Origin of the sequence: Rhizobium leguminosarum bv. viciae USDA 2370 (assembly GCF_002008365.1) — a bacterium.
Lineage (GTDB): Bacteria > Pseudomonadota > Alphaproteobacteria > Rhizobiales > Rhizobiaceae > Rhizobium > Rhizobium leguminosarum.
Genome location: NZ_MRDL01000036.1, coordinates 1 through 57,671, shown reverse-complemented (window position 1 = coordinate 57,671; position 57,671 = coordinate 1). Strand labels below are relative to the sequence as shown.

Annotated in this window: 53 protein-coding genes and 1 pseudogene (1 of these 54 running past the window's edge); 30 read left to right on the top strand and 24 right to left on the bottom strand. The window is 59.4% G+C overall.

The features are described from left to right. Together BS629_RS15305 and BS629_RS15300 are read right to left on the bottom strand one after the other, a co-directional pair. Positions 1–18: the 5' end (the start) of an HlyD family secretion protein gene (locus BS629_RS15305; protein WP_018243337.1), read on the bottom strand. The gene continues 1,206 nt to the left of window position 1, outside the view; the window shows 18 of its 1,224 coding nt (coding positions 1–18); the start codon lies at positions 16–18; its stop codon lies beyond the left edge, outside the window. Beyond that, complete coding sequence (locus BS629_RS15300; protein WP_003542422.1) at positions 11–475, bottom strand: MarR family winged helix-turn-helix transcriptional regulator; 465 nt, start codon at positions 473–475, stop codon at positions 11–13. The genes BS629_RS15305 and BS629_RS15300 overlap by 8 nt, the downstream gene beginning before the upstream one ends. 523 nt (positions 476–998) lie before the next feature. On the opposite strand from BS629_RS15300, the gene BS629_RS15290 reads away from it, so the two are divergent. Further along, positions 999–2,174: an efflux RND transporter periplasmic adaptor subunit gene (locus BS629_RS15290; protein WP_018243338.1), complete on the top strand. Its 1,176-nt coding sequence runs from the start codon at positions 999–1,001 to the stop codon at positions 2,172–2,174. Beyond that, positions 2,171–5,359, top strand: a complete 3,189-nt coding sequence (locus tag BS629_RS15285) for an efflux RND transporter permease subunit (protein WP_018243339.1) — start codon at positions 2,171–2,173, stop codon at positions 5,357–5,359. Before BS629_RS15290 ends, BS629_RS15285 begins: the two co-directional genes overlap by 4 nt. Positions 5,360–5,389: 30 nt before the next feature. On the opposite strand, the gene BS629_RS15280 is transcribed toward BS629_RS15285, so the two are convergent. Further along, the gene (locus BS629_RS15280; protein ID WP_018243340.1) at positions 5,390–6,166 is read right to left on the bottom strand and encodes a metallophosphoesterase family protein; all 777 of its coding nucleotides are present in this window, start codon (positions 6,164–6,166) and stop codon (positions 5,390–5,392) included. 164 nt (positions 6,167–6,330) lie between these two features. On the opposite strand from BS629_RS15280, the gene BS629_RS15275 reads away from it, so the two are divergent. After that, positions 6,331–7,458, top strand: coding sequence for a monooxygenase (locus tag BS629_RS15275; protein ID WP_018243341.1), 1,128 nt, complete (start codon positions 6,331–6,333; stop codon positions 7,456–7,458). Here BS629_RS15275 and BS629_RS15270 read toward each other — a convergent pair whose 3' ends face one another. Both BS629_RS15270 and BS629_RS15265 read right to left on the bottom strand, forming a co-directional pair. Further along, a complete protein-coding gene (locus BS629_RS15270) occupies positions 7,459–7,923 on the bottom strand; it encodes an RrF2 family transcriptional regulator (protein ID WP_026188508.1) in 465 nt (154 codons plus the stop codon). 176 nt (positions 7,924–8,099) lie between these two features. After that, on the bottom strand, positions 8,100–8,888 hold the full coding sequence (locus BS629_RS15265) for an SDR family NAD(P)-dependent oxidoreductase (RefSeq protein WP_018243343.1): 789 nt from the start codon (positions 8,886–8,888) through the stop codon (positions 8,100–8,102). 143 nt (positions 8,889–9,031) lie between these two features. On the opposite strand from BS629_RS15265, the gene BS629_RS15260 reads away from it, so the two are divergent. Beyond that, positions 9,032–9,802 (top strand): TIM barrel protein, encoded by a 771-nt coding sequence (locus BS629_RS15260; protein WP_018243344.1) that lies wholly within the window; start codon positions 9,032–9,034, stop codon positions 9,800–9,802. On the opposite strand, the gene BS629_RS15255 is transcribed toward BS629_RS15260, so the two are convergent. Beyond that, on the bottom strand, positions 9,799–10,335 hold the full coding sequence (locus BS629_RS15255; protein WP_018243345.1) for a carboxymuconolactone decarboxylase family protein: 537 nt from the start codon (positions 10,333–10,335) through the stop codon (positions 9,799–9,801). The two genes, BS629_RS15260 and BS629_RS15255, sit on opposite strands and share 4 nt — an antisense overlap. 132 nt (positions 10,336–10,467) lie before the next feature. Between BS629_RS15255 and BS629_RS15250 the strand changes: the two genes are divergently transcribed. Then, entirely contained in the window at positions 10,468–10,941 is a 474-nt protein-coding gene (locus tag BS629_RS15250; RefSeq protein ID WP_018243346.1) for a cupin domain-containing protein, read from the top strand. Positions 10,942–11,013: 72 nt separating this feature from the next. On the opposite strand, the gene BS629_RS15245 is transcribed toward BS629_RS15250, so the two are convergent. The 5 genes from BS629_RS15245 to BS629_RS15225 all read right to left on the bottom strand — a co-directional run bounded on the left by BS629_RS15245 (position 11,014) and on the right by BS629_RS15225 (position 17,084). Continuing rightward, a complete protein-coding gene (locus BS629_RS15245) occupies positions 11,014–12,123 on the bottom strand; it encodes a sn-glycerol-3-phosphate import ATP-binding protein UgpC (protein ID WP_018243347.1) in 1,110 nt (369 codons plus the stop codon). Between the two features lie 12 nt (positions 12,124–12,135). After that, a complete protein-coding gene (locus tag BS629_RS15240; protein WP_018243348.1) occupies positions 12,136–13,050 on the bottom strand; it encodes an ABC transporter permease subunit in 915 nt (304 codons plus the stop codon). Positions 13,051–13,060: 10 nt separating this feature from the next. Further along, positions 13,061–13,945, bottom strand: a complete 885-nt coding sequence (locus tag BS629_RS15235) for a carbohydrate ABC transporter permease (protein WP_018243349.1) — start codon at positions 13,943–13,945, stop codon at positions 13,061–13,063. Positions 13,946–14,158: 213 nt separating this feature from the next. Then, entirely contained in the window at positions 14,159–15,514 is a 1,356-nt protein-coding gene (locus BS629_RS15230) for an extracellular solute-binding protein (protein ID WP_018243350.1), read from the bottom strand. 358 nt (positions 15,515–15,872) lie between these two features. Continuing rightward, positions 15,873–17,084: an ROK family transcriptional regulator gene (locus BS629_RS15225; protein ID WP_018243351.1), complete on the bottom strand. Its 1,212-nt coding sequence runs from the start codon at positions 17,082–17,084 to the stop codon at positions 15,873–15,875. Positions 17,085–17,306: 222 nt separating this feature from the next. Here BS629_RS15225 and BS629_RS15220 point away from each other — a divergent pair, with 222 nt between their 5' ends. The 6 genes from BS629_RS15220 (at position 17,307) to BS629_RS15195 (ending at position 23,374) form a co-directional block, all read left to right on the top strand. Then, positions 17,307–18,545 (top strand): extracellular solute-binding protein, encoded by a 1,239-nt coding sequence (locus tag BS629_RS15220; RefSeq protein WP_018243352.1) that lies wholly within the window; start codon positions 17,307–17,309, stop codon positions 18,543–18,545. Positions 18,546–18,625: 80 nt separating this feature from the next. Continuing rightward, positions 18,626–19,510: a carbohydrate ABC transporter permease gene (locus tag BS629_RS15215; protein ID WP_018243353.1), complete on the top strand. Its 885-nt coding sequence runs from the start codon at positions 18,626–18,628 to the stop codon at positions 19,508–19,510. Continuing rightward, on the top strand, positions 19,510–20,355 hold the full coding sequence (locus BS629_RS15210) for a carbohydrate ABC transporter permease (RefSeq protein WP_012758755.1): 846 nt from the start codon (positions 19,510–19,512) through the stop codon (positions 20,353–20,355). Before BS629_RS15215 ends, BS629_RS15210 begins: the two co-directional genes overlap by 1 nt. Then, positions 20,352–21,374: an SIS domain-containing protein gene (locus tag BS629_RS15205; RefSeq protein WP_018243354.1), complete on the top strand. Its 1,023-nt coding sequence runs from the start codon at positions 20,352–20,354 to the stop codon at positions 21,372–21,374. Before BS629_RS15210 ends, BS629_RS15205 begins: the two co-directional genes overlap by 4 nt. Next, positions 21,375–22,304: a PfkB family carbohydrate kinase gene (locus BS629_RS15200; RefSeq protein ID WP_018243355.1), complete on the top strand. Its 930-nt coding sequence runs from the start codon at positions 21,375–21,377 to the stop codon at positions 22,302–22,304. After that, the gene (locus BS629_RS15195; protein WP_018243356.1) at positions 22,301–23,374 is read left to right on the top strand and encodes an ABC transporter ATP-binding protein; all 1,074 of its coding nucleotides are present in this window, start codon (positions 22,301–22,303) and stop codon (positions 23,372–23,374) included. Before BS629_RS15200 ends, BS629_RS15195 begins: the two co-directional genes overlap by 4 nt. Before the next feature lie 25 nt (positions 23,375–23,399). Here BS629_RS15195 and BS629_RS15190 read toward each other — a convergent pair whose 3' ends face one another. The 5 genes from BS629_RS15190 to BS629_RS15170 all read right to left on the bottom strand — a co-directional run bounded on the left by BS629_RS15190 (position 23,400) and on the right by BS629_RS15170 (position 29,162). After that, positions 23,400–24,227 carry a glycoside hydrolase family 16 protein gene (locus tag BS629_RS15190; protein WP_026188509.1) on the bottom strand — a complete coding sequence of 276 codons (828 nt, stop codon included), beginning with the start codon at positions 24,225–24,227 and terminating at the stop codon, positions 23,400–23,402. 50 nt (positions 24,228–24,277) lie between these two features. After that, complete coding sequence (locus BS629_RS15185) at positions 24,278–25,759, bottom strand: lipopolysaccharide biosynthesis protein (RefSeq protein WP_018517020.1); 1,482 nt, start codon at positions 25,757–25,759, stop codon at positions 24,278–24,280. A gap of 78 nt (positions 25,760–25,837) precedes the next feature. Next, entirely contained in the window at positions 25,838–27,082 is a 1,245-nt protein-coding gene (locus BS629_RS15180; RefSeq protein ID WP_018243359.1) for a glycosyltransferase family 4 protein, read from the bottom strand. After that, positions 27,079–28,428 (bottom strand): glycosyltransferase family 4 protein, encoded by a 1,350-nt coding sequence (locus BS629_RS15175; protein WP_184328244.1) that lies wholly within the window; start codon positions 28,426–28,428, stop codon positions 27,079–27,081. Before BS629_RS15175 ends, BS629_RS15180 begins: the two co-directional genes overlap by 4 nt. Beyond that, the gene (locus tag BS629_RS15170) at positions 28,425–29,162 is read right to left on the bottom strand and encodes a Crp/Fnr family transcriptional regulator (RefSeq protein WP_018446931.1); all 738 of its coding nucleotides are present in this window, start codon (positions 29,160–29,162) and stop codon (positions 28,425–28,427) included. The genes BS629_RS15175 and BS629_RS15170 overlap by 4 nt, the downstream gene beginning before the upstream one ends. Before the next feature lie 470 nt (positions 29,163–29,632). Between BS629_RS15170 and BS629_RS15165 the strand changes: the two genes are divergently transcribed. The 5 genes from BS629_RS15165 (at position 29,633) to BS629_RS15145 (ending at position 36,216) form a co-directional block, all read left to right on the top strand. Continuing rightward, entirely contained in the window at positions 29,633–30,334 is a 702-nt protein-coding gene (locus tag BS629_RS15165) for a sugar transferase (protein WP_018243362.1), read from the top strand. Between the two features lie 120 nt (positions 30,335–30,454). Continuing rightward, positions 30,455–32,209, top strand: coding sequence for a GumC family protein (locus tag BS629_RS15160; RefSeq protein WP_018243363.1), 1,755 nt, complete (start codon positions 30,455–30,457; stop codon positions 32,207–32,209). Next, positions 32,206–33,228 (top strand): glycosyltransferase family 2 protein, encoded by a 1,023-nt coding sequence (locus BS629_RS15155; RefSeq protein WP_018243364.1) that lies wholly within the window; start codon positions 32,206–32,208, stop codon positions 33,226–33,228. Before BS629_RS15160 ends, BS629_RS15155 begins: the two co-directional genes overlap by 4 nt. Positions 33,229–33,234: 6 nt before the next feature. Beyond that, a complete protein-coding gene (locus BS629_RS15150) occupies positions 33,235–34,620 on the top strand; it encodes a polysaccharide biosynthesis/export family protein (protein WP_018243365.1) in 1,386 nt (461 codons plus the stop codon). Positions 34,621–34,746: 126 nt separating this feature from the next. Further along, positions 34,747–36,216 (top strand): hypothetical protein, encoded by a 1,470-nt coding sequence (locus BS629_RS15145; protein ID WP_018243367.1) that lies wholly within the window; start codon positions 34,747–34,749, stop codon positions 36,214–36,216. Between the two features lie 188 nt (positions 36,217–36,404). Here BS629_RS15145 and BS629_RS15140 read toward each other — a convergent pair whose 3' ends face one another. Continuing rightward, positions 36,405–36,704 (bottom strand): hypothetical protein, encoded by a 300-nt coding sequence (locus BS629_RS15140; RefSeq protein ID WP_026188511.1) that lies wholly within the window; start codon positions 36,702–36,704, stop codon positions 36,405–36,407. Positions 36,705–37,010: 306 nt separating this feature from the next. Here BS629_RS15140 and BS629_RS15130 point away from each other — a divergent pair, with 306 nt between their 5' ends. Together BS629_RS15130 and BS629_RS15125 are read left to right on the top strand one after the other, a co-directional pair. Further along, entirely contained in the window at positions 37,011–37,922 is a 912-nt protein-coding gene (locus BS629_RS15130; protein WP_018243369.1) for a glycosyltransferase family 8 protein, read from the top strand. Positions 37,923–38,054: 132 nt separating this feature from the next. Further along, positions 38,055–39,077, top strand: a complete 1,023-nt coding sequence (locus tag BS629_RS15125; protein ID WP_018243370.1) for a glycosyltransferase family 2 protein — start codon at positions 38,055–38,057, stop codon at positions 39,075–39,077. A 188-nt stretch (positions 39,078–39,265) separates the two neighbouring features. Here BS629_RS15125 and BS629_RS15120 read toward each other — a convergent pair whose 3' ends face one another. Beyond that, positions 39,266–40,018 (bottom strand): Crp/Fnr family transcriptional regulator, encoded by a 753-nt coding sequence (locus tag BS629_RS15120; RefSeq protein ID WP_018243371.1) that lies wholly within the window; start codon positions 40,016–40,018, stop codon positions 39,266–39,268. Positions 40,019–40,470: 452 nt separating this feature from the next. On the opposite strand from BS629_RS15120, the gene BS629_RS15115 reads away from it, so the two are divergent. Beyond that, positions 40,471–41,127 (top strand): sugar transferase, encoded by a 657-nt coding sequence (locus BS629_RS15115; RefSeq protein WP_018243372.1) that lies wholly within the window; start codon positions 40,471–40,473, stop codon positions 41,125–41,127. Between the two features lie 151 nt (positions 41,128–41,278). On the opposite strand, the gene BS629_RS15110 is transcribed toward BS629_RS15115, so the two are convergent. Next, positions 41,279–41,578, bottom strand: a complete 300-nt coding sequence (locus BS629_RS15110) for a hypothetical protein (RefSeq protein ID WP_018243373.1) — start codon at positions 41,576–41,578, stop codon at positions 41,279–41,281. Between the two features lie 944 nt (positions 41,579–42,522). Next, positions 42,523–43,743 (bottom strand): acyltransferase family protein, encoded by a 1,221-nt coding sequence (locus BS629_RS15100; protein ID WP_026188512.1) that lies wholly within the window; start codon positions 43,741–43,743, stop codon positions 42,523–42,525. Between the two features lie 144 nt (positions 43,744–43,887). Here BS629_RS15100 and BS629_RS15095 point away from each other — a divergent pair, with 144 nt between their 5' ends. Next, the gene (locus tag BS629_RS15095; protein ID WP_018243375.1) at positions 43,888–46,206 is read left to right on the top strand and encodes a membrane-bound PQQ-dependent dehydrogenase, glucose/quinate/shikimate family; all 2,319 of its coding nucleotides are present in this window, start codon (positions 43,888–43,890) and stop codon (positions 46,204–46,206) included. Positions 46,207–46,922: 716 nt separating this feature from the next. Here the strand turns inward: BS629_RS15095 and BS629_RS15090 are convergent. Further along, positions 46,923–47,678: an SDR family NAD(P)-dependent oxidoreductase gene (locus BS629_RS15090; RefSeq protein WP_018243376.1), complete on the bottom strand. Its 756-nt coding sequence runs from the start codon at positions 47,676–47,678 to the stop codon at positions 46,923–46,925. A 230-nt stretch (positions 47,679–47,908) separates the two neighbouring features. Here BS629_RS15090 and BS629_RS15085 point away from each other — a divergent pair, with 230 nt between their 5' ends. From BS629_RS15085 to BS629_RS38910, 7 genes are all read left to right on the top strand, one after another. Continuing rightward, positions 47,909–48,496, top strand: a complete 588-nt coding sequence (locus tag BS629_RS15085; RefSeq protein WP_026188513.1) for a L,D-transpeptidase — start codon at positions 47,909–47,911, stop codon at positions 48,494–48,496. Between the two features lie 165 nt (positions 48,497–48,661). After that, positions 48,662–48,781, top strand: coding sequence for a hypothetical protein (locus tag BS629_RS39745; protein WP_018243378.1), 120 nt, complete (start codon positions 48,662–48,664; stop codon positions 48,779–48,781). 158 nt (positions 48,782–48,939) lie between these two features. Continuing rightward, on the top strand, positions 48,940–49,524 hold the full coding sequence (locus BS629_RS15075; RefSeq protein ID WP_018243379.1) for a hypothetical protein: 585 nt from the start codon (positions 48,940–48,942) through the stop codon (positions 49,522–49,524). A 51-nt stretch (positions 49,525–49,575) separates the two neighbouring features. Then, positions 49,576–50,169, top strand: a complete 594-nt coding sequence (locus BS629_RS15070; protein ID WP_018243380.1) for a protein-S-isoprenylcysteine O-methyltransferase — start codon at positions 49,576–49,578, stop codon at positions 50,167–50,169. 10 nt (positions 50,170–50,179) lie between these two features. Next, positions 50,180–50,965: a hypothetical protein gene (locus tag BS629_RS15065; RefSeq protein ID WP_018243381.1), complete on the top strand. Its 786-nt coding sequence runs from the start codon at positions 50,180–50,182 to the stop codon at positions 50,963–50,965. Continuing rightward, entirely contained in the window at positions 50,962–51,762 is an 801-nt protein-coding gene (locus tag BS629_RS15060; protein ID WP_018243382.1) for an SDR family NAD(P)-dependent oxidoreductase, read from the top strand. Before BS629_RS15065 ends, BS629_RS15060 begins: the two co-directional genes overlap by 4 nt. 106 nt (positions 51,763–51,868) lie before the next feature. Continuing rightward, complete coding sequence (locus BS629_RS38910) at positions 51,869–52,114, top strand: hypothetical protein (protein ID WP_155256932.1); 246 nt, start codon at positions 51,869–51,871, stop codon at positions 52,112–52,114. A 129-nt stretch (positions 52,115–52,243) separates the two neighbouring features. Here the strand turns inward: BS629_RS38910 and BS629_RS15055 are convergent, their stop codons facing one another. From BS629_RS15055 to BS629_RS15045, 3 genes are all read right to left on the bottom strand, one after another. After that, positions 52,244–53,026, bottom strand: a complete 783-nt coding sequence (locus tag BS629_RS15055; protein WP_018243383.1) for a FadR/GntR family transcriptional regulator — start codon at positions 53,024–53,026, stop codon at positions 52,244–52,246. Between the two features lie 196 nt (positions 53,027–53,222). Continuing rightward, entirely contained in the window at positions 53,223–54,209 is a 987-nt protein-coding gene (locus tag BS629_RS15050; RefSeq protein WP_018243384.1) for a substrate-binding domain-containing protein, read from the bottom strand. A 48-nt stretch (positions 54,210–54,257) separates the two neighbouring features. Beyond that, the gene (locus BS629_RS15045; RefSeq protein ID WP_018243385.1) at positions 54,258–55,238 is read right to left on the bottom strand and encodes an NAD-dependent epimerase/dehydratase family protein; all 981 of its coding nucleotides are present in this window, start codon (positions 55,236–55,238) and stop codon (positions 54,258–54,260) included. Between the two features lie 259 nt (positions 55,239–55,497). Between BS629_RS15045 and BS629_RS15040 the strand changes: the two genes are divergently transcribed. The 3 genes and pseudogenes from BS629_RS15040 to BS629_RS39740 all read left to right on the top strand — a co-directional run. Further along, positions 55,498–56,238, top strand: a complete 741-nt coding sequence (locus BS629_RS15040; RefSeq protein WP_018243386.1) for an ATP-binding cassette domain-containing protein — start codon at positions 55,498–55,500, stop codon at positions 56,236–56,238. Positions 56,239–56,278: 40 nt separating this feature from the next. Continuing rightward, entirely contained in the window at positions 56,279–57,277 is a 999-nt protein-coding gene (locus tag BS629_RS15035) for an ABC transporter permease (RefSeq protein WP_018243387.1), read from the top strand. Between the two features lie 127 nt (positions 57,278–57,404). Next, a pseudogene (locus BS629_RS39740) lies at positions 57,405–57,575 on the top strand (GNAT family N-acetyltransferase); the annotation flags it as partial. Positions 57,576–57,671: the final 96 nt, after the last annotated feature.

Here is a 57,671-nt window from a genome sequence, read left to right as displayed (position 1 = left end):
GGGGGATTGATCAGCCATCGTTCGTCTCATTCTCATCAACCGGGCTCCGGCATGCCTGAACCAGGTTCGTCTTCATTACGGATAGGATGTGGAAAAGCTGCTCGCGCTGCTCGGCCGAGACGCCTTGCAACGCTTCCGCACGGGTGGTGTCGCCGAGCTCGCGCATTTCGGCGAGCAGCGGGTGCGCCTCGTCGCGCATGTAGAGAAGCCAGATGCGTCGGTCGGTCGGGTGCTGGCGGCGCTCGATCAGCCCGCGTTCGGCGAGCTTGTCGAGAATGCGCACCAGCGTGATCGGCTCGACTTCGAGGATTTCGGCAAGGCCACCTTGATGGATGCCTTCGTTATTCGAGAGATAGGCAAGCGTCTGCCATTGCGACCGGGTCAGCCCAAGGCACTTCGCGCGCTGCTCGAACCGCTTGCGCAGCAGCCGTGCGACGTCGTGGAGAAGGAAACCGAGGGTGGGAGTGGCGTTCATGAAAACCTGTGCCGTTATTTATAAGCATACTTATAATATCGGTAGATATATTGAGCATGCGCGTCGCACAAGGGCATGGACGGCAGATTCAACGGCAGCGGCTAAAATGCCGCAGACCGGTCAAGCATATCCTGTGGCTCCTCCCTTTCGCCGTCCGATGCGCCGCGCCGACGAGATCGATATCTTTCAGTTTCTCAGGAGCTCGACTGGGCCGAACTCGCCGCTCTCCCACCCGGCAGAGACGAGATCGTCGAGAGCTGATGTCCCCTCTAACGTTTTGATGGATTGCGGAATCGTTACCAATTGGCATTTGCAATTTTTCGCCGCTGCCGTTTATAGTCCAATTCCATAGGGTTACGATTTTTCTGATGTGCATTGCGTGCCGGCCTTCCTTTTCCAAGGGATTGAACGCCGGGGGAATCATGGGGGCAGAGGCCCTCGTTCAAAGCAGCAAGACCTGAACAGCATCACTTCATCTTGAGGTTGGCGGCAGTGAATCGGCCGTCGAGATTGGAGGACCGGTATGACTTACGCGCTTCGACAGATGGTGGTGCTTGGCTATATTGCCGCATTCATGCCTCTCCCCGCGCTGGCCCAGAGCGCCCCACCGCCCCCGCCCGTCACCGTCGCCAAGCCGGTCGTTCGCGATGTCGTCGACAGCGACGAGTTCATCGGCCGTTTCGAGCCGGTCGACGAAGTCTCCGTTCGCTCGCGCGTCGGTGGTTACCTGCAGGAAATCCATTTCCAGGACGGCGCATTGGTCAAGCAGGGCGACCTGCTCTTCGTTATCGATCAGCGACCGTTCGTAACCGCGCTCAATCAGGCAAAAGCGACACTCGAATCGTCGCAATCCGCCCTGGTCTTTGCCGATGCGCAATATAAACGCGCGCAATCGCTTGCTGCGAGCGGCAGCCAGTCGGCGCAGACGCTGGATGATCGCCGCCGGGAATTCGATTCGGCCGAGGCCAATGTCCGCGGCGCGCAGGCCGCAGCCGATCGCGCCTCTCTCGACATGGAATATACCGAGATCAAGGCGCCGCTCAGCGGCCGCATCGACCGCCGGCTGATCTCGGCCGGCAACCTCGTGCAGACCGACCAGACTGTGTTGACGACGATCGTTTCGCTCGACCCGATCGATTTCTATTTCGACGTCGATGAGCGCCGCCTGCTGAATTTCGCCGACACGGCGCGCAAACTGGGCAAGGATCTCCAGCAGGGCGGCGGCGGACTGGATGTGTCCGTCATCATCTCGGATCCCAGTGCCAAACCATTCAAGGGAAAGCTCGATTTCGCCGAGAACCGGGTCGACAATGAGAGTGGCACCATTCGTCTCCGTGCCCGCTTCCCCAACCCCGATCTCGTCCTCCAGCCCGGCCTTTTCGGTCGCATACAGGTCGAAGCCTCCAACACCTACCAGGCCATTCTCGTCCCCGACGAGGCCATCGGCTCGGACCAGAATGAGCGCGTCGTTTATGTCGTCGGGACAGACGGCACGGTTTCGACCAAGCCGGTGAGACCCGGACCGCGGCTCTACGGCTACCGTGTCATACGCGAGGGCCTTGACGGCACCGAGACGATCATCGTCAACGGCCTTATGCGCGCCCGGCCGGGTGCAAAGATCACGCCTCAGATGACCGAACTGCCGCAGGAGCGGCAGGACACTGCGCCCGAAACCGCCGGCGCGGAGAGCGGACAATGAGATTTGCTCATTTTTTCGTGGACCGGCCGATCTTTGCGGCCGTGATCTCGATCCTTCTTCTCGTCGTCGGCGGCATTGCCTATACGCAATTGCCGGTATCGCAGTATCCGGAGATAGCGCCGCCGACCATCGTCGTGCGCACCTCTTATCCGGGTGCCGACCCGCAGACGATCGCCGATACCGTTTCGACGCCGCTCGAACAACAGATCAACGGCGTCGAAGACATGCTTTATATGTCTTCCTACTCCAGCGCCGACGGCGCCATGTCGCTGACGATCACCTTCAAGCTCGGCACCGATCTCGACAAGGTCCAGGTGCTCGTCCAGAACCGCGTTTCCATCGCCCTTCCCCGTCTTCCCGAGGAAGTCCAGCGGCTTGGCGTGACCACCGACAAAAGCTCGCCGGATCTGATGATGGTGGTGCACCTGCTTTCGCCATCGCACCGCTATGACCAGCTTTACGTCTCGAACTACGCCCGCAACCGCATCCGCGACGTTCTCGTGCGCCTTGACGGCGTCGGCGACGTGCAGATCTTTGGCGAGCGCCAGTATTCGATGCGAATCTGGCTGGATCCGGAAAAGCTCTCCGCTTACGGGATGACATCCGATGACGTCGTCTCCGCGTTGAGAGATCAGAACGTCCAGGTATCAGGCGGCAAGATCGGTGCCCCACCCGTCACCGGCAAGAATGCATTCGAATATACGGTGCGAACGGATGGCCGCTTCTCCGACGTGCGCGAGTTCCGATATGTCATTGTGAAATCGACGACATCGGGGCGGCTCGTGCAGTTGCAGGATGTCGCCCGGATCGAACTCGGCGCACAGGATTACGTCACCAACAGTTATCTCAACAACGATCCCGCAGTTGCTCTCGGCATCTTCGCCCGGCCGGGAACCAACGCCCTGGACACGGCCCATCAAGTCCAGACGCTCATGAAGGACATATCCCAGAATTTCCCGCCGGGTCTGGAATATCGTATCGTCTACGACACGACCGAATTCATCTCGGATTCGATCACCGAGGTCTATAGAACCATTGCAGAAGCGGCCATCCTGGTGGCAATCGTCGTTCTTGTCTTCCTGCAATCCTGGCGAACCGCGATCATTCCGATCATTGCCATCCCGGTATCGCTGATCGGCACCTTCGCCGTCCTGCTCGCCTTTGGCTTCTCGCTCAACATGCTCACCCTGTTCGGTCTCGTACTGGCGATCGGTATCGTAGTCGATGACGCGATCGTGGTGGTGGAAAACGTCGAGCGCAATCTGGCACGCGGCATGACGCCGAAGCAGGCGTCTCACGTCACGATGGACGAAGTCGGAACCGCCGTCGTCGCCATCTCGCTGGTGCTGATCGCCGTGTTCGTGCCGACAGCCTTCATTCCAGGCATCTCTGGCCAGTTCTACAGGCAGTTCGCGGTCACCATCTCCGTCACCACTGCAATTTCCGCATTGAATTCGCTCACACTGTCGCCCGCGCTCGCAGGCATATTGCTGAAAACCCATGACCATGAAACCAAACGCATGAATGTCGCATCCCGTGTGGGAAGGGGGCTTGCAAACGGCTTCAACCATGGATTCGATCGGCTGAGTTCCGGCTATTCATGGACCGTTCGGCATCTGGTCAGCAGCTGGATTGGGTTGACAGCCGCGATGGTCACCTTCGCCTGCCTGCTCGGAGCGACCTGGTACATGGGCACGAAAGTTCCCGCGGGCTTTATCCCGACCATGGACCAGGGTTACGCCATCATCGTCATACAGCTACCGGACGGCGCCTCGCTCGCGCGTACCGATGCCGTCGTCAAACAGGTGGGCGATATCGCCCGCACCGTGCCCGGCGTCGGCAATGCCGTGCAATTTGCCGGCTTCAGCGGGGCGACGTTCACCAATGCCTCGAATGCCGGCGTCGTCTTCGTCCCGTTCAAATCCTTTGCCGAACGTGAAGAAGGCGGGGAGAATGCCAACAAGATCATCGGCGAGCTTTACGGAAAGCTGCAAAGCATCCAGGAAGCCTTCATCATTGCCATCCCGCCGCCATCCGTGCGTGGCGTCGGCAATTCCGGCGGCTTCAAGATGCAGATTTCCGATCTCGAGAACGCCGACATGACGCGCGTGCTCGGCCTCGCCCGGCAGATGATGGGTGCGGCGGCAACGACCGAGGGGCTGACCGGCGTCTTTACGACATTCTCCGATGCAAGCCCGCAATATTTCCTGGCGATCGACCGCGACAAGGCGCGTTTCCTGAATGTGCCGATCCCCAATATCTTCAACGCCCTTTCCATCAATCTCGGCGTCGCCTATGTGAACGATTTCAATGCGTTCGGCCGCGTCTACCAGGTTCGCGCCCAGGCCGATCGGCAATACCGCATGGACCGGGAAGACATCCTCGCCCTGAAGGTCCGGTCGGCGACCGGCGCGCTGGTTCCGCTTGGAACCTTGATGGACATCCAGGATGCCAGCGGCCCGGCGCTTGTCCAGCGCTACAACATGTATGTCTCGGTGCCGCTTCAGGGCAATCCGACGCCGGGCACGTCGACAGGCGATGCCATCGCCAAGATGGAAGCGCTGGCGGCGAAGATCCTGCCGCAGGGAACGACCTTCGAATGGACGGAACTCGCCTATCAGGAAACCCACACCGGCAACACTGCCATCTACATCTTCGCCCTGTCCGTCGTCTTCGTCTTCCTGGCGCTGGCGGCACAATATGAAAGCTGGGTTCTGCCCCTGGCGATCATTCTCATCGTCCCGCTTGCGGTGCTCGCGGCATTGATCGGGGTCTCTCTGAGGGGAATGGACAACAATGTCCTGACGCAGATCGGCCTGATCGTTCTGATCGGCCTTGCGGCCAAGAACGCCATTCTGATCGTCGAGTTCGCCAGGCAAGCGGAAGACGAGGGCAAGTCGCCGGTGGAGGCGGCCATCGAGGCCAGCCATCTTCGCCTGCGCCCGATCCTGATGACGGCATTCGCCTTCATCTTCGGCGTTCTGCCGCTTGCCATCGCCACCGGCCCCGGCGCCGAAATGCGCCAGTCGCTCGGCACCGCCGTCTTTTCGGGCATGCTCGGTGTGACGATCTTCGGCCTGTTCCTGACGCCAGTCTTCTACGTCGTGCTGCGCGGCTGGCGCCGCAAGCGGCCGGCCACTGTAGAGCCAGCGAAGACAGAGCCGGTCGAGGAAGGGGTCGTCTGAGACGATCCCACCCGGTTGAGGAAACGGAAGTCAGGTCGAAAACAGATGCACCTTGCCCTGCCAGAAGCGGGCGACGGTGAGTCTGCCGCTGCGATAAGCGCGCGTATCGATATTGAGCCGCCTCGGCCGTATATCGGGTTCGTCGTTCGGCGTATGGCCGTGAACGACGAGTTTTGGTAGCGGCACCCGGCTTTCGAGAAACCGCTGGCGGATGAGGACCAGATCCTCGTCCGTCTGCCTGTCGAGCGGCAGTTTCGGATTGATGCCGGCATGCACGAAAATCACGCTTGGGGTTTCCAGCAGGACAGGCATCGCCCGCATGAAATCGATATGCGTACGCGGCAGCGACTGCCGGATGAAGGCATCGAGCTTCGCGCCAGTGGGGAAGACCAGCGGCAGGTGCTCCGGATCGAGGCCATAGGATTTGAGCAGCTCCGCTGACCCCATCTGCATCCAATCGTCATAGGAGATCCAGCCGTCGATATAGTCGAGCATGGCGACTTCGTGATTGCCGGCAAGGCAGATGCGGTCGAATCCATCCGGCGGTGGCTCCATGAGATGGTCGATGACCTGTGACGATTCCGGGCCGCGGTCGATATAGTCGCCGAGCGTGACGATCAGCTTACGCCCGGGCAACTGCCCGCCATCGCGCAGGATCGCCGCCTCGGCTTTCACAAGCAGATCGTAGCGACCGTGAATATCGCCGATCGCATAGGTTGGGATAGCGGCAATATCCAGCGTCAGACGCGGTCTCGGCTGGCGCGCCATTTTCGAAACCTCGCTGTTGCGAGCACGAGAGTCGCTCATCATATTTCTCGATTAAGAAAGCCCCACTTCACCGTAAGTAGCGTGGAGAACAGGGCAATCAAGCTGGTAAGAAAATTCAAAGCACACGGGTTTTGTAGAAAAACCGGCCTTATCATTCGAGGGGCAATCCCTCACTCCTAAATCCATAGAGAAAAGAGTGACCGATGGGAACGGTATCGCAATTTCATGAGAGCCTGAGGCCTCCCGCGCATCGCATCGAAAGCGAAGAGGAGGCAATATCCACGGCCCGCGATCTCGCCGCCGCATTCCGGCGTCAGGCGAGCGAGCGCGATATCAACCGCATCCTGCCCTTTGCCGAGCTTGATGCGCTGTCGGTATCCGGGCTGACGGCAATCGCCGTACCGCCTGACCATGAAGGGCTCGACGTGTCGAACGCCCTGCTCGCCGAAATCGTTGCAATCATCGCCGAGGGCGATGCCTCGATCGGCGAGGCGCTGGAAAATCACTTTTGCGTACTGGAAACGCTCCGCACCCAGGCTGCCGAGGATTTGAAGGCATCGCTGTTTGCCCGGGTGCTGCTCGGCGACCGCTTTTCGGCCGCCACCTTCACCGATGGGGCCGAGCTTACCGCCGAAGGTCCGGGCTACCGCCTGAGTGGGCGCACGCGGCAGGCGCCCGGTATTCTATTCGCCGACTGGATCGCCGCTGCTGCCACCGCCCCGCCCAGCCGCCCGGTGACGCTCTATCTCGCACGCGATGATGAAGGCGTGCAGGTGGTCGACGATTGGGACGGCTTCGGCCAGCGCACCAATGGATCAGCGACCGCGATCGTCGGCACGCTTCACGTCAATGCAGATGCGATTGCCCCTGCCCCCTCCTCCGGATATTCGACCGGCATCTCGCTCGGCCTGCTGCTCAAGGCCGGCGTCAGCCTGGGCATCGCGCGGGCCACATGGAGCGACCTGATGGCCGCGATTGGCGATCGCAGCGCGACCATCCTCCCCCGGATCGGCGAGCGCGCCATCCGCATCGAAGCGACGGCGGCAGCCTTGGAACGGGCTGGCCGCAAACTCGACATTGCCCAGGTCAATCCTATGGAGGCAGCGATGGTGGACGCGCATTTTTCCGCCTCGGCCGCCGCAATCCTTGCCGGGGAAACGGCGCTCGACACCGCAAACGCGCTGTTTGAACTTGCAGGAGAAACATCGGCCGGCATCGGCCTCAATCTCGACCGCCATTGGCGCAATGCCCGCATTCACGCGCTATCGCTGCCGCGGGATAAGTTGATGCACACCGCAGGCGAATATATATCGAAGGCCGGCGGCGCCTAATCAGCTGGCGGCGGAGATCGGGAATTGTTCTTTGGCGCCTTCGATGCGGCCGCCGTCGGCGACGAACTGCTCGAGGGTCATATTGTCGAGAATGGCGGCGATCGCGTCACGAACATCGGTCATCGAGCGCCGCACCTGACAGGTCTCGGGATCGGCACAGTCGTCGCAGGCCTCGTAAGCCGTACGGCTGGCGCAGCGGATCGGCGCCAACGGCCCGTCGAGCGTGCGGATGACATGGCCGATGCGGATTTCGGAGGCCGGCCGTGACAAAGAATAGCCGCCGCCCGGTCCCTTCTTCGAGCGCAGGATGCCGACATTGCGCAGTTCGAGCAGGATGGTATCGAGAAACTTCTTCGGGATATTGTTGCGGGCGGCGATGTCATTGATGAAGGCAGTCTCGCCCGGCGCCAGCCGCGCCAGGTCGACCAGCGCCTTCAGCCCGTATTTTCCCTTTTTCGTCAGCATCGTCGTCGCCTTGTAGAAATCGCAGTATTTATCCTGCCAATAGCAGGCAAATAGCGTCAAAAGCGTGAACATACAACAAAATAGCTATTATTTATAGCTTGTATCGGCAACGTCCACAGAAACGCCCGGCAGCCCTGAGAAAGACCGGCCGCCGCACGCCCTGCCGGCAGTCTCGGTCAGATCGTCTTCAGCATGCCGCCATCGACGAAATAGGTCGAGCCGATGCAATAGCTCGCGCGCTCCGAACTCAGGAAGACGAAGACATTTGCCAGCTCCTCCGGTGTGCCGAAGCGTTTGGAGGCGGCGTGCTCATTGGCAACGCTCTGCAGGTAGCCTTCCCAGTTCCCGCCGGTTTCGGCCGTCAATTGTTTGGCGGTCTTGATCCAGTCGGGCGTCAGGATCAGGCCGGCATTGACGCAGTTGACACGGATATTGTCCTTGATGAGTTCGGTCGAGAGCGTCTTCGAAAACATCATCAGCGCCGACTTGCTGACATTGTAGATCGGCTCGTACCAGAGCGGCTGAACGGCACAGATCGAGGCGTTGTGCAGGATCACACCGCCGCCGCGCTCCTTCATCTGCGGGGCGATGCCGCGCGCCAGCCGCACGGCGGCCATCACATGCAAGTCCCAATAGGTCTGCCACTTCTCGTCGGGTGCCTCCATTACCGTCTCGTTCGATCCGGTGCCGGCATTGTTGATGAGGATATCGGCGCCGCCTTTTTCGGCCGCCGCCGCTATGATCGCCTCGGTTCCCGCAACCGTTGCCACATCGGCGACAACAGCGGCGGCGCTGACCCCGTATGTCTCGGCGATACGGGCGGCTTCCGCCTCGAGCCGTTCGCCGCCGCGCGCTGCCAGCACGAGGTTGGCGCCCTCAGCCGCCAGCCCCTCGGCGATCGCCAGCCCGATGCCGACCGATGCACCTGTTATGACGGCAGTTTTTCCCTTCAATCCGAGATCCATGTCTTCCTCCGCAAACGGCCGGAGATTCCGGCCTGATGGGCTGAGTGTTCCGCCAATGAATCCCGGCGTCAAGCGCCCCGAACACCTCTTGCGGCAGGCGCCGATCTGTCGCATGCCTGCATCAACACTTGGGAGGAGTTTTCATGCGACGTTATTCAGCCTGCATAGAGTGGCTGTTTGCCGAAGAAGGCGACAGCTTTCCCGATCGCATCCGCCACGCCCATGCGGCCGGGCTGACGGCGATCGAATTCTGGCGCTGGACCGACAAGGATCTGGACGCGATCGAGGCAGCGCTGAAGGAAACGGGCCTTGCCGTCACCAGCCTCGTCGCCGAACCGATGATCGCGCTGACCGACGCCGCCAACCGGCAGGCCTGGCTGAGAGGCCTGGCTGAATCCGTCGCTGTCGCGAAACGTCTTGGCGCGCCGGTGCTGATCGCCCAGGCGGGTGACGATCTCCCGGGCTTGACTCGCGAAGAACAGCGCCGGGCAGTCACCGAAACGCTGAGAGCCGGCGCCGATATCCTCAAAGGCAGCGGTGTCCGCCTCGGCGTCGAGCCGCTCAATACCCGCATCGACCATGTCGGCTACTTCCTCGATTCGACCCGAGAAGGCCTCGACATCATCGATGACGTCGCCCGCCCCGAGATCGGCATCGTCTACGACATCTACCATTCCGCAGTGATGGACGAACGTACCGAAGAGGTGCTGAACGGCCGCCTCGACCGTATCATCCACGTCCATGTCGCCGATCACCCAGGCCGCAACGAACCGGGTTCCGGCAGCATCGACCTTGCTCCTCGCCTCGGCTGGATCTTCGCCAACGGCTATGACGGCGCCGTCGGTTTGGAGTACCGGCCGACCAGGCCCGGTGTGGGCGCAGTCAAGGCCGCGATTGCTTCGCTCGGCGGTTAAGCTGAGCTGGCACCTTCGGCGAAGACTTCAAGCTCGGGATCGAAATCGACCTCGACGACATTGTTGAAGACGGCGGTGGCCAGCATGATGCCGGCGAAGGCGACGAGATCGACGAGCACTTTGGTCTCGTAGCGCTCTTTCAGCTTTGCCCAGAGTTCAGCGGGAACGGCGTTGGAATCGGCGACGATCGCCTTGCCGAAGGCGTCGAGCAGCGCCTCTTCGTCGGAAAGCTCCAGCGCGTCGGGATTGAAACCCTTGTTGATCAGCGCCCGGCGAAAGAAGGTGATGGCGATCTTCGATTGCGCCGCCTTCGAGATCGCATGCGAGAAGATCCAGATCGCCCGGTCGTTGATCGCGGGGTCGAGTTCGGCCCGTAGCGTGAACCATTCGGCATAGATGCGATGGGCGGCCGGCGAATGCAGCAGCGTGCGCTTCATGTTGGTCATCCGCCCGCGCAGCCTGATTTCCTCGTCATGCGCCGCACGAACCTCTTCCGAAGCGGTGTCGTAATCGATCTGCGGGAGGTGGCTCATCGGGTCCGTTCTTTCCTTTGTGCATAGAAGCTATCGGGGCGCCGAGATATTGGGCGACAGCCCAGCGGCAAATCCGCTTGGCCGCCGCCCGGCGCCGGCCTAGACTGACCAAATCGAAGCTGGAGGCAAGGCATGAGCGACGACCACGAGCAGCATCATGTCGACTGGCGGGAACATGGCGTCAAGGTCATTCCCGGCAATTCGCTCGATCCGAACACCGCGCAGACGCCGGGCATGAACCGCGCGACGGCGATCAACAATGCGCGCGTCGGCGCCGAGAAGATCTGGGCGGGAGCGGTGACGATCCATGCCAATGCCAAGACCGGGGCCCATCATCACGGCGAGCTCGAAAGCATCATCTACGTGGTCAAGGGCAGGGCCCGCATGCGCTGGGGCGAGCATCTGGAATATACTGCCGAGGCCGGCCCCGGCGACTTCATCTACGTTCCGCCCTTTGTGCCGCATCAGGAGATCAACGCCAGCCGCGACGAGACGCTGGAATGCGTGCTCGTCCGCTCAGGCCAGGAACCGGTCGTCGTCAATCTCGACATCGAGCCGGTCGAAAAGCCGGAAGACGTCGCGTGGATCGACCCAATCCACCGATAGGCAATTCACGTTCGAGCAAGCGGCTGACATCCTCAGCCGCCGAACGCTCTGCAAGGATCATCGCAGACCGCTTTAGGCGTGGACGGCGCCTGCGCCTTTCATAACAGGGTTCTCGATGATCCGGCCGGTATCGGCGGCATAGAGGTGGATCTGGTCGTAATCGATCGCGATGCCGATCGGATCGCCCGACTTCACCTTCACGGCCTCGGTCAGCGCCACCGCAAAGGGCAGCCCGTCGAAATCGGCGTGCACGACGCGGCTCGCGCCGAGCTCTTCGATGAAATCGGCCGTTGCGGTGAGGGCGCCGGGCGCATCCGGGGCCACCAGCCGGGCGGCTTCGGCGCGCATGCCGAGTACGACGCGTTTGCCTTTCAGCGGTGCAGCGCGTTCGCGCGGCAGTACGACCTTGCGGCTCTGATCGTAGACGAAGACGCCCTCGTCATTGATCGTGCCCTCGAGCAGGTTCATCGCCGGCGTGCCGACGAAGCCCGCGACGAAGCGCGAGACCGGATGATGATAGACCTCTTCCGGCGTGCCGACCTGCTCCACCCTGCCGCCGTTCATCACCACCAGCCGGTCGGCCAGCGTCATCGCTTCGGTCTGGTCATGCGTGACGAAGATCGAAGTGGCGCCGAGACGACGGTGCAAGCGGCGGATTTCGGCGCGCATGGCGATGCGCAGCTTGGCGTCGAGGTTCGACAGTGGTTCGTCGAAAAGAAACACCTTCGGTTCGCGGATCATCGCGCGGCCCATGGCGACGCGCTGGCGCTGACCGCCGGAAAGAGCGGCCGGCCGGCGTTCGAGGAAGGGTTCGAGGCTGAGCGCCTTGGCGACCTCGCCGATGCGCCGGCTCCGCTCCGCCTTCGAGACGCCGGCCACCTTCAATGCGTAGCCGATATTCTCGGCAACGCTCATATGCGGATAGAGCGCATAGTTCTGGAACACCATGGCGCAGCCGCGCTCGCGCGGTTCCAGCTGGTTGACGACGCGGCCGTCAATGGCGATTTCACCGCCAGTGATTTCCTCGAGGCCGGCGATCATGCGCAGCAGGGTGGACTTGCCGCAGCCGGACGGGCCGAGGATGACGATGAACTCGCCGGACTGGATGTCGAGATCGACGCCGTGAACGACGGGATTCTTGCCGTAGTTTTTCTTCACGCCACGAATGGAGATCGGTGCCAAGGGAATACTCCTTCACTTCTCGGTGGAGATAAGGCCGCGTACGAACCAGCGCTGCATCAAAATGACGAGGATCAATGGCGGCGACATGATGATCAGGGTTCCGGCCATGGCGACGTTCCAGTCGGGCAGACCGAATTCGGACGGGATGAGGGTCTTGAGCTGCGTCACGGCGATGCCGAATTTCGGATCGGTGGTGATCAGCAGCGGCCAGAGATACTGGTTCCATGCCCAGACGAACATGATGGTGAAGAGCGCGATCATGTTTGGCCGCGAAAGCGGCAGCAGAATATCCCAAAAGAACCGGACCGGGCCCGATCCGTCCATCTTCGAGGCCTCAGCAAGTTCGTCGGGAACCGTCAGGTAGAACTGCCGGTAAAGGAAGGTGCCGGTCGCGGTCGCGACCAGCGGCAGAACGAGACCGGGATAGGAATTCAGCAGGCCCCACTCGAGCTTGATCTGGAAGCCGGTGATCTGTGCAACGAGCCAGCTTATGCCGGTAAAGTCGAGGATCGTCTGGAAAGGCTGCAGCGCGTTGGCCGCAATCGAATAGGTCGGCACGATGCGGACTTCCAGCGGCAGCATCAGCGTGATGAAGATGATCCAGAAAATCACGTACCGGCCACGGAAGCGGAAGTAGACGATGGAGAAGGCTGCCATGGAAGACAGCATGACTTTGCCGGCGCCGACCGTTGCGGCGAAGATGATGCTGTGGAACAGCTTGTTGCCGAGATCGGCGCGAACCCAGGCCGTCTCAGCGTTTTCCCAGAAATGCGAGCCCGGAGTGAGCGGCAGCGGCACGCGATTGACCGTCTCCAGATCCAGCGTCGACGCGATGATGACGATGGCGAAAGGCAGAAGCGCGATCACCATGCCGAGCGCGAGAAGCGTATAGCAGATGAAGTTGAACATCGGCGTGCGTTCGATCATGTCCGCGACCTCACTTGTAGTGCACGCGCCGCTCGATGAAGCGGAACTGGAAGATGGTAAGAAGGACGACGAGCACCATCAGGATGATGGATTGCGCTGCGGCGCCCGAATAGTCGAGACCTCTGAAGCCGTCGAAATAGATCTTGTAGACCATGAGCTCGGTGGCGCGCGCCGGGCCGCCCTGCGTCATGACGTCGACGATACCGAAGGAATCCTGGAAACTCTCGGTGATGTTGATGACGAGCAGGAAGAACAGCGTCGGCGTCAGCAGGGGCAGCTGGATATCCCAGATCCGGCGCATCGGCCCCGAACCATCCATTGCGGCGGCCTCGATCAGCGAGCGCGGAATGCCTTGCAGCGCCGAGAGGAAGAAGATGAAGTTGTAGCCGATATATTTCCAGGAGAAGGCGACGATGACGGCGATCATCGCATCCTTGCCGTCGAGTGCGGGGTTCCAGAGGCCGGGCCAGACGTGGTTGATAACCGACAGAAGGCCGGCTTCCGGAGCCAGGATGAAGCGGAAGGCGAGGCCAAGAGCGGGAGCGGCAATTGCGTAAGGCCAGATGAAGACGGACCGGTAGACCTTGTGGCCGCGCAGTTCACGATCTGTCAAAAGCGCCAGGATGAGCGCCAGCCCCATGGCAATGGCCGTCGAGCTGAAGCCAAAGATCGTGCTGCGGGTGATCGAGTCCCAATAGATCGGATCGGTGAGCAGCTGTCTAAAATTGTCGAAACCGACCCAGGCATTGCCGCCGCCCCATGGCTGCTCGAGCGTGAACGCCCAATAGAGCGCCTGCGCACTCGGCCAATAGAAGAAGACGAAGATCAGCAACAGCATCGGAAATGCGAAGAGCAGTCCGATCGTCGTTGAGGAGAAAGTGACGCGCTTTTCCATGAGTGGTCGTTTTCGTCCTGGTTTGGTTTAAAGCATGTCGAGCAAAAGTGTGCAGCGGTTTTGCGGTAACGACATGCGTCGAAATAATGATCTAAAGCGCGAGCGGCGCGCTTTAGGCGCGGGCGGGGAGTTCGCATCCGCGGCCGACTAAAGAACTTACAAAGACGCACCCGGCGCGCGAAACGCGGGCCGGGTGCGGCTCATATCAAGCGATTAGGGGAGCTGAACGTTCTTGTAGGTCTGCTGGAAGCGACGCAGCAGCGTATTGCCGCGTTCGGCAGCCCCATCGAGCGAAGCCTGGACATCGGCATTGTTGACGAAGATTGCCTGCAGACCATTGGCGATTTCGGTGCGGACCTGCAGCAGGCCACCGAGGCGGATGCCGTGCGGAGCCGCGTCGCCAGCCGGGGAAGCGGTCAGGCTCTGAATGGCGAGTTCGCGGCCGGCATAAGGAGCCTTGTCGTAGAAGCCCTGCTTCTTCAGATATTCGAAGCCGGAGTTACGAACCGGGATGTAGCCGGTAACGGTCGACCAGGTAAGAGCTTCTTCCGGCTTTGCGATGAAGTTGAAGAAGGCAGCGGCAGCCTTGTATTCAGTGTCGGAATGACCCTTCAGAACCCAGAGCGAAGCGCCGCCGACATAAGAGCTGTGGCGGGTTGCGTCGCCGTAGGTCGGGAGCATGGCAACGCCCCAGTTCATGCCCTGCTTGGCGGTGCGGCCAACATTGCCGTGGTCGCCGACCGAGGTCAGGATGACCTGGCAATCGCCAGCGGCAAAAGCTTCGACGAAGGTCTGGCCGACAGCCTTGTTCTTGATGACGGCAAGCTTGTTGTCGTACCAGGACTTGAGGTCCTTGACGTAGCTGACGAGAAGCGGGTTCTTGTTGAACACCAGCTCGCCGTCGAGACCTTCAAAGCCGTTCTTCTTCGTGGCGATCGCTTCGCCGTTTACGGCTTCGAACTGCTCGATATACTGCCAGACTTCGTTGTTGGAGATGTCAAAGCCGAGCGGGCAAGCATAGCCTGCATCCTTCAGAGCCTTGAGGTCTTCGCCTGCTTCCTTCCAGGTTGCCGGAGCATGATCCTTGCCGATCTTGGCGAAGGCGTCCTTGTTCCAGTAGAGCAGAGCGGTCGAGGAGTTGAAGGGGAAGGAGTACATCTCGCCCTTCGAGGTCGCGTAGTAACCGGAGATACCGGAGAAATAGTCGTTCCAGTCGACCGTGTAGCCCATGTCGGCCATCAGCTTGTTGGCCGGGTAGTAGGCGCCGGAGAGCATGATGTCGAGCGTGCCGGCGTCGGAGACCTGGGCGATGGTCGGCTGCTTGCCGGCGCGGAAGGCAGCGATGGTGTTCTGCAGGGAAGCGTCGTAGCTGCCCTGGCTGGTGCAGACGACTTCGTAGTCGGCCTGCGACTGGTTGAAGCGATCGCACTGCTCCTGGACACGCTTTGCAATGTCACCGGAATTACCGAACCAGAAGTCAATCTTGGTCTTATCGGCGGCGGCAGCGGGACCAGCAAGAAACGCTGTAGCGAGAAGGGCGCCAACGGCGCCGAGAAGCTTGGCTTGCATGAGAACCTCGAACGTAAAAAGGGACGCGCACTTTCAGTGCACGCCCTATTAGCTGGTTCAAATTGCCGCGGCCAATGAATATTACATGACATGAAATGAGCGAACTCCAGTTGTCATAAAACCTTCATACAGTCGTTATTCGCCAACCTCGGGGAAATATTTAGAGAAATTTCGCCGATTGCTTCAGCATGTAGTCAATAAATTACACCTATATTCGAAACAATGGATTCTTAGGGGATATTTAATATTTATTTATATTACGACGGAGCGCCGTTATTCGCCTGCTCCGCCGCAACGAAACTTGCAAAACGCTGACATTTTTGCCGTTGCACTGGTGTGCAACCTCAGGATTTAGACCTCAGGATTGAAGGGAATCCTTCAGGATCGCCGCAAAACGGGGATCGAATGCACGGCTGATCGGTCCGGCGGCAGCACCAAGCGCCACCGACCAAGGATCGGCCATGCCGGGCTGCAGGCGCGGCAGCGTCCGGCCACGACGCTCGGCGATCGAGGGCAGCAACGGGCCGATTGCCGCAATCAACCTGTTCACCAACGCTTCCGGCGCGCTGCCGCAGAGGATCACCGTCTGCGGATCGAACAGCGTCTCAAGGAGATGGATGCTCCAGCGCAGATCCACTGCTGCCGCCTCGACCCAGGCGTGGATGCTTTGATCGCCCCTCAAGGCGAGATCGTTGATCCGTGCATAAAGGCCCGGATCGGCGGGATCGATCGACAGATGCTGGTAGAGCGAGGCGAGCGAAGCGCGATGTTCGAGCGGCGTCGATTTGCCGTCGGCAAACAACAGTGCCATACCGATCTCGCCGGCATTGCCGTTGGCGCCGCGGTAGAGCTCGCCGTTCAGAATGAGGCCGGCGCCGATGCCATAACCGACGAAGAGGCAGACGGCATGGTCGAGGCCATGGGCGGCTCCCACCATGCGCTCGGCGGTCGCCGCCGCCGCCGCGTCGTTTTGCAGGCCGACATCAAGCCCGGTGCCGGCAGTCAGCGTTTCCAACAACGGAAATTTCTGCCAGGTCTCCATCATCCACGGATCGTCGCCGCTGCCGGCGACCCCGAAGGGCCCTGGCATGGCGGCGCCGAGACCGACCAGCCGCTTTTCCGACTGCTGGACGATCCCGGCAAGTTTTGACCGCACGCTGGCGACGAGATCGAGGATGACCTTCGTCCCGTTCGACGGACCGCCTGGTGGGAGGCCGGCCTCATCACGCACGAGAACGCTGCCGACAAGATCGACGGCGACCGCCCGCGTCACATGCCGGTCGATCTGCAGGCCGATCGCAAAGGCGCCCTCGGGCACCAGGCCGTAGGGTGTCGACGGCTGGCCCCTGCCCCTTCTCACCGCCTCCTGCGAACTGACCAGACCGTCGCGCTCGAGTTCCTCGATGATATTCGACACCGTCTGTTTGGTCAGCCGCGTCGCCCGCGCCAGATCAGCGCGTGAAAGCGCACCGTTGATCCTCAGGGCATCGATCATCACGCGCCGATTATGCGCGCTGGTGCCTTCGTGATTGGTGCCGCTCTTGGCCCGGATCGGGCGGCTGTCATTCATGTGCAATTCCCTCTTGACTCCAATAGAATGTTGAAGAAGTAATAAGTCAAGACACTTGACTTAATAAGGAACCGGAGAGTTCCAGGGAACGCAGGAGCCCGCAAGGCGCTCCGACGACGCTCCGAGACGACGAACAGGCACGTTTTCGCGCGTGCCTTCTCGAACACCGATGGCGGAGGACCGCCCTCGGCAATGCGTAAATGTCAAAAACTGGAGGCTGCAATGCTGAAATCCTTTAACAAGACGCTTCTGGGTGCGGCCTTGATCGGCGCATCCCTTGCGCCGCACGCTTTCGCCGAAACCACGCTGAACGCGCTTTTCATGGCGCAGGCCGCCTATAGCGAGGCCGATGTGCGCGCCATGACCGACGCCTTCGCCAAGGCGAACCCCGACATCAAGGTCAATCTCGAATTCGTTCCCTATGAAGGCCTGCACGACAAGACGGTGCTGGCGCAAGGTTCCGGCGGCGGCTACGACGTCGTCCTCTTCGACGTCATCTGGCCGGCCGAATACGCCACCAACAAGGTGCTGGTCGACGTCTCCTCGCGCGTCACCGACGAGATGAAGAAAGGCGTGCTGCCGGGCGCCTGGACCACAGTGCAATATGATAGCAAATATTACGGCATGCCGTGGATCCTCGACACCAAATACCTGTTCTACAACAAGGAAATCCTCGAAAAGGCCGGCATCAAGACCCCGCCCAAGACCTGGGACGAACTGACCGAACAGGCAAAGACGATCAAGGACAAGGGCCTGCTCGCCACGCCGATCGCCTGGAGCTGGTCGCAAGCCGAAGCCGCGATCTGCGACTACACCACGCTCGTCAGCGCCTTTGGCGGCGATTTCCTGAAGGACGGCAAGCCGGCCTTCCAGACCGGCGGCGGCCTCGATGCGTTGAAATACATGGTCTCCAGCTATTCCTCGGGCCTCACCAATCCGAATTCCAAGGAATTCCTGGAAGAAGACGTCCGCAAGGTCTTCGAAAACGGCGATGCCGCCTTCGCGCTGAACTGGACCTACATGTACAACATGGCCAACGATCCGAAAGACAGCAAGGTCGCAGGCAAGGTCGGCGTCGTGCCGGCGCCGGGTGTTGCCGGCAAGAGCGAGGCTTCGGCCGTCAACGGCTCGATGGGCCTCGGCATCACCTCGGCCAGCAAGCATCCGGATGAGGCCTGGAAATACATCACCTTCATGACGTCGCAGGCGACGCAGAATGCCTATGCCAAGCTGAGCCTGCCGATCTGGGCGTCCTCCTATGAGGACCCGGCGGTCACCAAGGGCCAGGAAGAGCTGATCTCCGCCGCCAAGATCGGCCTTGCGGCCATGTATCCGCGTCCGACGACGCCGAAATATCAGGAGCTCTCGACCGCGCTGCAGCAGGCGATCCAGGAATCGCTGCTCGGCCAGTCCTCTCCCGAGGATGCGCTGAAGTCAGCCGCCGACAATAGCGGCCTCTGAGCAAAGCACGAAACCCCGGGCGGCGCCCACCGTCGCCCGGTTCGATCTCGATAACCTGTGAATGAAGAAGGGTCGCCTTGATGTCGGGCACTTGGCTGACAACCCGCGCGTGGCTTTTGATGCTGCCGCTTCTCGTGGTCATGATATCAGTCATCGGCTGGCCTCTGATCGATACCGTCGGCCTCTCCTTCACCGACGCCAAGCTCGTCGGCACGGAAGGAAACTTCGTCGGCATCGACAATTACGCGAAGATGATCTCAGGCTCGAATTTCCAGCGCACCCTGATCACCACCGCATGGTTCGCGATCGTCTCGGTCGCCGCCGAAATGGTGATCGGCGTTCTGGCAGCTCTGCTGCTGAACCAGCAGTTTCGCGGCCGCACCGCGCTTCGCGCCCTGATGATCCTGCCCTGGGCACTGCCGACCGTCGTCAACGCCACGCTCTGGCGGTTGATCTACAATCCGGAATACGGCGCACTGAACGCCGCGCTGACCCAACTCGGCCTGCTGGAGGCCTACCGCTCCTGGCTCGGAGAACCGGGCACGGCGCTGGCGGCCCTCATCGTCGCCGACTGCTGGAAGAATTTTCCGCTGGTGGCGCTGATCGCACTGGCCGCACTCCAGGCCGTGCCGCGCGACATCACCGCCGCCTCGCTGGTCGACGGCGCCGGCGCTTTCGCCCGCTTCCGCTTCGTCATCCTGCCCTATCTCGTCGGCCCGCTGATGGTGGCCCTGGTGCTGCGCACGATCGAAGCCTTCAAGGTCTTCGATATCATCTGGGTCATGACCCGCGGTGGCCCGGCCAACAGCACGCGCACGCTGTCGATCCTGGTCTACCAGGAAGCCTTCTCCTTCCAGCGGGCAGGCTCGGGGGCATCACTGGCATTGATCGTCACGCTGCTGGTGACGCTGCTTGCTGCCGGCTACGCCGCTCTGGTGCGCAAGACCGCCGGGAGTGCGGCCTGATGGAACGCCAGAGCCCACTCTTTTCTGTTTTCATTCATCTCTGCGCGCTGCTGCTTGCCGCCGTCATCCTGGCGCCGATCCTGTGGCTGTTCATCATGAGCATCTCGCCGGCCGCCGACCTTGCCGCAAAGCCGCTGCGCTGGTGGCCGCAGACGGTGGATTTCTCTCGTTACGGCGTACTGCTTTCGACGATCGAAAACAGCGCCGGCGCCGCCTTCACCTCGTCGCTGCGCAACAGCATCGAAGTGGCGGGCATGGCGACGATCGCCGCCATCGCGCTCGCCATTCCGGCCGGCTGGGCTGTGTCGCGCACACCTTCGGTCGGCTGGTCGCTGTCGATGGTGATCGCCACCTACATGTTGCCGCCGGTCGCGCTCGCCGTGCCGCTCTATATGGGCCTCTCCCATCTCGGCATGCTGAACAACGTCTTCGGCCTCGCCCTCGTCTATCTGACAATTCTCGCGCCCTTTACCACCTGGCTGATGAAATCGGGTTTCGATTCCATCCCGCGCGAGATCGAATCTGCCGCGATGATCGACGGCGCCGGCCTGTTCCAGACGCTGCGGATCATCACGCTGCCGCTCGCCGCCCCCGTGATGGCCACGTCAAGCCTCTTTGCCTTCCTGCTTGCCTGGGATGAATTCTTCTATGCGCTGCTCTTCACCTCGGACCAGCGCGCCAAAACGCTGACCGTCGCCATCGCCGATCTCGCCGGCGGCCGCGTTTCCGATTATGGACTGATCGCGACGGCAGGCGTGCTCGCCGCCCTGCCCCCGGTGCTGATCGGCCTCGTCATGCAACGCGCCCTGATTTCGGGGCTCACCAGCGGCGGCGTCAAGGGATGAACATGACAGCAGAAAGAACCCGGCCGGCCGGGCTTGCCGCGATCGATCGCGAAATGGCCCGCCAACATGCCGATGCGATCGCTTCCTATGAAGCGGCCCAGCCGATGGCGGCGAAGGCCGCCACCTCGCTGAAGAAGACCGGCAGGCTGCTGCTCATCGGCATGGGCGGTTCGCATGCCGTCAACCGCGCCGTCGAGCCGCTCTATCGTGCATGCGGCATCGATGCCCTCGCCTTGCCGCTGTCCGAGCAGCTCGGCCAGCCGTTGCCGATCGCTGGCAGGACGATCTTCGTCACCTCGCAATCCGGCGAAAGCGCCGAGGTTCTGCGATGGTTTAACGAAACCGGCGGCACCGAGGAGACCTTCGGCCTGACGCTCGAAGGCAACTCCTTCCTCGCAAGAACCGCCCCGTCACTCATTGGCGCCGGCGGCACCGAGCTTGCCTTCGCCGCGACCCGGAGCCTGACGGTGACCTTCGCCCTGCATCTGGCAATCCTCGCCGCCCTCGGCGAAGATCCAAATGCCGCGATTGCCGCCCTCAAGGCGCCGGAAGACCATGACATCACCGCCGCGCTCACCGCGCTCGAAAATGTCGCGACCATCGTCACGTCAGGCCGCCGGCTGCAGGGTATCGCCGAGGCGCTGGCGCTCGGATTGACGGAACTGTCGCGCCGTCCCTGCTTCTCGCTCGAAGGCGGCCAACTGCGCCACGGACCGATGGAGATGCTGGGGCCGGAGATTGGCGTCGTGCTGTTCCGCGGCTTCGACGAGACGGCCGGCCTGGTGACTGCAATGGCGACATCCGCTGTCGAGACCGGCGCCCCAGTCATCCTTTTCGACGCCTCGGGCGAAGCGTCGGTCGCCGGCGCGGTGACGATCCGCTTTGCCCCTGCAACCGGTCTTGCTGCGATCTTCGCCATGCTGCCGGTCGCCCAGCGGCTGATGATCGCCTTTGCCGACGCCCGCGTGGAGAATGCCGGAACGCCGGTCCGCTCCACCAAGATCACCCGGAGCGAATGAATGCGGCCGCTTGCAGTCATCGGCAACGTCAACATCGACCTAATCCTTGGACCGGCCGCCCCCTGGCCAAAGGCCGGGACGGAAATCATCGTCGATCATGACGAGTTACGGGTCGGCGGAGCCGCCGGCAACAGCGCGCTCGCCTGGCAAGCGCTTGGTGTCGAATTCGAGATCGCCGCCAATATCGGCAGTGACCAGTTCGGCCGCTGGCTGAGCGAAGCCTTCGGCCACCGTTCCGACAAGTGGCCGGTACGTCCTGAGAAAACGACGCTCTCCGTCGGCATCACCCATCCGGACGGCGAGCGCACCTTCTTCACGACAAAAGGCCACCTGCCGGGCTTCAGCTTGGCAGATGTCTTCGCGGTCATCGACGGCGCTAGGCTGCAGGGCGGCTACGCCCTTCTCTGCGGCTCGTTCCTGACCGATGACCTGACAGCGGATTATGACGCGTTCTTCGACTGGGCCGACAGCCATGGCATCACCGTCGCGCTCGATACCGGCTGGCCGCTCGACGGCTGGACAGACGAGAATTGCGCAGCGACACGCGCATGGCTCTCTCGCAGCGGTATCGCGCTTCTGAACGAGGTCGAATCGACGACACTTGCCGACATTGCCGATCCGGTCGAGGCGGCCCGTCACATCAGGTCGCATATGCCGGAGGGTGCGATCATCGTCGTCAAGCGCGGCCCGGACGGCGCTCTCGCGATCGGGCCGGACGGCCTGCTGGTTTCGGTGGCTGCACCCGTTGTCGAGGTCGTCGATACGATCGGCGCCGGCGATGTCTTCAACGCCGCCTTTCTCGCCGCGCTCGCAAGCGATGAGCCGCTGATTTCTTGCCTGCAGGCGGGAACCGCAGTCGCCTCGCGCGCCATATCCACCCTTCCCCGCAACTATGGCGGCCCGTCATCTCCCGAGGAGCCTGTGCGATGAGCGCGCTCGAAATTCAGAACATCCGCAAGACCTATGGCGATGTCGACACGCTGAAAGGTATCGACATCTCGTTGGAAAGCGGCGAGTTCCTGGTGCTGCTCGGCTCCTCCGGCTGCGGCAAGTCCACCCTGCTGAACATCATCGCCGGCCTTGCCGAGGCAACGAGCGGCGATGTCAGGATCGGCGGCCGCTCGGTGCTCAGCGTGCATCCGAAGGACCGCGATATCGCCATGGTCTTTCAATCCTACGCGCTCTATCCCAATCTGACGGTGCACCGGAACATCGGCTTCGGCCTGGAAATGCGCAAGGTGCCGGCGCCGGAGCGCGACAATGCCGTGCGCGATGCCGCAAGGCTCCTGCAGATCGAAAACCTCCTCGACCGCAAGCCGAGCCAGCTTTCCGGCGGCCAGCGCCAGCGCGTCGCGATCGGCCGTGCGCTGGTGCGCAAGCCTGAGGTATTCCTCTTCGACGAGCCGCTCTCCAACCTTGACGCCAAGCTGCGCATGGAGATGCGCACCGAGATCAAGCGGCTGCATCAGATGCTGAAGACCACGGTCGTCTATGTCACCCATGACCAGATCGAGGCAATGACGCTTGCAAGCCGCATCGCCGTCATGCGCGACGGCCGCATCGAGCAGCTGGGCACGCCGGAGGAGATCTACAACCATCCGGCAACGCTCTATGTCGCGACCTTCGTCGGCGCGCCGCCGATGAACCTGCTGAAGGCAACGGTGCGTGACGGCCGCCTGGCGCTTTCAGGCTCCGATGCCAGCCTGCCCCTGCCCGCCCGCTTCCGCGAGACGGCCGGCAATGGCCGCGAACTTATCCTCGGCATTCGTCCCGAGGCGCTTCGCACAGACGGCGCCGGCCCATCGATCGAGGCAATCCTTGAGGTGGCAGAACTGACCGGCCCGGAACTCGTCGTCACCGCCCTTGCCGGAAATCAGCGCCTGATGGCCTGCCTGCCGCCACGCACGCCAATCCGCGACAACGAAAAGCTCACCCTCTTTTTCGACGAGGAAGCAATGCATCTCTTCGACCCGCAAACCGGCCTCAGCTGCGGCCGTTAGCGACGGAACGGCTATCCCCGGCTTTTCAATTTGCCGCGTCGGTGGGCTTGCGCTGGTAGACGTGAATATAGTCGACAAGCAGAATGGAAGGATTCGGCGTTTCATCGATCGGCCAACCCGAGCCGAGTGCCAGGTTCACCAGCGGATAGAACGGCATGTGGAACTCCTTCGGCGTGTCGAAGCTCCAGATGAACTGACGGTCGAGATAAAAGCTCGTCTTGTCAGCTTGGATATCGACGCCGTAGGTGTGATATTCGCTGTTCAGAATTCCGTCCTGGACGGTTTGCCAATGGCCACCGGTGCTGTTCTGGCCGCCCTGGCTCTGACGCCAGATATGGAAGCCCATGCTGAATTCGTAGGGCGCGCGCCCATAATATTCCAGCACGTCGATCTCGGAGGTGTATTTCGACCGGTCGAGCCCGATGAGCCAGAAGGCTGGCCAGACGCCCTTACCCGGCGGCAGCTTCATCCGGGCTTCGAAATAACCGAATTGCTGCGAGAATCCTTCGCCTTTCGGGTTCACCGACGACAACAGGCCCGAGCGCCAGGTTCCATCGGCCTCCTTGCGCGCTTCGATCTTCAGAATTCCCTGATCGGTGGTAAACGGAAAGCCGGGGGCTGGATCAGTGAAACGGGCGTCACCGAAATCGCCGTTCCAGGGCGTATGGGCGATCCAGCGGGAGCTTCTCTCTCCCCAGGCCGAGACGTCGAGACTGTCGAAACTCTCCTCGAACGTTAGCTGATACGCATTGATATTGAGTGGTTGCTGAGCCACGCTGGGCTGGCCGGGCAACGCCCCCAGACCGAGAACGATGAGCAAACCCAGAGCCTTAGAAGATATCCCGTAACGCATTCTGCTCCTCCGAAAACGCCAAACCAATCGTTGGACTACACTTGTCTCGATCAAAAGGTGAGAACCCCGTTTCGTCGCGGCATGAGCCTTTGGACGACAATGGTCTCGATGCCGTCGGGCCTTCCCAGAATCTGCCAGAGCAGCAATGCGAAGGCCCAGAAAATCGCTACTGCCGCTGCGCCGCAAAGCGCCAGGCTGACGATAAGGTTGAGGCCGGCAGGCATGGCGGAGAGCATCGGCTCGATCCACAGCAGGAAAGCGATCATCGGCAAGCTTGCCGCCAGAGGCCGTAAAAAGGCGTGCAACTGAGCGGCAAACGTCGCGCCGATCAGCCGTCGCGTGATGATGAGCGATGCGGCATAGGCGACAAGCACCGCCACGATCCGCGCGCCCAGTGCTCCTGCCACCTGAAAATAGGCAATGCCCAGGATGGTGACCGGAACCCTGACAGCGAACTCGGCAAACATCCGGAGAGCGAGATAGCGGGTTTTGTTCAGGACCATAGCCAATGGCGGCATCATGTTCGTGGGAAGACCGAGCAAACTGACGATGCACAGCCATTGCAGAATCGGCGCCGCAGATGCCCATTTCTCGCCGACGATGATCCGCACGGCCGGCTCGGCAAGCAGGGCGAGCGCGATGAGGATGGGCGCTGCCACGAAGGTGATCGCGTTCGTCGCCTTCAGATAGGCAGCGATCAGATTACGACGGTCATCGACGGTCGAAAATGCCGCCATCAGCGGACGCAACAATGGCCCGACGAAGGTCTGGTATGGAATACCGGCGATATTGTCGGCGACGCTGAAGGCGCCGAACGTCGACAAGCCGGTAAAGCGCGGCAAAAGCAGCCGGTCCAGTTGCCAGTTGATCGAACTCAGCACCTGCGAGACGGTGTTCCAGCTGATCATGTCCTGAAAGTGCTTCCACTCGGAAAGGCTGAACCTCGGTCGCATCGGCGCAAAGACATAGGAGGTGATCGCCGCAGCGGTCGGGCCTGCAACCGCGCCGATCGCCAGTCCCCAATAGCTGCCGGTCGCGAACGCCACCCCGACACCGAATAGCAGTGTCGACCCCTTGGTGATGAGATCGAGTGCGAACTCGCGTTTGAAATCGAACCGCTGCATGAAGAGAACCATGCGCGGGCTGATCACACTGCGCATGGCAGGCGCGATGGAGAGCACGGCGACAAGAGAGAAAAGCCGGGAATCGTCATAGATCAAAGCCATCGGCCAGGAGATGATCATCATCAGCGTGCTGATGGCCACGCCTCGAAGCAGGCTGAGGGTAAGGGCCGTGGCAAACATATCGTCCGAAGGCGACGGCTGGCGCATCAGGGCCTGCGTCAGCGGCAGGTCCAGGATTGTCTCGACGATGACCAGAACCGAGGTCGCGATGGCGACCAGGCCGAAATCCGCTGGGCTCAAAAGCCTTGCGAGGATCAGGAGGCTGACGAAATCGAGCAGTCGCGCCAGGAATTTTCCGCTGATGGTCCAGATACCCGCCGTCGCCGTCCTCTGAGATACGCTTGACATGATCTATCTTCTATTCCTCGTCGGCGGATTGAGGCGGTTTCGGTCGCAGCGGCAAGACAGGCAGCTCCGGCCTTCCCATCAGCCCGGCCGTCTTCTGAAGACGTCGGCGGATCGGTCGCCATGGGTGGACAGTTGTTGCTCGATGAGACCGGACAGACGGTCGCGGAACACGGCGGAAGAAAATTTCAGCGAGTGCGCACGGATTGCATGCGGATCGATATCGTCCTCCACCTCTTCGAACGCCGCCATCGTTTCCAACAGAGCTTCCGTGGTCTGCTGCCCGAAGCGAAACCCGACCTGCGGCGAGGAAACGGTTTCTCTGGCGCCGCCGGCGTCGAAAGCCAGGACCGGCCGCCCTGACGCCATGGCTTCCACCGGCAGGATGCCGAAATCCTCCGTGCCCGGAAACAACAGGGCGCGGCATCGCGACAGGTGGTCGCGCAGAACGTTGAAGGGCTGATGGCCGAGAAACTCAACGGTCGGTCCGGCGATCGACTTCAGATAAGCCAATTGCTCTCCCTCGCCGATCACGACCAGCTTCCGCCCGGCCTCGGTGCAGGCGCGAACGGCAATATCCGGCCGCTTGTAAGTGGTCAGCTGTCCCGCATAGAGATAGAATTCGCCTTTTCCCTTCCCCACCGCAAAATCGTCAGTCGCAACGGGCGGATGGATAACGATGGATTCCCGATCGTAGAAGCGGCGGATGCGGCTTGCGACATAATCGGAATTGGCGACGAACACATCGACCCGCGAGGACGTCGTCACGTCCCAGGCGCGCAGCATGGGCGCAGTGATCGACATCAAGGCGCGACCCACCCAGGGCAGGCCATGACGGTAGACATGGAACTGATCCCAGATGTAGCGCATCGGCGAGTGGCAGTAGCAGACATGCAGCGCGTCGGCGCGCGTGATGATGCCCTTGGCGGGTCCGGATTCGCTCGACAGCACGAGATCGTACTCCTGCAGATCGAACTGCTCGAGCGCGAAGGGCATCAGCGGTAGCATCTTGGTATAATGCCGTTGCGCACCGGGGATCTTCTGCAGGAAGGACGTGCGGATGTTCCGCGTCTTCAGAAAATCGCTGATGCGATCCCGGTTGCAGACGAGGGTGAAGATGTCGGCCTGCGGAAACATGCGGCACAGCTCTTCGACGACTTTCTCGCCGCCGCGCATCGAGACCAGCCAATAATGCACGATGGCGACACGAAGCTGCTTGGTATCGCTCGCGCCTCCGGCCTCCGTGACACGTCTTTTCGCCATCACCGGCGCATCGCCGAGAAATGCTCTCGCGTCGGGAAGAGAGGTAGTTGCTTTAAGAGTCAACTCAATACTCCTTGTATCGCCACACCGTCTGTCAGCTCGGGAACCGCATTCGTCGAAATCAGGCTTTGGTATTCGGCAAGAAGCGCGTCGCGCCATTCCTCGTGTGTCGAGGCGAGATCCGGCGACAGCCGGAAAGCCCGCTCGCTCATGGCGCGGATCTCATGCCCCGGCATTTGGCTAAATCTCGTCAAAGTATCGGCAAAGGCGCTTTCGTCAGCCGTATCGCAGGCAAGCGCCATGCCGGCTCTTTGCATTTCTTCGGCGAGAAAGGCGCTACGCGACATGATGACGGGCAGACCGCTCCTGGCCGCTTCGATAGCGACGAGGCCGAAAGGCTCGGGATAGCGCGACGGCATCAACAGGGCGCGCGCCTTGCGGATGGTCGGGCCGATCTCCGCATGCGACTGCCAGCCCACGGCCCTGACGTGATCTCCCGAAGCTGCGACCAGCGGCATCAGCGGCCCGTCCCCGATCACGCAGAGCTTGACGCCGGCTTTGCGCGTGGCGGCCACGGCGTCCTCAATGCCCTTCTCCTCATCCAACCGCCCGATGAAGACGAACTCCTCATTGGCCTCCGCCTCGATGCGTTTGATGGATAGCGGAGCGACGGGATTGCGGATCGTCGTCAGCCGTTCGGGCCGATATCCGGCGCCGACGAGAAAGCCGGCCATCTTCTCGTGCAGCAGGATGATCCGGCCGAAATCGGCCTGATCCTTCAGCAGCCGGAGGATATTGGAGCCACGGGCAACCCGCCACAATTTGTGCGAATAACTTCTCTTGTCGCAGGCCGTCGCAATGCAGCTTCCGCCGAGCGGGCGTCGAAGGCAGATTTCCTGCGCCTGATAGTCGAAGAAGGCGCCGTTGGGGCAGGCCGTGAAGAAATCATGCGCGTGAACCACGCATCGTCTGGCGACCGGTACCAGCGCCTTGAAAATCGCGGGAGACAGGATCTGGTGCCAGCCATGGACATGGTAGACGGTATTGGCAGTGTCCTTTGCAGCAATCCAGTTCGCGACCATACGAACGGCGGCGCCATTGTGAATGCCGGTCACGAAAGCCTTCGCACGCTCGGCGCTGAGCAGGTCGCGGCTGTTCAGCCCGACCATTGAGATTCCGAGGGCGACAAGCTCCGCATTGGCGGCGTCATCCCCGCAAATATAGGTCACGGGGATGTCGAGCCCCCGAAAAAGCTTGGCGGACAGCACCGCCAGCGCCGTCGCACCGCCTCTGGCCACCGAATAGTCGTCGATGATGACCACGCGATCGATCTTTGTCGTGCCGGGGCCGGGAAAGCGGCCCACGCTTGTGGCAGATCGGAGAACCCCGAGAAGCGATGGGCGCATCACTTCACCGAAACCGCGCCGTTGGCACAGGCCTCCAACGCCTTGCGGTTGAGAATGCGGATCTTGCCCTGCCCCCCGTCGATGATCTTGCTTTCCCGCAGGCGCCGCAGGCATTGATTGACCTTCTCGCGAGACGCCGGCAGCGTTGCGGCCAGGTCATTTTGCGAGATGATCAGTTCGTCCCCGCTGTTTGCCGCATCTTTTCCGTAAACAGCGGAGAGCCGCAGCAGCGTGCTGGCCAGCCTCGATTGCAGGCTCGACGCCGCATTTGCAATGATCCGGAGTTCGAGCTCTGAAATACGCGCCAGCGCCCTGGAGAAGACCTTTTCGCGAAAGCAGGGATCGCTGGCGTACATGTCGCGCAGCAGCCGGCCTTCGAAGAAATGCAGTTCGCAGTTGGAACCGGCTCGGTATTCGAGACTCAACGTCTGCCTGCGCAGAACCTCGAGCTCGCCGATGAGGCCGGATTTCGGAATGATCTCGACGATGAATTCCCTGCCGTCGGGCAGCATCGTGCTGGCGCTGACCACCCCCGAATGCACACGAGCGAAGGTATCGACGAGGACGCCGGCCCCGGCGATGACCTCGCCGCGCCGGAAACGCCGGACGCTCGACCGGCAGGAAAGAAATTCGTCGTCGATGACGATGCGGCTGTTGAGATGAATGCTGCCGTTAGCCGATATCGCCGTCTTGCCGATGCCGGCCCTGCGAGCTGATGCGTGTGTCGCCCCATCCATGAGCATAACTCCGAGTACTCGAATAACCATAGGAAATGCTGCACTGCATCATCTATATTGTCTTAATATGGGTGTCAAATAACATCCCAGAGAGATAGCGTAAAGATCAAGTCTACATTTAGTTGAAAACAAAAATACATCAGCAATCGAAATCAAAATCTCGACGGAACCGAAGATAGATTGTACGATTGAAGACAGGTGCTTATTAAAAAGTCTTCATGAGTTAAAAATAAGCAATAATAGATATGTGGATATCAAAAATATAAATGAATACCTGCGTATTATCACCTCGAAGTAGGTTAGATTGGCATTTGCAATGAAAAGAGGCCATCGAGGACTAGTCGGAATTCTCGAATGCCGTTTAGTAGCATAAAGAATTTATTAAGGATTATGACCTTGGTAACAGACAACAAGAGTGCGGCGCAGCAAACTTTGAATGGTTCTTAATCGGAATATTTTGGAGACCACTGATGACATGGGAAGCACATAGTTTCGAGGCCTGGTCGCGTGTCGGACGGTCCGCGAAAGGCGGCGATCTCCATTCGTCCCGGCCTCGTGCGGCAGGCAGATCGTCGAAGCGCGCGATAGACCTTCTCATCGCGATCATTGCACTGATCCTGCTTTCCCCGCTTCTGTTGATCGTCGCGGTGATCGTGAAGATAAGCGACCGCGGCCCGGTCTTCTATTCCCATACGCGCATCGGCGTCGGCGGAGCACCGTTCGGATGCCTCAAGTTTCGCACGATGAAGACCGATGCGAGTGCTCAGCTTGCCGAATTGCTGCAAAACAACCCGCTTGCGCGAAGCGAATGGGAAGCGACACGCAAGCTGAAGGACGATCCGAGGATCACGGCAGTCGGCGAGATTCTGCGGCGGTCGAGCATCGACGAGCTTCCCCAACTGATCAATATCGTGCGTGGCGAAATGAGCCTTGTCGGCCCCCGGCCGATCACCGCCGAGGAATTGCCGCGCTACGGCGAGCATGTATGGGCCTACATGGCGGTGCGCCCGGGCCTGACCGGTCACTGGCAGACCAGCGGGCGCAACGATGTCAGTTACGAGTACCGGGTTTCCCTCGACGTTCACTATCTCGACAACTGGTCGCTCGGCCGGGACTTCGTCATCATTGCCAAGACCATTCCCGCTCTGTTTTCGCAACGTGGCTCGTACTGAGCATGCAAGGGGAGAGCTGCCGAGCATGCCCGAAATCGGAAGATATGCTACTCCCTCCGTCCCCTCCAAGCTGCCACTACCTGGTTACTACGTGATCTCGCCATTTTGGATTAGGACGATATGACCTCCAGCACGATCTTCAGCGGCGTTTCGCCGATACCTCTGGCTGCCGCAGCTCCCGGCGGGAACTCCCCGCTGACCTTGCGGGATATGCTTTTCTTTCTCAGAATGCGCTGGCTGTGGGTTCTGGCGACAACTTTTGCCTTCCTCGCAATGGCCGGGACCTACGTGCTGACCGCCGAGCCGACTTTCGTTGCCAGCACGCAACTTGTGATTGTCCCACAGGTGAGCGGCTCTGAAGCACAGAGGGCTTTCGCGGAAGACGCGTTCATAGAGGGACAGCTGGAGATTGCCAGATCCAGCGATGTCGTCGGCGGAACGGTGAGGGCACTTGGTCTCGATACCGATCCTGACTTTGTCGATCAGACGCCTTCGCTGCAGGATAGGGCAAAGAACTGGTTGATGGGGATTTCTTCTGAACCGGATACGGAATCGCAGGAAGCGGCAGGCACAGGGCCGCGTGAAGCACAACCGCACGCGGAGGACGAGCGGATCCAGGATCGGGCGATCGCCACGCTGCTGAACATGATAGGAATACGCCGGGTCGGGAGTTCGACGATCATCGAGATCTCGGCGGCTGCGTCGACCCCTCAGAGGGCCGTCGCCATCGCCGATATGCTCGCCAGGCAATATATCCAGAAGAATATCGCCATGAAGGCCAATGCTTCCCGGCAATATAGCGAATGGCTGGAAAGATTCGTAAGCGAGCAGCAGCGTGGACTGGCCGAGGCTGCCAGCGCCCTGGCCAGCTTCACGAGCAACCCGCGCGATCAGTTCAAGCTTGCGGAGCTGCAGAGCGCAACGGATGCCCGCCGCAGCCTCTATGAAAATACCTTGAACCAGCTGACGGAAGCTCGGCAGCGCATCACCTACCCGGTGTCCGATGCCACGATCGTCTCGCGGGCCACGCTGCCTCTCTCGAAAGCCAGACCGCGCAGCACGCTCATCATCGCCTTTGCGGCGGCGGTCGGTCTTGGCGTCGGCTTGGCACTCGCCATGATAAGGCACGTCGGCGATCGCCGGATCATCCGCCCTCATCAGATCGCTGAAGCCAGTGGGCTGCCCTTTGTCACTTTGCTGGCGACATCGAGGAAGACCCATCTCCCTGCGCGTTTCCTCCCCGCCGGTACCGGCAGCAGCAGCACAGCCGCCTATCCTGTTATTCCGGGCATGGCGGAACTGAGCGCGACGGTCGTCGGTCTTCGACGCAAACGCCGGGTCGTCATTGGAATCGTCGCCGTCGATCCGGGCAGCGGAGCCTCGACCATAGCATGTGAACTTGCAGTACTGTCGTCGATATCAGGGGCTCACACGCTGCTGATCGATGCGGCTGCGCAGAAGTCGTCACTCAGCAAATCGATCGCGCCCCATAGTTCCACAGGCCTCGTCGATGTTCTCGACAATGGCGAACTGATCCAGACGGCGGCATTGCCCCTCACTTCGACACTGAAATTCCTCCCCCTCGGCAAGGTCGAAGCAGTGACGCCGGCCATTCGCCTGAGTTCCCGCCGCACGCAGTTGAGCTTCGCCGACCTGAAAAAGGAGTTCGACGCCATATTCATCGACATTTCCGCATTCTCTGCTTCGCCGGATGCCAATGCGATCGCGCCGGAGCTGGACGGTGTCCTCGTCGTCACCTCGCACGGACGCACCTCGATCGACGACACCCTGCGCGTCATCGACACCCTGCGCAATGTCGGCGCGGAGATCCTCGGCGCAGTCATCAACCATGCACCGGAAAGAATGCACTCATGACCTCGCCTTCGGCAGAAGCAACCAGGCAGGACGGCCGGATCGGGCCGGCGCCTGTTCCTTGCCGCGCTGAAGCCATGGCTGAGCGCGCGAACCGCCCGTTGCGAATGGCCGTGGGGATCGCCTCGGCAGGCCGCCCCTCGATACTGCGGGAGACGATCGATTATCTCACCACCCTGCCGGACCAGCCCGAGCGGCTGATCGTCTGCGTGCCCACGATCGACGACGCCGCCGGGCTCGCCGAGCGCCTCGATGTTGAAGTCATCGTCGGCAGCCGCGGCCTGACCTCTCAGCGCAACAGGATCATCCAGGCGGCGGCCGCCGATACGGATGTTCTGATCTTCCTGGATGACGACTTCATTCCCGCCGCGACCTTCCTGTCGCGGATGGCGGCTGTCTTTGCGGCAAACCCCGACGTGGCAATCGCCACCGGTGAAGTTCTGGCCGATGGCATCCTCGACGGCGGCCTCAGCATGTCAAACGCCCTGCTGGTTCTTGAAACTGCGGCCGAAGGAGCCGAGCAGGTGACGGAAGTCTATAACGCCTACGGATGCAACATGGCGGTTCGCCTTTCACCCATTCTCGAGCACGCACTGGCCTTTGATGAACAACTGCCGCTCTACGGCTGGCTCGAGGATGTCGATTTCAGCCGGTCCATCGCCCGCTACGGCAGGTCCGTACGCGTCGAAGGCGCCCGCGGGGTGCATCTCGGCGTCAGATCCGGGCGCCAGCCCGGCCGAAGACTCGGCTATTCGCAGGTTGCCAATCCTGTCTACCTGATCCGGAAGGGCACGATGTCGAAGGGCCGTGCCGTTGCGCAGATCGGCCGTAACATCCTGGCGAATACGCGGGGCCTATTGTTCAATGATCGCTTGATCGACCGCTGGGGACGTTTGAACGGCAATTTGCTGGCGCTGTCCGATCTTCTTGTCGGCCGCGCCTCTCCGTCCCGCATTCTCGAATTCGGCAATCCCTCGCCGCGCGAGATGCCTTCGCCGTCGATCGCAACGAAACGGAGATAGCAGACAATGCAGCGCACATCCTTGTCCGATCGCCTCATCTCCGCCGCTCTTGCCTTGCTGGTATTTTCCTGCGTGACCGGCTGGAGCGTCGCCCATGCGGAAAACTATACCCTCGTGCCGGAAGATCAGGTGAGACTGCGCGTCGTCGAATGGCGATCTTCGGATTCCCGGTATGCCAGCTGGGAAGCACTCGGCGGGACATATACAGTCGATGATGCCGGCAATCTGGCGATCCCGATCGCCGGACAGGTGCAGGCGATTGGCAAGACGACGGAACAGGTTTCCGATGCGATCGCCACTGCGCTCTCCGAAAAGGCGGAACTGCCGGGAAAGCCGTTCATCGCCGTGGAAATTGCCCAGCATGCGCCGATCTTCGTAACCGGGACAGTGCAGACCCCCGGGCGTTATGCTTTTGAAGCCGATATGACGGTCATGAAGGCCGTCAGCATCGCCGGCGGCTTCCTTCGGGAGCGCGAGGAGAATACCGTCTTCGAGCGCGACCGGATCCAGGCGGCCGGAGCCTATCGAACGGCCATTCTCAACCGGCGCGATCTTCTGATGCGTCAGGCGCGGTTGCGTGCCGAGATCGCCGGCGAACAGAGTTTCGAGATCCCTGCCGAGCTCGCCGGAACGCCCGATGTAGACAAGCTGAAGGCGCAGGAATTGAACCTGATGCGGCTGCGACGTGTCGATATCGAAAGCCAGATCGATGCGGCGAGCGACCTCACCCGTCTCTACGGCCAGCAGGTGCAGTCGCTCGAGGCCAAGATCAATTCGCAGAAGCGGCAGATCGACCTCGCGCAAAAGGAACTGGATAATGTCAATAGCCTGGTGAGCAAGGGCCTGGTCAGCAATTCCCGTCAGGTCTCTGTCGACCGCGGGGTCGCGGATGCACAAGGCACCCTGATCGATCTCGAAGTCGCTCTGACCACGGCTCGCCAGGGGCTCAGCGAAGCCGATCGTTCGAAGATCAATATCGTCAATCGGCAGAACAGTGAAAACCAGGAGCTGCTGAACCAGGTCAATCTCGCGATCGGCAGGGCGGCGATCGACATCCAGGTGGCCCAGCTTCTGGGCGAGCAGGCTGGCTACAGCGCGCAGCTCGCTCAGATGAATACGGAAACGCCGGGTCTTGGCAGAGCGCAAAAGAACTACAGGATCGTGCGTCGCAACGAAGACGGGACTTATCGCAACATCGAGGCGGACGAGACGACCACCTTGCGGCCGCATGATGTCGTCGAAATCGGCATCGATACGGACCTTCAGACGCCGTCGCCTCCGCTGCGGTTGCAGTCCGCGCCGCAGCAGCAAACCTCGACCGTCCCGCTGTCGAAGGTGGCAGGCGATAATCAGGCGGCTCCCGGCTGGATATCCCAGACGGGATCGAATTAGGGGGGCGGTTGTGACCATCGACGACAGCTGGCGGCTTGCGCCTCAAGCATCGCGCCGAAAGGCGGATGCCGGTCTTCGGCAAAACCGATGCCTCCGCCGCTCGCCGTCCGGATCGGGATTTGAAGCATGTCGATAGAACCGATCGGTTTCATCGTTCTGCTGCTTGGCCTGCTCGGCATGGTCAACGGCGCGCGATTTGCGATTGCGACCCTTTGCCTGTCGACGCTGCTGGGGGCCGCGGCGGCTCTCCAATTGCCCGCGCTCGGCGGCAGCAGCATCCAGCCGAGCCATCTTCTGGTGCTTTTTCTCGTGGCCGCCGCCCTGCTGCGCCCGGCTCAAACACAGGCCATGCTGGCCAGCGTCGCCTATCCGGGTCCCGGTTTCTGGTTTGCGGCCTACATCCTGTTTTCCGTGGCATCGTCTTTCTTTTTGCCCCGCATCTTTGCAGGGGCGACCCTCGTCTACTCCTCTGCACGAGACGCCACGGGAATGATGTCGACGGTGGCCGCTCCCCTGTCGCCGGGTTCGTCCAATCTCAGCCAGTCCGTCTATCTGCTCGGCGACCTCGCCTGCTTTGCCGTCGTCTCGGGGCTTACCAGGCTCGGCTATGCCCGCTTCATCGCACTGCAGTTGATCGTGGCCTCGATCGCATGTTTTGCCCTGGCGTTGATCGATATCGGAACGTTTCTGACCGACCAGTCCTACCTGCTCGATGTCATCAGAAATGCGAATTATACGATGCATACGGCCGAGACGATCAGTGGCTTCAAACGCATCGTCGGTCCGTTCCCGGAAGCAAGCACTTATGGCGCGGTCGCGTTGGCCTATTTTTCCTTCACGCTCATGCTTTGGCTGGAGCGCGTCCAAAGCCGTATGGCCGGACTTGCAACGCTTTTCATCGGCCCGACGATCGTCCTTTGCACGTCGACAACCGCCTATATCGCCGGCATCTTCGTTGTCTGCATGTTCGTGCTGTATTGCTTGAAACGACTGATCAGCGGCCCGGCCACGACCCCGCACGTGACACTCCTGGTGATCACGCTATTCTTGATTCCCTGCGGGATCGTCGCGCTAAGCCTTGTCCCCGATGCGTGGGATTCCATCGCCGGCCTGGTGAACACCACCTTGTCGGACAAGCTTCAATCGCAATCCGGCGAAGAGCGCACTGCCTGGAACACGCTGGCATTGATCGCATTCGTCGATACAGCCACCTTCGGCGCCGGGCTCGGCACGGTTCGAGCCTCGAGCTTCATCGCTGCATTGCTCTCCAATGTCGGATTGACCGGCACTCTTCTCTTCGCCGCCTTCCTGTACAGCCTTGTGAGAGCCAACGGCCGGCATATGTCAGGCGATCGGGAGATCCGCGCGATCGGAAACGCTGCGGTTATGGCATCCATCGCGCAGGTCGCCTCGGCGGCGATATCGGGAAGCGGTACCGATCTCGGCTTGCTGTTCAGCACGACGGCGGGTCTGGCGGCCGGCTGCCTGGCGGCAACCAATATCGCACCACGGCGCGCAAACCGATCGCTTGCCAACCGAACCCCACTGGAGACATCGACATCTCTGCCGAGAGCGCCGATGTTTTCAACACGATGAGGCCCGCTGTGAAGCTCAGCCACCGCGCGGGATGGCGATCTCGTCAAGCCATCGGCATGTCGGCACTGGGTCGACGTCGGCTGGCCGCGCCGCGTCTTTCAAGGATCGCCTGTAAAAGCGGCCGGTCGGACGAATGCGCTCCGGCAAGGTCATCCGCACAAGGATATGCTGCAGGTTCTATGCCAACATTAGCCTTGCGGGCGCTCAGTGGTGGTCGCGACGCTATCTGCGACGGAATTGTTTTCCCGCAGCCTGGCACTACGCCGCAAAAGCCCCGACAGGAACGCGCCTGCCAGATAGCCGATTTCCATGAGCGCGAGGATGGCGATACCGGAGAGCGCGCCCACCGTCACCGAAGACCCGTCGGCAAAAGCCACGCTGCCGAAGCCGATTGCCACGAGGAATGCAAAAATTGCGAAAGCCCAGGCGCGGATGGCAGCCCCGGCAGCGATCGAAATCACGGTTGCCACGAGCGCGGTGATCAGCATGACAATCCCCCTTCCCTCCGCATTCCGACAAGGGTCCCGGCACCAATCGTCGTACCGCGAAACAAGAAGTCGAAACACAGCCCTGTGTCAGGCAAGGCACTCTTCATGGCGAATATCTCAACAATGAAACACACAAAAGCCGCCGGCAGCCAGACACCGATTCAGCCCCACCGGTCTGGACGCCGGCTATATATACCGAACAGGGCCTTCATATGACAGACCCGTCAGCGCAATTCACAACTGTTCCCTCGACTGGAAAGACAATGCCGATTCATTTGTATTGCGGACAATCGGAAGGGTGATGACATGAACAATCAGTGCGTCGTCTACGTCACGGATGTCGAGTATTCATTTCCGACTATTCTCTCGGCGCTTCAGGCTCGCAAATTCGCAAGCCCCGCGACCGATGTCTGCGTCCTCTTGTCGGAACATCTCGATAATTTCGGGGAGCTGAAGGCCTTGCTTGCAAGGAGCAGTGTCATACTGATCGATGCGACCGAAGCGCTGCAGGATTCGCTCGGCAAGCTCGACAGTTCGCATTTCCAGGGACGCATCAGCGTCAGCACGATGGCCAAGCTGGTCCTTTGCGAGATCCTGCCTGACAATTATACTCAGATCATCTACCTCGACGGTGATACCCAGATCGTCAGCGATCTCGGTGCGTTCGAAAGCGCCACGGTGCCAGAGGGCCGGTTTTTCGCGGCGCGAGATTATACGGCGATCCATGACTTCCTCGATACTGGAAGCAGCAGCCACTATTTCAACGCGGGAGTCCTGAAATTCCATCGCAACGGCTGGATCGGGCAGGAGGCGCTTGAGCTTTTTGCTAAAAATCCCGAGGCCTGCGAGGGCAAACATGATCAGGGCGCATTGAATTATGTCTGCGGTTCAGCGCTCATCCTCGTATCGAACCGCTGGAACTTTCCCAAACAGTTCCTTCATCTGGTGAACATGTCCTCCTTGTCGATCGTCCATTATATGGCGCATCCGAAGCCATGGCACGGAACCTTCTTTCCATGGACCGATAAGGAAAGCCAGGTCTACGTCGACCTGCGCAAAGCACATCCGATTTACAACTCGCTGTATCGCGGAATAAGCTTCGACCGTAAGATGCTGTATAAATACAGGTCGATACGGGCACGCATCGAACACGCAATTGAGAAAGACGGATCCAATCCTCGGGTCCAGAGCCTGCTGGTTGGCGATTACGCAGTATGATGATGTATGGTTGGTCCGACCTGAATGTCCGCGTGACTGAACTCAGCGTCGCCGGTCGAGCCGTGGATTTGCAGACGGAAGCGCAAGTATTCATCCATTCATTCCAGGAATGGATAATGTTCAGGACAGAATATGAGTTATAGGGCTTCCGCCGCCAGTATCTCGCATTACGTGAAAGCCCGCCTGCGCCGGTCGCTCAAGGCTCGGCAGGTTCGCTATGACCTGCTGCGCAGCGGGCTCAAGCAGGCGCGCCACGTCGTCATCTGCGTCATCCGCGACGAAGGGCACCGGCTGGCCTTCTTCCTGCAGTATTATCGTAATCTCGGCTTCGAGCACTTCATCTGCATCGATAACGGCTCCACCGACGGCACGGCTGAGTTGCTGTCCAGCTTCGACGATGTCTCTCTTCTTTCGGCTCATGGGTCCTACAAGGCGGCGAGATTCGGAAACGACTGGATCAACGAAGTCATCAACCGGCACTGCCGGGAGAAGTGGGTCCTGTATGTTGATGCAGATGAATTTCTGGTCTATCCCCATTGCGACACCCGGCCGATTGATCAATTGACCGCCTATATCGATTCCATGGGCGGCCACTCCCTCCGCTCGGTCATGATCGACATGTACAGCCCGCATCCCGTTCTTGAAAACATCTGCGAACCCGGTCGCAACCCGCTCGAGGTCTGCAATCTCTTCGACCGATCCGGATATGTCGCGCATTTCGACGAACGCAACGGGACAATATGGATCAAGGGCGGCGTTCGCGGGAGGGTCTATTTCCACGACCGGCTCTGGGAAGGCCCCGCGCTTAACAAGATACCTCTCGTCTATGTCCAGGGTGAACGTCTGTTTCTCAAATCATCGCACCAGGTCTGGCCACTCTCCCTGAATTTGGGCGACATGCGTGGAGCGCTCGGCGTATCCGGCGCCCTTCTGCATTTCAAGTTCCTGTCGACCTTCGTGCACAAGGTTGCCGACGCGGCACACCTGTCCCAACATACGGAGGAATACACCGTATACTCCTCGGGCAAGGACATGGATGACTTCGTCTATGACGATACGGGCACCTACAGAAGCTGGAAGGACCTGTCCGATCACGGGCTCATACAGGGTGAAGGGTGGAAATACTGGAGGAATGCTTCCGAGAGCGAAATCTAGAGCATGTCGCGCAAAATTGCGCGGCCGTTTGGGCAAAACGTCACTAAGATATGGACGTAAAACGCCAATTTGGTCTTTCAGCCCTGCTTCGTCCGATTGTCAACACCCACAGCCATTCAAACACAGAACCCGCCGGTGGCGGGTTCTGTTGAGGCTTTCTGCTCTTTTGTTTTTATCACCGCGACGTCTCAAGCGAGGGACGTCACACCCTCAGCGTAAGCCTCCAGCGCCTTCCGATTGAGAATGCGGATTTTGCCCTGTGTCCCGTCGACCACTTTGCTCTCGCGCAAACGCCGCAGGCATTGGTTGACCTTCTCACGCGACGCCGGCAGCGTCGCGGCCAGGTCATGTTGGGAGATGATCAACTCGTCGCCGCTATTCTGCGCATCCATTCTGTACAAGGCAGAAAGACGCAGCAGCGTCCGGGCCAGTCTCTGCCTTAGACTCGATCCGGCGTTGGAAATGATCCGCAGCTCGAGTTCGGAAACACGCGCCAGTGCCTTCGACAGGATCTTCACCTGAAATTGCGGATCGTTCGCACACAAGTCCCGCAGCAATCGACCGTCGAAGTAATGCAGTTCGCAGTCCGAGGAGGCTCGATATTCCAGGCTGAGAGACTGCTTGCGCAGCACCTCCAATTCGCCGATCAAGCCACCTTTAGGAATGATTTCGACGATGAACTCTCGTCCATCGGCAAGCGGCGTGCTTGCGCTCACCATTCCGCGCTGTACGCGGGCGAACATGTCGATGAGGACACCGGCGCTGGCAATAACCTCACCGCGGCGAAACTTTCGAATACTTGAGCGGCAAAACGGAAACTCGTGATCCAAATCGGCCCGGCCACCGTAAACAATACCAACAGGCCCGCAAGTAACCGCTTCGCCTATTCGCGCCGCGCTTCCTCTAGTCCTGTCGTCTCTGATGCTAATCGCCCCGTCCATACGCGCAACTCCACGCAGACTAATTGATTTACTGTCTTGAGCGACATTCGTAATGCGTTAAAATATAAAGTCAAACAGTAATAAAATAAAAATCTAGTGTTTAAACTATACATAATTATGACGGCTCCTCACATTTATATATAATAAAATTCATATTGAATTCTATCACAAGAAACTCCTTGAAGCTGCGCGACGGCTTTTATACAATTTATGACAATTGCTTACCCGTAGAATAAGTTAACAACTATAAGAGCAATATAGGAATATAAAATAAATCTGAATGACGCCTCCGTTATATATTTCAATAACAAAGGTAATATTTTAAATAGTCAAAAGAATTTCTTTAGAGTATAAAGAATTTATTGAAGATTATGACCTCGGTCACAGACTTCAAACTTGCATTAAAACAAGCTTTGGCTGTGATTTCTGGGGTTTGTCTAACGGAGACGCGGATGGCGGGAAAAAATCAGGGCGTCAACCCAACCAAACCTTGGCGGGATTTCGCCAGGGCTCGACAGGAAAGGCGTCCATTTAATTCGTCAAAATCCCATAGGATCAGCAGAATTCTGAAGCGTGCATTGGACATCATCATTGCGGCAAGTGTCTTATTCCTTCTGTCGCCGCTCCTTCTGTCGGTTGCAGTCATCATAACGCTAAGTGATTGGGGACTTGTATTCAATTCCCATCGTCGGCTCGGTTATAAGGGAAAAGAGTTTGGTTGCCTCGAGTTTCGTACGATAAGAGCCGACGCAACGGCCAAAGCGCAGGTCACTGTCGTCGGCGGTATTTTGAGACGATCGAGCCTCGACAAGCTTCCGCAATTGATCAACGTGTTGCTGGGTCAAATGAGCCTCGTCGGGCCTCGCGCCATTACCAAAGAAGAGCTGTCGCGTTATGGTGAACATGCTTACGCCTACATGGCCGTCCGCCCCGGCCTGACTGGCCCTTGGCAGACCAGCGGGCGCAACGACGTCAGCTATCAGAATAGAGTTTCCCTCGACGTCGAGTATTTGTCCAAATGGACGCTCGCGCTGGATTTTGCGATCATGGCAAAAACACTCTCCGCCCTGCTGTCCCGGCAGGCCCTACTGCCCAGGGTGGACTCCTAAAGCATGTCGCGCAAAAGCGTGCAGCGGTTTTGCGATAGCGACATGCGTTGGAAATAAAGATCTAAAGCGTGAGGAACAAATCTGAAAGATTGCGCCTCGCTTTAGACATCCTGACATAGCGCAAACACCGGGCATCCTGCCGCCTCAGTCATCATCCATGAGGACGCTTGCCTGTGACATGGGAGCGATCGGCGATGGAGTTCTTTTTCCGGCGCTTTTGAATATGCCCCCACAATGAGAAGGCGAATAGACCCGCCAGATAGCATATCTCCATCAACACAAGCACTTCGAGGCAAGAAACGATCGCTTCCGTCAAGGAGGAACCTTTTAGCAGGGTCACGGCGCCCAAGGCCGCGACCACCAGAAATGCGAAGGTTGCAAAGGCCCAAGCGCGAATGGTCGCTCCGGCGGCGATGGAGACGGCAACCACGATGAGCGTGCTGTTCAGCATTATTCCGTTCCTCTCTTCACACCTCCTTCAAGCCACCGTCAGCCCTCAATGACATGACAAAACCCAAAGTCAGAACGAAGTCCGATCAAAGTATTTTATCCATTACGGTTAAAATATTGCTAACACCCGCCCAATAACTCGGCTGAGCTACGCCGGAGAATATTCGACTATTCATCCGCCATGGCCACTCCATCGTCAAAAACCAAGAAATTCATGGATATAGCGGCAGGAAAGATTTAGGCATCGAAGGCTTATACAGAAGCCGGGGATGCGGTTACGGCATTCTCTTGCCGAACTGAACATTTTTTCCGAAAAAATAAGTTTAGTCATAGGCCTAGAGCCTTTCCTGGTCAGATTGCAGCATTCTGCCGGAGCAGGTTTTCGTCAGGGCAGAGACGATTGGCGAAGGACATACCTCTTGGTACGTTCAAGCCGATCGCCTTTGATCCTGGCGCAAAGATGCCCGGCCCACCGGCCGCACTGCTTCGCCATGCGAAGCAATAGGTGCGTCCGGCGATTCTAAAGTCTTGCAGATTTGCCCGGCAAATCCGCGGGAGGGTTGGCTGAAACGGACCGGCTGATCGACCGGCCGGCTTGGCCGTAGAGCCTAGCTACGACGCGCGCCGGCCGGTCGACCATCCGACTCCGTTTGAGCCAACAGAATGCTGCAATCTGACCAGGAAAGGCTCTAGGATCAGCGCATATGCGCTCGCCGCGGTCGGGGTCACGCTTACCCGGCAAGCATGTGACATTGACGGTCTCAGGGTTGCGCAACCGCCTACGCAAAACTCGGCCCCTATGACGGACGGGGGTGTTCATCAGTGGTGATGGGTCAGGCAACAACGAAACAGGGCTCGCGGCGATGGCGAGCCCTGCTGACCTTGTAGTCGGTTAAGCGCCAGCGATGGAATTGCCAGCCTTGGGTCCGGTATCGACAGACAAGCCTATTTCGAGACTGCGCCGGCCAGTTGCCGTTTTGCGCCGCGTTGGAGCCTGAAGTTTTCCAGCCAGGTGACTTGCTTCCTCAATTTCAGCGCTGGCTTTTCGATGAATCTCCACGAGAAGGCGGCAAAGCAAGTGGCAATGATGCTGCAGACAATGCCGTTCAGCCACCAGTTATGCGCCCAAGGCCCGAGCGCTACGAATGCCTGTTGGATCGGATAGCCATAGAGGAAGACGCCGTAGGAGTAGTCGGCTCCACGCAGGACGCCAAGCTTGCGGGGCGAGGTGAGGCCAAGGAAGATTGTGACATAGCCTATGGCCGGAATCGCAACGAAGTCCCCAAAGGAGGTGAACCAATAGGCCCATAGTATGAATGCCACCGAGGCGAGGAAAATTCTAACATCCCAACGAACCTTGTCCTTGTAGAGGTAGAAGGTCACCCCCACAAGAAAAGCACAAATGAGCAGATTGCCTGACGCAGTCGTCGGCATATTCGCCCAATCACTTTCATGTTTCCAATATCTTGCGATACCGAAGCTTATGATCAAGGCCGGCGTTGCGATAAGGGCAATCACCCGCCGCCTGACGACACCGAGCACAAAGAGGACGGCGATCACCGCATAGCACTCAAGCTCGAAGGGCACCGTCCAGAGCTGCCCGTTCACCATCGCGGCATCAGGATTATCCAGGAATACCCCGGGAAGATTGAAGTGAATGTGCCCTGTGACATTCATCAGATATGTAAAGAACTGAGGATCGGTGAAATAGTCACGCAGGTCATACTCTGTATAGATCGCTCCGAGTATAAAGGCAGCCAGCAATACCTCAACCGCAAGAGCAGGGTAGATCCGGATAAATCGGTTACCGAGGAAGGAGATCAATGTCTTCGATCGTTCAAGACTGCCAGCCACCAGGAACCCGCTCAGGACAAAGAACATGGGCAGCACTGACTTGATAACAGGGCGGAAGGGTGACTCCCAGAGAAACAGGTCATCGCCGTACGTAACGCGGGCCGTATGTATCCAAAGCACTGAAAAGGCTAACAGTAATCGCATATAATCGAATCCTGTCGGTCGCCCGTTCGCTTGATCAAGCTTTTCGCCGAGAAACATCTGTGCCCCTTTCAGAAGTATTGACTCGATTTGGAATGGCAAGCCGTTGCTGCAGAGTAGCGGCGGCATCATTGCCGGATCGGGGCCGCGTGTCAGTGACCACAGGTACATCAGGTAAAAATTGAACGAGAGAGCACCCCTCTCCCGAAGACGCATCTCTGACCATCAACCCATGGCCCCTGTGCTTCCCGAGGTGCCCTGCGACGGTCGGAGTTGGAATCCAGGTGATCGGGCGGCGGATTGGATGAGGAGACTATGAAATTGCTGGCTACCGTATTTTGTCTTGTTCTCGCCTTTATCGGATTGGGGCTGATCGGAGGCGGCGCCTGGCTGCTACGCCTCGGCGGCTCCCCCTATTACGCGATCGTTGGGCTTTCTTATGTGGTTGGCGCGTTTCTGCTGTGGCGCCGGAAGATATCCGGCAGCCTCATCGTCCTGCTTGTCGCCGTCTTCACCCTTCCCTGGGCGTTATGGGAGTCGGGTCTTAATTTTTGGGCGCTTTTTGCCCGCTTGATGTCCCCCATCGCGCTGGCAGGCTTTGCGCTTCTGTTTGCGCCGTCGCGTTCCCCGAGCGCCAACCGGAAGGTCTTTTATGCCGGCGCCTTGGTGACCGCTCTCATCTTTGTCGCGGGTTTCGGTCTCAGCTTCGTACCGCACGGCGTCATCCGCCCATCCGCCGACATCACCGCCTACAAGCCCGCCAAAGGCGACAACGCTCCCTCCGACTGGACATCCTATGGCCGCACTACGGCGGGAGACCGTTATTCCCCATTCGATCAGATCAACCGCGGCAACGTGTCCAAGCTCGATCTTGCCTGGACATATCGCACCGGAAAAAGCGATGGCGCCGATCAGAACACGCCTCTGCAGATCGGCGATACGGTCTACACCTGCACGCCGACAGATGTGATCGCAGCACTCGATGCAGATACAGGCAAACCCCGCTGGACCTTCGACCCCAAGGCGACGGCGCCTTACTGGCAGCGCTGCCGCGGTCTCGGTTACTACAAGATGCCGCAAGAAGCGCAATCCGCCGATGGTCTTTGCAACGAGCGTTTGGTGCAGACGACGATTGATGCCCGTCTCCTGGAGATCGACAGCAAGACTGGCGTTCCCTGCAAGAGCTTCGGAGACAATGGCACCGTGCAGCTTTCCCAGGGCATGGGCGAAGTCAAGACAGGCTATTATTTCCAGACATCGGCGCCGCTGATTGCCCGCAACCTGATCGTCGTCGGAGGCTGGGTCACGGACAATCAGGAGATCGGCGAACCTTCGGGCGTCATCCGCGCGTTCAACGTGGTCACCGGCGAGCTCGAATGGGCATGGGATCTCGGCAACCCTGAAATCACCAAACTCCCGCCGGAGGGCCAGACTTATACGCGGGCCACCCCCAACATGTGGACGACGGCCGCATTCGACGACAAGCTCGGTCTCATCTATGCGCCGCTCGGCAATACCACGCCGGATTATTACGGCGTCAATCGCCCTGGTTTCGCCGATCAGTATAACGCGACATTGGTGGCGCTCGATGTGACGACGGGTCGCGAGAAATGGAAATTCCAGACCGTGCATCACGATATCTGGGACTATGACCTGCCGGCCCAACCGGTCCTGATCGACCTGCCTGACGGTAATGGCGCCACCGTGCCTGCTCTCCTGCAGACCACCAAACGCGGGCAGCTTTTTCTCCTCGACCGCCGGACCGGCACACCGCTTGCCGAAGTTGAGGAGAAGCCGGTGTCGCAGGAAGGTGGCGCGCCGGAAGAGAAACTCTCCCCGACACAGCCCTACTCCGTCGGCATGCCGACAATCGGTGCGGAGCGCGTGACGGAGCAGACGGCCTGGGGCCTGACGATGTTCGATCAGCTGGCATGCCGCATCGCATTCCGCAAGATGCGCTACGACGGCGATTTCACCCCGATCGGCACGCAGTATGCGATCCAGCAGCCGGGAAATCTGGGCGGCCTCAATTGGGGAAGCGTATCGGTCGATCTGCCCAACAACCGGGTCTTCATGAACGATATCCGCGTGCCCAGTCTCTTCGCACTCATTCCGCGCGAGGAGTATGTCGACTTTGCCCTCACCACGACGGCGCACGGGCCCTCGGCACCGCAACGAGGCACACCTTACGCAATGGCTACCGAAATGTGGACCTCAAGGCTCCGCGTTCCCTGCACGCAGCCGCCCTTCGGTACCGTCACCGCAGTGGATCTGAGCACCCGCAAGATCGCATGGCAGGTTCCAGCCGGCACCGCCGAAGAACTCGGGCCGTTTAAGATCAAAACCAAGCTGCCTATGCCGATGGGTCTGCCGAGCTACGCCGGCACTTCGGCGACCGCCGGCGGCGTCGTCTTTTTCGCTGGTTTCCAGGATTATTATATCCGCGCCTATGACGCCGAGAACGGTACCGAGCTCTGGAAATATCCGCTGCCAGTCGGCTCGAGCGCGACGCCCATGACCTATGTCTCACCGAAAACAGGCAAGCAATATGTCCTGATATCGGTTGGCGGCGCACCCTATTCGAAGGATATCGGCGACTACGTCCTTGCCTTCTCTTTGAAGAGCCGAGATTAGCGAGGGTTTGCATGATGGAAGAGCTTGGATCGAAAACCTCGCAAAAGCAGCGCGTATTCCGACTTCGATTCGGTTGTTGCGCGCTATTTCCAATCTCAGCTACGGTCCGGCACACGCCCCCTTGTCAGGGGGCTCTCTTTTGGTCATCTAGGAGAAGCTTGGTTGCCTGGGGCCCGATTTGCGCTGAGATTTGACGCTCCTGAAAGTCACCAACGGAATGCACCGCAATTATTTCCACCTATCCTTTCGCGCCCTGTGACCACTCGCTCTTCTCCCGCTAGCAGATGATCGCGGTTTCCGAAGGCAGCGACGAAACTGGTGGAAGTGCCCCTGGCGGCTCGTTCTCTGCACCTGCCGACGGAGCCGGAGATGAACGGCGCATTCGGAGACATGCGCTTGCCACACGGCGCCATCGTTCGCCACGACGACAGTATGTTCGGCCTCAGTCTGGCACGCTCCACACCGTCATCCATCATCGCGCCGACCGCAAACTCTCCGACACAATCCACGCCTTCATCTCGCCCCGTTAGCGGCGATGGCCGTCATGTCCGGTCTTGCTATTCGTGAGAACCTCCAACGTAGCCTACATGGCGATAGCAGACAGGATCACCGGAGGGACCGCGATGTCGTGTAAAACATGAGCTATCCCGGTCACCCACACCGTCGGGCAAAATAGAGGCAGGTTGGACATCGTCGCATCTTCTCAAGGCCTTTCTTCAGTGAGCGGTATAGGCCCCGTCCACCAAATAGTGCACCCCAGTGATGAAGCTGGCCTGCTCGGACAGGAGGAAACACACAAGAGTCGCGACCTCTTCCGGTTTTCCACGCCTGCCCATTGGTTGAAGCGATGCCATGCGTCGCGTACTCGCCGCCTCAAGATGCTCTGACAAAAGTGGCGTTTCGATCCAGCCGGGACCGACGGCATTTATGCGGATACCCAATCTCGCATACTCCATCGCTGCGACTTTCGTCAGTCCAACAACCCCGTGCTTGGCCGCGGTGTATGCCGCCGCGGTGGGTAATCCAACGGTCCCGAGAGTGGAAGACATATTCACGATTGCACCGCCGCCCAGCTTCAGCATCGCGCCAATTTCGGACTTCATGCAATAGAAGACGCCGTTCAGATTGACGTTCATCACCTTGTGCCAATTATCGAGCGGATAGTCTGCGACCGCTGCGCGCATCCCATCGATTCCCGCATTATTGACCGCCAGATTCAAGCCGCCACATGTCTCGACGGTAAAATCGACAAGTCTCTGCACACTTTCACTGTCACTGACATCGACGACAAATTCACGGGCGCGGCCTCCCTCTGATCTGATTGCGGCGGCAATCGTGTGTGCTGCGTCAGCATTGATATCGGCGACAACAACCTCGGCACCCTCCTCAGCGAGGTGTCGGGAAACGGCGGCACCAATTCCGGAACCTGCGCCCGTTACGATCGCGATTTTTCCTTCCAGGCAAAGCTTCATCGTCTCTGTCCTTGTTGATATGCTAATATTCGATCGGCGCGATTATTGATGCAAGGGGTTTCACGGATAAATAGAAGGGCATGGTATTGCGCAGCTTGAGATGTTGCCAGTGTTGCGAACTCCTCTTCCACAGAGTTGAGTGTCTTTATCAAAAGATGTCGCAATCTAATTTGGAATGAACGGGCTAATTTGGAATGAACGGGATCGACGGAGTTACTTGGCAGGTGGAAATGGACAAACAGCATATTACACGCCGGGGGCTCGTGCTGGGGAGCCTGGCTCTGATGCTTTCTGGATGTACTTCGGGCGATGGGCCGCCACTGGGCTACCGATTCGCGAGGGATCCGGATGCCGATCCCCGCTATCGACGACAGGAGGTCGCGTATACGGGGAGTGAACCGCCCGGAACTATCGTCGTCGATACGGCGAGCCGCTACCTTTACTTCGTGGAGGCAGACGGACTGGCGACTCGCTATGGCGTTGCCGTCGGTGAGGAAGGACTGAGTTTCAAGGGCGAGGCTACCATCGGCTATAAGGCAGAGTGGCCTTCGTGGAAGCCCACCAATGACATGATTCAGCGCAAGCCCCGGCTGGCCAAGTATGCCGATGGGATACCGGGAGGACCGCTCAACCCTCTCGGTGCAGCGGCCCTCTACCTCTACCAAGGCGGAGAAGATACCCTGTTCCGGTTGCACGGAACGAATGCCCCCTGGTCGATAGGCCGTGCCGTTTCGAATGGGTGTATTCGCCTGACGAACACAAACATCGTCGACCTCTACTCCCGTGCACGCGTAGGCACGCGCGTGGTTGTCATCTGATGGTGTTTACCATTTGAAATCGCGGGGTTGGCCATAGCAATATGTATCTGCTAATGTAGATTCGTTGCATGTTGCATCATGTCTGCCCTATCCAGGGTACTGATTGTCGCTAAACTTTAAGGTGTAGCCTGAAGGGCTATTCCATGATGAGGAGAGGACTTCCTGATGAGCAGAATTCTAATTGTAATCGTTGCGATGTTTGCGGTGGCCAATCTGAGTGCTTGCGGGTCGATTGGCAAAGGCAAGGGGAAGGCCCCACCGCCGGCAGAAGCAGTCTACAAGTAGCATATCGGGTTTGATTCTTAGGAAGGGTCACATAGACCCTTCCTCTTCTTACATAAACCGCCAAGCTGCGCTCCTTCGTAACTCACAGCGCAAGAGTGGCATTTTTATATGCTGACTTCGGGCTCGCATTCGTCAGGGCCTGCATATGGAGCTTAGTGATGGCGCTTGGAAGAGGCGGTGTGTCGCTAGTTGTTATGTTGGCGTTCGTGGCATCGTCATGCCAGACAGAAGACAAAAGGCCTTTACCGCATTATACATCCAACGGCAGAGGCGTAGCTCCAACCAATACGGCTGAAAACAAATCAAATCGGCATTTCATCGAATTCCGCTCACGCTATGCGCTGACCTACGGCCACACCTACGTCGTTTTTGGGCAGGCGGATAAAAACGGAAATATGATCAATCCCGAAGTTGCAGGGCTTGCCCCAGCTTCTCCCGATGCCGCGCAGTATGTAATAGGCCACTTCATACCGGTTCCGGCCTCGACCGGAGCGACGGACGGTGACCTGGAAGAGCAGTACAGATCAGCAAGCTGGCGTGTGATGCTGAGTGATAATGAATATAACGACACAGTTGCGTATATACGCAAACTGCAGGCAACCTCTCGTCTCTGGGAGGCATCGGTATACAACTGCAATGCCTTTGTGGCGGATATCGCACGGCACATGGGTTATAAGGCGCCCAGCATTTGGCTAAGGCCGCAACAGTTCATTACAAACCTTCGGGAGATGAATACAGGTTGATTACCGGGGCATCCAAGAAGGCAGATTATGGAAAGGTTCTGGTGACTTGATTTGAACTTATCAGCAGCCGTCGTCGGCGAGGGCGTCTGGGTTCTCGGAATTGTTGCCTGGTGCATCATTCGATACCCATTTGAGCGTCGCGCAAAGCGAGTGCCGGTCGTCAGTAAACGCCGTACCGGTTCGGAGGCGGTCGGACTTGCGGCAGCCCTCGCAGGACTTGCGATCGTGCCGGGATTTTACGTCGCGACCGGCATCCCTGAGGCAGCCAACTATACCGCCCATTTGTGGGCCGTCGTGATCGGGACAATACTCTTCTGCGCCGCGATGTGGGTCTTTCGAAGAACCCACAAGCAATTAGGACGAAACTGGTCGATTACGCTGGAAATCCGCCAGCAGCACGAATTGATATGCGCTGGCCCGTACGCCCTTGTCCGCCACCCCATGTACACGTCGTTCCTTTTGATGGGGCTTTCACAAGTGTTTCTGCTGCCGAACTGGGTGGCAGGCATGGCGGGCCTGATCGGTTTCACCGTTCTATTCTTCCTAAGGGTGGACAAGGAAGAACGTATGATGCTGGAAGTTTTCGGTCCGCAATATCAAGCGTATATGGCGAAGACCAAGCGCATCATCCCTTATCTTTATTAGAGGTGGCAAGATGAGAGGCCGAACGATCAAGCTCTCGGCATCGCGACGCCTTGTCGGAGATCTGATGAGATTCTCGATCGGGGTGCCGCGTGTGACGGTCCAGCGGCAAATGAACGTTCGGCCCCTCCTGGATGCAAGAGACGGAGCGGATGCCCGGCCGTCCTGGACGGTGCTTTTCTTGAAGGGATACGCTCTGCTCTCTCAAGAAATTCCTGAATTGCGGCGCGCTTACATCAAGTTTCCGTGGCCACAGCTCTATGAATATCCGGCCAGCGTGGCCTCCATTGCCCATGAGCGCGAGCATGACGGAGAACGGGTCGTTCTGCTGAGCACCATCAAAGGTCCCGAGCAACGCTCAATCCCCGAGCTGGAGACGCTGATCCGTTCAGCGAGGTCACTTCCGGTTCTGGAGATCAAGGAGTTTCGGCGCTCTCTGGAGCTTGCTCGCGCACCTGCCCCTGTGAGGTGGCTGCTCATGTGGCTCGGACTCAATATAGGACGGAAGCGAGCGCGCTATTTCGGCACCTTCCAACTGTCTGTCTATTCGGGTCTCGGAGCGGAGTCTCTCAACCCTCTCAGTCCGCTGACCACACTTTTCAACTACGGCCCGATCGGCGAGGATGGATCGGTTACTGTCCGCATTCACTACGACCACAGGGTTATGGATGGAGCGAATGTGGCACGGGCATTGGAACGATTCGAAAGGATCTTGAATGGCGAGGTCACCGACGAAGTAAATAGCCTCGTCCACAGGGGAGCCGCGACCATCATGCCGTCGGTAGGAACATCGAAGTGACCCCGCACAACGAGTTCCGTTCGGCTGTCGTCGTGGTTGGCGGTTCCCGCGGCATTGGACGAGCAATCGCAAAGGTTGCCGCACGCGACCGCAACGTCGTGGTGCTCATCGCGCGCTCGCCTGAAGGCCTCACCGCTGCGGCGGCCGAGGTACAGCAGGCCGGCGGTGAGGCCTTCACGCTGGAACTGGATCTGCTTGCAGCCGACGCGTCCGAGCGTCTTGAGGCTTTTCTAACCGCCAATGATTTGGTCTGCGGCGTGCTGGTCAACAGTGCCGGGTATGGCCTGCGAGGCGCAGCAACATTACTCCCCCTCAACGATCAGCTTGGGATCGTCGATCTCAATATACGCGCCCTGACGGACTTGACCCTTCGCTTCCTGCCCGGAATGCTTGCGCGCGGACGTGGCGGCGTGATCAATCTCGGCTCTATAGCGGGTTTGTTTCCCGGGCCGTATATGGCGTTGTACTACGCAAGCAAGGGTTTCGTGCACTCTTTTTCGGACGCGCTCCATCAGGAAGTGCGCCGCTTTGGCGTTACGGTGACATGTGTCGCGCCCGGACCGGTGTCCACCGAATTCCTCGAAAAGGCCGGCGCGAACCGGGCGGCTCTCTTCAAGATATTGCCCAAGTTGGACGCTGAATATGTCGCTGAGCGGGCCTGGAGAGGTTTCAACTCGGGCCGTCGCCGCGTTGTCCCTGGCATTTCAGCCAAGTTGCTCACTCTTGTCGCATTCTTGCCGACCGCGGCTGTCCTCCCCCTCATCGGTCGCCTGCAGCGCAGAAGCAAAGATCCCTAACGTTGCGGTTCAGGGAATAACCTTGAGGTATGTTGCCAGAGCTGGTCTCCGGCGAGGTGCAAGCCGATTCCGAGCCCGCAACGGGCGCGAAGAGGATGCAAAACGGATGCCCATTCCGATCGTCCTCCAACTTGTCGAGAAACGCCTGATCGGCGAGACACCCGCCATCAGCCGGGGCGTTGCAGGATGCGTGGCCTCATCGCCTGATGACCCGGCGCAATCTTGCCGAGGTGCGGAACGATCTCGAAGAAAGACTGGCCTCAGGGAACTCAACCCGGGCGATCACCGGACATTAGACGCAAAAAACCCGCTTGATAGCGCATCTTTTGTGGATTTGGTTGCGGCGGACTGAAACTACGGAGGCCTGCAATTTCAATATTTATAGACGACCTCCGAAGCGCGGATCCGCTTTGCGTTACATCCAGAGTCGGCGAAGGTACCACGCTGGCCTAGCAGCCTGAGCCGGGCTGGATGCAGACTTCTATCGCGACCACCGTGCTATGATTTGATCGGTATTTGCCAGCACCTTGCGGACTGCGTTGCGCGCCATGTTCGGCCGCTGCAATCGGATGCTTTTCTCAATATTTTCATGAAGCTTCAGCGCATATCGCAAGTTGTCTTCCTCCCGCGTGACATGGGCGAAGAGGTGGTTCAGCGCCGATTCGATCAATACGCCGAGCGGCACCAGCAGATCATTTCCGGAGGCGCGCAGGATCGCGATGTGAAATCGCGCATCGGATTCCGTTCGCTGCTGGAGCGATGTCGCCTGATCCATGTCATGCAGGGCCTGGCTGATCGCATTCATCTGCTCTTCGGTTCGGCGTTCCGCAGCAAGCGCAGTCGCTTCCGGTTCGATCATATGCCTGAGTTCTTGCACGGCCCTCAGAAAGGATTCCCGATCGGGAGATGCGGCATACCAGCCCAAGACATCTCTATCCAGCAGGTTCCAACGTTCCTTGGGCTCCACCCAGCTGCCGATTTTCGGACGAGAGGAAAGCAGGCCCTTTGCCATCAACATCTTGATAGCTTCGCGAACCGCCGATCGGCTGACGTCAAAGACTTCCGACCATTTTGCTTCATTTGGCAGAATCGTGCCCGGCGGATAATCGCCGCGCACGATTCGCAGACCGATCTCGCCCGCTAAGGACACATGCACACTCGCCCCAGTCATGCGGGGAGCATTTGGGCGCCTTGTGGTGGCCGAGCGGTCAACCGCCGCCACCTCGACCGGAGCCGTCGGCTTTCCCGATTTCTTGTCAGGCATTTATTTCTACTGCCTCAGCATTCTTTCGACTGTCTGCACGTATGATCAAAACAATCGTAATAACGAGGAAGTCGCCTGCGATTGACCCTGCGCAAAAAGCGCGGAATCCAAGGCACGTCAAGCCTGCGGATCTTTCGATCCGTCTCGTGCGGACAGTCGGCGGCACCCGTGAACCGAGTGCCGCCAAACTTTGAACCTACTTTTGAATGCAGGTATCGACTGTATCCTTCGTGCACTCATCGAGCCCGGTGAAGACTGGATCTTCGACCGGCTTGCCGGCAATCAGATCCATCATCACCGAAGGTGCCTTGTAGCCCATCTCGAATGGCCGCTGGCCGACGAGCGCAGTCACTAGACCTTCCTTCGCAATGGCAACCTCGTCGCCGATCGTGTCGGCCGCACCAATGACGAAATCATTGCTAGCGATCTTCTCGGCCATCGGTTTGAACAGGTCGCGATATGGTTGCGGCGCACCGAACAATGGCCAGCCACCCATAATACCGAATGCGTCCAAGTCGGGATTGGCCGCGAGAATATCGGTCATTGCCTGAACACCCGCGGCACCGTTGTCATTGGTGAACACCGGGCAGCCGGCAACCTCGGTCCAACCACCCTCGCCTTTCAGCGCGGTCAAGCCCTTCTGGCCAGTGAGCGTGTCGCGCATCCCTTGTGCGCGGCGTAGAATATTGTCTGCTCCCGGATTGCCTTCGATCGTGCAGATCTTACCGCCCTTCGGCTTGGCCTTCTTGATGTACTCCCCGATGCGGGCGCCCATCAGATAATTGTCGGTGCCAAGATAGGTCTTGCGTAAGGCTGCATCCTCGGCGGCAAGATCGGCATCGAGCGTCATCACCGGAACCGTTGGATTGGCGGTCTTGAGGGTTTGGGCGATGAGCTTCGCATTTGACGGCGATATTGCGATTGCAGCCGTGTCTGCCTTGCCCAACATATCCTGAACGATCTGCGCTTCGCCGGCTTCATCGGATGTCGATGCCGGGCCGGTGTAGAAGCACTCGTATTCCGCCGTGGGGTTCTCTTTGTTCCATTTCTGGCAACCTTGATTGATTGCTTCGAAGAACGGATTGTCGAGGCCCTTGACGACGATGACGAGTTGCTTTTTGGCCAAGGCCTGCCCGGCGGTGAGTGCTAAGACTGCGGCTGTAAGTAGTAATGCCTTCCTCATAGTTTCCTCCCTTGAAACAGACGGACACCGCGTGCCCGCCACACGAAATCAACCCGGATACCAGACGATGCGAGGCTCCTCCTTCGAACGCTCGTATTGCCAGGCTGAGTCGATAAGCATTTCGAGATCGTAGTTTGGCCGCCAATCCAGCAGGTATTTCGCCTTGCTGTTGTCCATCCAATTGGAATGGAAGCGGCTTGGTATGTCGATGGAGCCGAGATTGCGCGTGCGCAGGAGATAGGCGGCGACTTCAGCATAGTCGACTGGTCGATCCATGCAGATATTGAAGAGTTGCCGCTCTGCCCGGGGGTTATCGATCGCTGCCAGTATTGCCGAGACGAGGTCGTCGACATGCACGAAATTGCGTTTCAGCGGACGCCCGTCGGCATCGAGCAGCAGCGGCACCGTACCCATCGCTGCATAACGCCGCGCCGCGTCCTCCGGAACGAGCGTCTTCCAGTCTGGGCCGCCAAAGACGTCGTCTCCAAAAGACAGCGAATACTTGAAATCGTCCTTTTCCATGATCCAGGGCGCGCGCAGACAACACCCATTGAGGCCGTACTGAATGCCAAACTGCTCCAGCATGACCTCTTCCAGGACTTTGGAGAGCGCATAGCTTCCCGGATAGGCAGAATGGCGGGCGTTCTCGGTGATCGGGCCGTCGTGGCGATGGTGGAAATGTCCCACCCCCGCATCACCGCCGATCAGGATGAACTGGCGTGCCGTGACGCTCGTACGGAACTCCTCGAGCAGCCAAAAGAGACCTTTGACCGTGACATCCATGATGTCTTCAGGCGTTTCCTTGCATGTGGCGAGATGCACGACATGGGTAACCGCATCCAGCGCCGCTGCCACGACATCGCGATCGGCGATCGAGCCCTGGATGACGTCGACACGGTCGGTCGCCTCGTACAAACGATTATGACAAAGCGCACGAACACGGGCTTTGGAAAATCTCGGATCGTCAAGCAGCCCAGCAATGAAGCGCCGCCCGACCTTGCCCGTCGCACCAGTAACAAGGATTAGCATGCTCTTTCTCCCCCACTGATAGCTAATATCCGGGCGCCACTCTCGTCAAATGATATTTGTCTGACAAAACAGATTTTTGCGACAATAAGGTCAATGGCCCGGACAATGAGTTGACGCTGTCGCAGGGTTTTGCGTAAATGCTCCCAATCGTTTTTCCTGGGAGGATATTGGAAAGGCGAACGCGCCGGAGCCTTGCGTCGAAGACAAGCAGGGTTGGGAGCGATGGATAGCCCGCAGGTTTTGGGAGGCGCGGAGGCTGGTGGCAGTTCTTGAGCTCAGCAATATTTCCAAACATTTCGGTGCCATCCAGGCAGTCAACGATGTTTCGTTTTCGCTCGAAGCGGGTCAGGTTGTCGGCCTCATGGGCGACAACGGGGCTGGCAAGTCCACACTGGTGAAGATGATTGCCGGCAACTTTCGACCGAGCCATGGAACCATGCGGCTCGACGGCGCCGATCTCGTGCTTCATCAGCCGAAGGAAGCGCGCCAGCATGGCATTGAGATCGTTCACCAGGACTTGGCGCTCTGCAACAATCTGACGGCGGCAGCCAACGTGTTCCTTGGCCGAGAATTGCGCCGCGGGGTATGGCCTCTTCGCATCCTCGACCACAAGAGCATGTACAAGCGCGCCAGCGAGATATTTCGCGAGCTCAAATCCGAGACGCGGGCCCGCGATCTCGTCAAGCAAATGTCGGGTGGCCAGCGGCAAGCGGTAGCGATCGGCCGCACGATGCTGTCTGAAGCGAAAATCGTATTGATGGACGAGCCGACAGCAGCCATTTCCGTGCGCCAGGTGGCTGAAGTTCTGAATCTGATCCGCCAATTGCGGGACCGGGGTATTGTCGTTGTCCTGATCAGCCACCGCATGCCCGACGTCTTTTCGGTCGCCGACCGCGTGATCGTGATGCGGCGAGGCAGAAAAGTAGCCGACAAGCAGATTGCGGCAAGTTCGCCGGAGGAAGTGACGGGACTGATCACCGGCGCCATCGAACAGGTGTGATCGATGCTATCCGTTGCAACAGGAAGGAAGAAGGTCGACGATGGCGATTACACTTGACCAGACGATCGGACAGAAGCAACGCAGCTGGCTTGCGACGATCATGGGCGGCCAGACATTCTGGGTGCTGATTGCCGTCATTCTCGCCTGCATTTTTCTGTCGATGGCGACGGACTCCTTTGCAACGGCGAAGAACATCTACAACATCACCCGCAACGTCACTTTCGTCGCCATTATCGCGCTAGGCATGACGCTGGTCATCATCACCGGCGGCATCGATTTGTCCGTTGGCTCCGTGCTTTGCCTGTGCAGCATGGTGCTGGCGGTCGTCATGCATGCGGGATACAGCATTGAAGTCGGCATCGCCGCCTCAATCGGTACTGCTCTTTTGGTCGGAGCTTTCAACGGTGCATTGATTGCCTATCTCGGCTTCCCACCTTTCGTGGTCACGCTCGGCATGTTGTCGATTGCGCGCAGCCTTGCGATGGTTGCGTCCAACAACACAGTCGTTTTCCAGTTCGGACCTGATCACGACAAGCTACTGGCGCTGGGTGGCGGCGCCTGGGTTTTCGGCGTCGCCAATCCAGTGCTTTACATGGTCGTGCTGGCACTCATCACCGGTTTCGTGCTGCGCTGGACCAAGTTCGGCCGCTATGTCTTTGCCATCGGCGGCAATGAGCACGCCGCGACACTGACGGGCGTTCCCGTGCCGAGGATCAAGGTCATCGTCTATATGATTTCTGCCCTGTCCGCGGGGGTTGCCGGCATCATTCAAACCGGCTGGCTCGGCGCTGTCACCACAAACATCGGCGCCGGAATGGAACTTCAGGTCATTGCCGCCGCGGTTATCGGCGGCGCCAATCTGGCTGGCGGCGTCGGCACCGCCTTTGGAGCCCTGGTCGGCGCCGCACTTATCGAGGTCATCCGCAACAGTCTTGGTCTGCTCGGCATCAACGCATTCTGGCAAGGATGCTTTATCGGTGGGGCAATCGTGCTTGCCGTCCTTTTCGACCGACTTCGCAACCTACGACAGGGCGAGTAGGCGAATCCGGCCCTTGAGAGCACGCTGGTCTTGAGTTTTGAGTAAGTGACCGGATTTGTTAGATTGTCCCGAAGCGTGGTCCTATTAAACGCAATGCGGTTCGCGACCGCTCCAAAAGCGGCCGCGTTCAATCAATCCAGCCGCGCTCAACTATATCGCCAAGGCGGGTATTTCCCTCGAGCGGATCCGCATGAGTGCCGAGCCCGCCGCACGCAAGACGGACGTAATGCTTGAGACCATCGCCAGCTGGAACCGGGGCCGTCATCTCAGCGAGCGACGCCGACCGCGTCTGCATTGAGGGTTGTTGCTGCGATGTACCGTAGACTAGACGCAAAAAAGCCCGCCGGAGTGAACTGACCCCCGAAAGTTGGACATCCACCTTCGGGGGTTTTGC

Bases quoted from the DNA above. Each gene is read 5' to 3' on its own strand.
- BS629_RS15165 (WP_018243362.1), top strand. From the start codon at position 29,633: ATGACATGGGAAGCACATAGTTTCGAGGCCTGGTCGCGTGTCGGACGG.
- BS629_RS15055 (WP_018243383.1), bottom strand. From the start codon at position 53,026: ATGCCTGACAAGAAATCGGGAAAGCCGACGGCTCCGGTCGAGGTGGCG.
- BS629_RS15145 (WP_018243367.1), top strand. From the start codon at position 34,747: ATGTCGATAGAACCGATCGGTTTCATCGTTCTGCTGCTTGGCCTGCTC.
- BS629_RS15230 (WP_018243350.1), bottom strand. From the start codon at position 15,514: ATGCAAGCCAAGCTTCTCGGCGCCGTTGGCGCCCTTCTCGCTACAGCG.
- BS629_RS15240 (WP_018243348.1), bottom strand. From the start codon at position 13,050: ATGATCGAACGCACGCCGATGTTCAACTTCATCTGCTATACGCTTCTC.
- BS629_RS15195 (WP_018243356.1), top strand. From the start codon at position 22,301: ATGAGCGCGCTCGAAATTCAGAACATCCGCAAGACCTATGGCGATGTC.
- BS629_RS15205 (WP_018243354.1), top strand. From the start codon at position 20,352: ATGAACATGACAGCAGAAAGAACCCGGCCGGCCGGGCTTGCCGCGATC.
- BS629_RS15045 (WP_018243385.1), bottom strand. From the start codon at position 55,238: ATGCTAATCCTTGTTACTGGTGCGACGGGCAAGGTCGGGCGGCGCTTC.
- BS629_RS15285 (WP_018243339.1), top strand. From the start codon at position 2,171: ATGAGATTTGCTCATTTTTTCGTGGACCGGCCGATCTTTGCGGCCGTG.
- BS629_RS15075 (WP_018243379.1), top strand. From the start codon at position 48,940: ATGGCGCTTGGAAGAGGCGGTGTGTCGCTAGTTGTTATGTTGGCGTTC.
- BS629_RS39745 (WP_018243378.1), top strand. From the start codon at position 48,662: ATGAGCAGAATTCTAATTGTAATCGTTGCGATGTTTGCGGTGGCCAAT.
- BS629_RS15090 (WP_018243376.1), bottom strand. From the start codon at position 47,678: ATGAAGCTTTGCCTGGAAGGAAAAATCGCGATCGTAACGGGCGCAGGT.
- BS629_RS15155 (WP_018243364.1), top strand. From the start codon at position 32,206: ATGACCTCGCCTTCGGCAGAAGCAACCAGGCAGGACGGCCGGATCGGG.
- BS629_RS15190 (WP_026188509.1), bottom strand. From the start codon at position 24,227: ATGCGTTACGGGATATCTTCTAAGGCTCTGGGTTTGCTCATCGTTCTC.
- BS629_RS15250 (WP_018243346.1), top strand. From the start codon at position 10,468: ATGAGCGACGACCACGAGCAGCATCATGTCGACTGGCGGGAACATGGC.
- BS629_RS15150 (WP_018243365.1), top strand. From the start codon at position 33,235: ATGCAGCGCACATCCTTGTCCGATCGCCTCATCTCCGCCGCTCTTGCC.
- BS629_RS15210 (WP_012758755.1), top strand. From the start codon at position 19,510: ATGGAACGCCAGAGCCCACTCTTTTCTGTTTTCATTCATCTCTGCGCG.
- BS629_RS15265 (WP_018243343.1), bottom strand. From the start codon at position 8,888: ATGGATCTCGGATTGAAGGGAAAAACTGCCGTCATAACAGGTGCATCG.
- BS629_RS15115 (WP_018243372.1), top strand. From the start codon at position 40,471: ATGGCGGGAAAAAATCAGGGCGTCAACCCAACCAAACCTTGGCGGGAT.
- BS629_RS15125 (WP_018243370.1), top strand. From the start codon at position 38,055: ATGAGTTATAGGGCTTCCGCCGCCAGTATCTCGCATTACGTGAAAGCC.
- BS629_RS15215 (WP_018243353.1), top strand. From the start codon at position 18,626: ATGTCGGGCACTTGGCTGACAACCCGCGCGTGGCTTTTGATGCTGCCG.
- BS629_RS15065 (WP_018243381.1), top strand. From the start codon at position 50,180: ATGAGAGGCCGAACGATCAAGCTCTCGGCATCGCGACGCCTTGTCGGA.
- BS629_RS15280 (WP_018243340.1), bottom strand. From the start codon at position 6,166: ATGAGCGACTCTCGTGCTCGCAACAGCGAGGTTTCGAAAATGGCGCGC.
- BS629_RS15185 (WP_018517020.1), bottom strand. From the start codon at position 25,759: ATGTCAAGCGTATCTCAGAGGACGGCGACGGCGGGTATCTGGACCATC.
- BS629_RS15120 (WP_018243371.1), bottom strand. From the start codon at position 40,018: ATGGACGGGGCGATTAGCATCAGAGACGACAGGACTAGAGGAAGCGCG.
- BS629_RS15270 (WP_026188508.1), bottom strand. From the start codon at position 7,923: ATGCTGACGAAAAAGGGAAAATACGGGCTGAAGGCGCTGGTCGACCTG.
- BS629_RS15160 (WP_018243363.1), top strand. From the start codon at position 30,455: ATGACCTCCAGCACGATCTTCAGCGGCGTTTCGCCGATACCTCTGGCT.
- BS629_RS15255 (WP_018243345.1), bottom strand. From the start codon at position 10,335: ATGAGCCACCTCCCGCAGATCGATTACGACACCGCTTCGGAAGAGGTT.
- BS629_RS15220 (WP_018243352.1), top strand. From the start codon at position 17,307: ATGCTGAAATCCTTTAACAAGACGCTTCTGGGTGCGGCCTTGATCGGC.
- BS629_RS15290 (WP_018243338.1), top strand. From the start codon at position 999: ATGACTTACGCGCTTCGACAGATGGTGGTGCTTGGCTATATTGCCGCA.
- BS629_RS15235 (WP_018243349.1), bottom strand. From the start codon at position 13,945: ATGGAAAAGCGCGTCACTTTCTCCTCAACGACGATCGGACTGCTCTTC.
- BS629_RS15275 (WP_018243341.1), top strand. From the start codon at position 6,331: ATGGGAACGGTATCGCAATTTCATGAGAGCCTGAGGCCTCCCGCGCAT.
- BS629_RS15035 (WP_018243387.1), top strand. From the start codon at position 56,279: ATGGCGATTACACTTGACCAGACGATCGGACAGAAGCAACGCAGCTGG.
- BS629_RS15225 (WP_018243351.1), bottom strand. From the start codon at position 17,084: ATGAATGACAGCCGCCCGATCCGGGCCAAGAGCGGCACCAATCACGAA.
- BS629_RS15170 (WP_018446931.1), bottom strand. From the start codon at position 29,162: ATGGATGGGGCGACACACGCATCAGCTCGCAGGGCCGGCATCGGCAAG.
- BS629_RS15100 (WP_026188512.1), bottom strand. From the start codon at position 43,743: ATGTACCTGTGGTCACTGACACGCGGCCCCGATCCGGCAATGATGCCG.
- BS629_RS15130 (WP_018243369.1), top strand. From the start codon at position 37,011: ATGAACAATCAGTGCGTCGTCTACGTCACGGATGTCGAGTATTCATTT.
- BS629_RS15095 (WP_018243375.1), top strand. From the start codon at position 43,888: ATGAAATTGCTGGCTACCGTATTTTGTCTTGTTCTCGCCTTTATCGGA.
- BS629_RS38910 (WP_155256932.1), top strand. From the start codon at position 51,869: ATGCCCATTCCGATCGTCCTCCAACTTGTCGAGAAACGCCTGATCGGC.
- BS629_RS15260 (WP_018243344.1), top strand. From the start codon at position 9,032: ATGCGACGTTATTCAGCCTGCATAGAGTGGCTGTTTGCCGAAGAAGGC.
- BS629_RS15300 (WP_003542422.1), bottom strand. From the start codon at position 475: ATGAACGCCACTCCCACCCTCGGTTTCCTTCTCCACGACGTCGCACGG.
- BS629_RS15140 (WP_026188511.1), bottom strand. From the start codon at position 36,704: ATGCTGATCACCGCGCTCGTGGCAACCGTGATTTCGATCGCTGCCGGG.
- BS629_RS15110 (WP_018243373.1), bottom strand. From the start codon at position 41,578: ATGCTGAACAGCACGCTCATCGTGGTTGCCGTCTCCATCGCCGCCGGA.
- BS629_RS15085 (WP_026188513.1), top strand. From the start codon at position 47,909: ATGGACAAACAGCATATTACACGCCGGGGGCTCGTGCTGGGGAGCCTG.
- BS629_RS15050 (WP_018243384.1), bottom strand. From the start codon at position 54,209: ATGAGGAAGGCATTACTACTTACAGCCGCAGTCTTAGCACTCACCGCC.
- BS629_RS15200 (WP_018243355.1), top strand. From the start codon at position 21,375: ATGCGGCCGCTTGCAGTCATCGGCAACGTCAACATCGACCTAATCCTT.